This window comes from Halomonas sp. NCCP-2165 (assembly GCF_023708045.1).
Taxonomy (GTDB): domain Bacteria; phylum Pseudomonadota; class Gammaproteobacteria; order Pseudomonadales; family Halomonadaceae; genus Bisbaumannia; species Bisbaumannia pacifica.
Genome location: NZ_BRCY01000009.1, coordinates 56,596 through 113,645 on the forward strand (window position 1 = coordinate 56,596; position 57,050 = coordinate 113,645).

The following is a 57,050-nucleotide window of genomic DNA, read 5'->3' on the forward strand; positions in this document are numbered from 1 at the left end:
CCCGCAGCATGCCAACCTGCTGGGAACCCTGCCCAGGGAAGACGAGGGCCAAGGATTGGGTCATGACTATCACCTTTGCGTATTTTGTTCGTCGATTCAGCGGATTCCGATCCCGCTATCGTCTCGGTCGCCCGCGGCCGAGACGATAGCCGACCGCCCACTCGGATCGGTCAAGCCCGACAACCTCCCAGGGCCTGCTCCAGATGCCCCGGCAACTTCCTGCGCCCCTCTTCCACGGCCCGCGCCACGGCATAGGCGAAGCCTTCGGCACTGGCCCCGCCGTGACTCTTGACCACGATGCCTTTCAGGCCCAGCAGGCTGGCCCCATTGTAGCGTACCGGATCGAGCTCGCTCTTGAGCCGGCGCAGGGCGGGGCGCGCCAGGGTCGCTACCAGGCGCCCGCTCCAGCGCGTCTCGAAGACCCGCTGCACCCGCTCCACCAGCAGCCGGGCCAAGCCCTCGCTGGCCTTGAGCACAGCGTTGCCGACGAAGCCGTCACAGACCACCACATCCACCTCGCCGGCGAAGATATCGCCGCCCTCGACGAAGCCGCGGTAGTCCAGCCCCGCCCAGTCGCGCAGCCGGGCATCCGCCTCGCGCACGCTGGCCGGCCCCTTGGTGCCCTCCACCCCGACGTTGAGCAGCGCCACCCGGGGCGCCGCGAGGCCATCGATACGACGCGCCATGGCCTCGCCGAGGCGGGCGAAATCGACCAGCCGCGCCGCCGGCGCATCCACGTTGGCGCCCAGGTCGAGCAGGTAACAATGTCCGCCACGCCGCGTCGGAATGGCGGTACTGATGGCGGGCCGCGGAATCCCCGCCACCATGCCCAGCTCGCGCCGCGCCAGGGCCATCAGGGCCCCGGTATTGCCGGCACTGACCCCGGCATCCGCACGCCCCCGGGCCACGCACTCCAACATCATGGCCATACTGGTGTCGCGAGGCGCACGCAGGGCCGCCGAAGGCCGCATGGCCTGATCGATTTCATGGGGAGAGTGACAGAGGGTAAGGCGAGCGCCATGTCGGACCAGCCGCCTGGGCAAGGCGTCGAGTTCGACGGCGAGCCGCTGTTCGGGGCCGAACAGGAAAATATCGAGGGCGGGATTGGCCGCCAGGGCCAGGGCCGCCCCCTGCACGATGGCACGGGGACCCAGGTCCCCGCCCATCGCATCGATGGCGAGTCTCACGCCCGGATGTCGAGCGTCGCCAAGGATGACGCCGACTTAAGCGTCGACGACCTTGCGGCCACGGTAGAAGCCGTCCGGGGAGACGTGGTGGCGCAGGTGAGTGGTGCCGGTTTCCTTGTCCTGGGACAGGGCCGGGGCGCTCAGGGCGTCGTGGCTACGACGCATGCCGCGCTTGGAACGGGTCTTGCGATTCTGTTGGACAGCCATGGGTGTATCACTCCAGAGTGCTTCGTCAATGAAATCAGTGTTTGCCTTTCAGGGTGCGCAGCACCTCGAAAGGACTGGCAGCAGGCTTTTCCGAGGCCTCGGAGTCCGCCCCGCTGGTCAGCTGGTCGCGAGAGACGCGGCACTGCGTCTCATCGTGGTAAACCACCTGGGGCAGGCTGAGGAGGAGTTCATCCTCGACCACCGCCAGGAGGTTCAGCTGTTCGTTCTCCACCAGGACCGGCTCGAGATAGCCGGGCAGGTTCGCCGCCTGGGCGTCACTGCCGACCACCCCCAGCTGGAAATGGCTCTCGACCCGGGTCGCCATCGGCGTCAGGCAGCGCCGACACGGCAGGCTGACCTCGGCCTCGAGCCAGCCTTCGATGGTGCGTCGACCCTGAGGATCGATGGCGAAGTCGAGGCGCACCTGGCAGTGCCCCGTCTGGGGCCCCGCCTCATCCACCAAGCGCGACAAGGCATCCAGCGCCAGCCGGCCCTGGAGGCTTTCGCCATTGGCGGCCAGCCGGTGCGGCTCGACCTGTCGGGGGAGTTGAGTCTTGGACATAGGCGCGCAATGATAGGCACTCCCCCCGCCCCTGTCAAAGCGCGCATTGCCGCGAATCGGACCTTTGTGCTCGATTCCCCCTGGGGCGGTCATCCCCCACCGCCATGGAGCCCCTATGACGCGCCTGGTTCTGGCCTCGCAATCCCGCTGGCGTCGCCAGCTGCTCGACCGCCTGCAGCTCCCCTATGCCTGGGGCAACCCCGATATCGATGAGACGCCGCGCCTCGGCGAGTCGCCCCAGGCCCTGGTGCATCGCCTGTCGCTGGCCAAGGCCAGCCGCCTGGCCGACGACTACCCGAGCCACCTGATCATCGGCTCGGACCAGGTCGCCCTGTTCGACGGCGAGATCCTCGGCAAGCCCGCCGACGAGGCCGCCGCCCGGGCCCAGCTGGCGCGCTTCTCCGGCCATCGCGTGCGCTTTCTCACCGGCCTGGCCCTGCTGGACACCGCCGCCGGCCGCCACTGGGTCTGCCACGAACCCTTCGACGTGCACTTCCGGCGCCTCGGCGAGGCGGAGATCGCCACCTATGTCGAGCGCGAGCGCCCCCTCGAGTGCGCCGGCAGCTTCCGTATGGAAGGCCTGGGCATCACCCTCTTCGAACGCCTGGAGGGCGACGACCCCAATAGCCTGATCGGCCTGCCGCTGATTCGCCTCTGCGCCCTGCTGCGCGAAGCCGGCCTGGATCCGCTTGGCTAAAGCCAGAAGCTGGAAGCTGGAAGCTGGAAGCTCCGGACGCCGCCCGGGCGGTTAGTGGAGTTGGTAACGCAGCGGCGACCGGGTGGTGGGCAGGCCGAGCCACTCGGCGGCGACGCCACCGAAGTGGCGGGTCAGGCGCTCGAAGGGGTCCAGCCGCGGGGTGTAGTCCTGCATTCGCTCGACGCCCATCTCACGGGCCAGGCCATCGAGGCTCTGCAAGCCATCCACCAGCCCCAGCTCGAGACCCTGCTCGCCGCTCCATACCAGGCCGGAGAAGAGTTGCGGGTCGTCACTCAGGCGCGCGCCACGCCCCTCACGCACCGCCTCGATAAACTGCTCATGGGTGGTCTCCAGCACCGCCTGCCAGAAGCGCGCCTGCTCCGGGGCGATGGCCGAGAAGGGATCGAGGAAAGCCTTGTTGTCGCCGGCGGCAAAGACCCGCCGCTCCACGCCGAGCCGCTCGATGGCCTCCTCCAGGCCGAAGCTGGCGAAGATCACCCCGATGGAGCCCACCAGGCTGGCCGGCGACGCATAGATCTCGTCGGCACCGGCGGCAATATAGTAGGCCCCGCTGGCGCCGATATCCTCGATCACCGCATAGATCGGCTTGTCGCCCTGCTCGCCCAGGCGGCGAATCTCCTCGTAGATGCGCTGGGACTGCACCGGGCTGCCCCCGGGACTGTCGATATGCAGCACCACCGCCGCCGCGGACTCCGCCCGCCAGGCCCGGTTGAGCCCCTCGATGATGCGCTCGGCGCTGGCCGGCGACTCGCTGTCGATCACCCCCTTGACCTCCACCACCCCCAGGTGGCGCTCGGCGACCGGCGCCGGCTGGCCGGCGACGAAGAGCCCATAGAGGGTAGTGCCCAGGGAGGCGAGGATCAGCGCCGCGAAGAAGAAGCGGAAGAACAGCGTCCAGCGTCGCGACCGGCGCTGCTCCGCCAGCACCCCGCCCACCCAGCGGTCGAGCATCTCCACCTGGGCCAGGCGCTGGCGCTCGCGCAGGGTCTCGGCATCCTCGCTGGAAGCCCCCTCGTTCTCGGCGCCCGCCTGCCGAGGCGTCTCGCCGGGCTGGATTTCCGGCCCTTGGGTCCAGCGATCGCTGGGCTTGTCATCGCTCATGACATCCTGCTCCTCAATCCACGGCTCACTGGTGCAACCAATCGATCAATGCCTCGAAACGCTCGGCCACGAAGGTGGGCCGGCTCGCCGCCAGCCGCTCCGGGGCATGCACCCCGTAGGTGACCGCGACACGGTCCATGTTCAGGGCCCGGGCCATCTCAAGGTCATACTCGGTATCGCCCACCATCAGCGCCTCTTCCACCGGCACCGCCAGCTCCTCCAGCAGCTCCTCGAGCATCAGCGGGTGGGGCTTGGAGCGGGTCTCGTCGGCGGTGCGGCTGGCATGAAACCAGGCGCCGCTGCCGTTGGCGGCGAAGACCCGGTTCAGGCCGCGACGACTCTTGCCGGTGGCCACCGCCAGGCGCTGCTCGGAGCGCCCGCGCAACCGCGCGATGCCCTCCTCCACCCCGGGAAAGAACGCCATGGGGGTGTGGTCGGCGGCGACGAAGTGGTGGGTATACCGCTCACGCAGCCGTTCGGCCTGCTCCGGCGCGATGCCCGGGCACATCCTGGCGATCGCCTCCGGCAGCCCCAGGCCGATGATATCGCGAACGCTCTCGGCGGGAAGCTCGCCCCAATCAGCATCCCGGGCCGCCGCCTGCATGCAGCCGACGATGCGCGACTCCGAGTCCATCAGGGTGCCGTCCCAGTCGAAAATAATCAGTCGATAACGCATGAATTCCTCGATTCAGGAGAGAGTGCGAGCCCGGCGCAACACCGTCTCCAGCTCGTCCCCCAGGGGCGCCTTGATCTGCACCGGGCGCCCGCTGGTGGGCTCGGGAAAGGTCAGGGCGGCGGCATGCAGGAAGAGTCGCCCCAGGCCCAGGCGCCGCGCCAGCACCGCCCCCTCCCGGGAGCCGTACTTGTCGTCGCCCAGCAACGGATGGCCGGCATGGGCGGCATGCACGCGGATCTGGTGGGTGCGCCCGGTGACCGGCTCGGCCTCCACCAGGGTGGCGCCGGCGAAGGCCTCGCGCACCGCGAAGCGGGTCCGCGACACCTTGCCCTCCGGGTCGACCCGCACCCGGCGCTCGCCGTTCCCCGCCTCGTAGCGGTCGAGGCGAGCACTGACGAAATCGCGCCGCGCCGGCCAGCGCCCGGCCACCAGTGCCAGGTACTGCTTGTCCATCTGGCGCTGCTTGAGGGCATTATTGAGGGAGAGCAGCGCCGGACGCGACTTGGCCAGCAGCAGGCAGCCGGAGGTATCGCGATCCAGGCGATGCACCAGTTCCAGGAAGTCGAGATCCTCGCGCACCTGGCGCAACGCCTCGATCAGGCCGATCTTGACCCCGCTGCCGCCGTGCACGGCGAGCCCCGAGGGCTTGTTGATCACCAGCCAGTCACGCCCCTCCAGCAACACATTGCCGGCCAGCAGGTTGCGCAGGCTCTCGCTGACCTCGCGCACCGCCTCCTCGGGGGCCAGGCGCAGCGGCGGAATGCGTACCACGTCGCCCAACGCCAGGCGGTAGTCCGCCTTGACCCGCTTCTTGTTGACCCGAACCTCGCCCTTGCGCACGATGCGATAGACCAGGGTCTTGGGGGCCCCCTTGAGACGGGTGCGCAGGAAATTATCGATGCGCTGACCCACCTGGCCCTCGGCGACTTCCACCCACTGCACCTCGCGCCCTTCGGCCATGCACTCTACTCCTGTCGAACCCGTGGAAAAGCCCTAGTCTACCGCACTCCCGGGCCGCTGAGGTCAATTGCTGCACCCACCCATTGCTGTTATATTCCGAAGTCGCTCAGATGGGCGACAAGCGCCCGGCGATTGCGCCTGCCTCATCGACACGCAGGCCCGAGCGACGGATCGAGTGACCGCGATGTTTGCCTCGGCGAGATCACGGCACCGAAAGCGAAAGAACAGAATTGCAACGCCACGCCCGCCCCGGCCGTTCACTTCCTGGCATGGAATGGCGACCGGGCACGGGAGTTAACAACAGCGTGCCGAAGGCTGGCGTTGGCGAATCGATGAATGCCAGGTGTTGGTGGTGACCGCGGAACCGGATGAGACGACCTCACCGAGACATGTTCCGCCTCCACCCCGTACTCAACATGGTCATGCCGTACCGGCGGCGCTACAAGGCTCCGGATATGGCCGGGCGCACACGCATCCGCGACATGCGCTGAGCACAAGCACGCTGCACCCAGCGGTTCGTCGACGCCGTTGCTCGAGGGCTGCCTGCCGGCACGCCCCAACTAGCGAGACGACATGAAACGGATGCTCATCAATGCGACCCAGCCGGAAGAGCTGCGCGTCGCCCTGGTCGATGGACAACGCCTCTACGACCTGGACATCGAATCCGGTGCCCGGGAACAGAAGAAAGCCAATATCTACCGCGGCAAGATCACCCGCGTCGAACCCTCCCTGGAAGCCGCCTTCGTCGACTTCGGCGCCGAGCGCCACGGCTTCCTGCCCCTCAAGGAAATCTCCCGCGACTACTTTATCAAGGAGCCGTCCGGCCGCCCCAGCATCAAGGAGGTGCTGAAGGAGGGTCAGGAGGTGATCGTCCAGGTCGACAAGGAGGAGCGCGGCAACAAGGGCGCCGCCCTGACCACCTTTATCTCCCTGGCCGGCCGCTTCCTGGTACTGATGCCCAACAACCCCCGGGCCGGCGGTATCTCGCGGCGCATCGAAGGCGAGGAGCGCAGCCAGCTCAAGGAGGCCATGGGCCAGCTGACGATGCCGGAGAAGATGGGCGTGATCGTGCGCACCGCCGGGATCGGCCGCTCCGCCGAGGAGCTGCAGTGGGACCTGGACTACCTGGTGCAGGTGTGGGAATCGATCACCGAGGAGGCCGGCAAGCGCCCCGCCCCCTTCCTGATCTACCGCGAGTCCAACGTCATCATCCGCGCCATGCGCGACTACCTGCGCCAGGACATCGGCGAGGTGCTGATCGACAGCGAGGCGATTCACCAGGAGGCGCTGGGCTTTATCCGCCAGGTGATGCCCTCCTACCAGCAGAAGATCAAGCTCTACGCCGACGAGGTGCCACTCTTCTCGCGCTTCCAGATCGAGTCGCAGATCGAGACCGCCTATGAGCGGGAAGTGAAGCTGCCCTCCGGCGGCTCCATCGTCATCGACCATACCGAGGCGCTGGTCTCCATCGATATCAACTCCGCCCGGGCCACCCGTGGCAGCGATATCGAGGAGACCGCCCTGCAGACCAACAGCGAGGCCGCCGACGAGATCGCCCGCCAGCTGCGCCTGCGGGATATCGGCGGCTTGGTGGTGATCGACTTTATCGACATGAGCCCGGCGCGCAACCAGCGCGAGGTCGAGAACCGCATGCGCGACGCCCTCAAGCTGGATCGCGCCCGGGTGCAGATCGGCCGCATCTCGCGCTTCGGCCTGATGGAGATGTCCCGCCAGCGCCTGCGCCCGTCGCTCGGCGAGACCAGCGGCGTGGTCTGCCCGCGCTGTAACGGCCAGGGCACCATCCGCGACGTGCGCTCCCTGTCGCTCTCGATCATGCGCCTGATCGAGGAAGAGGCGATGAAGGAACGCAGCGCCCAGATCCGCGCCATCCTGCCGGTGCCGGTGGCCACCTACCTGCTCAACGAGAAGCGTCGGGTGCTGGCGGATATCGAGCGCCGCCAGGGGGTCCAGGTGGTGCTGCTGCCCAACCCGGAGATGGACACCCCCCACTACGACGTCCAGCGCCTGCGCGACGACCACCTGAGCGAACAGGACGACAGTGACAAATCGAGCTTCGAACTCTCCACCGACACCGAGGTGGGCAAGGAGCCGGATCCCTCCTTCGAGAAGCCGGCACCCCGGGCCGAGGCCGCGGTCAAGAGCGTGACCCATAACGCCCCGGCACCGGCCTCCCTGCGCGAGGAGCCCAGCACCCCGGAGCCGGCCAAGTCCCAGGCGCAACCGGCTTCCCAGGCGCCCTCGAAGCCCCAGGCGGCGACCCCCGTCGAGGGCGGCGGCCTGATTTCCCGCCTGGTCAAGGGACTGGGCAAGCTGCTGGGCGGCGAGGCCGAGAGCCGCGCTGCCGATCAGGGCGAGCGCCAGGCCAAGCCTGAGGCCCCCCAGGCCCGCCAGGACAACCGCGGCGACCGCCAGGGCCGCGCTGGCAACCGCCGCGGCCGCCAGGGCCAGGAGAGCCGTCAGCCCCGAGAAGGGCGCCAGTCTCAGGAGAGCCGTCAGGCGCAGGACGGTCGTCAGGAGAAGTCCCAGGAGAGACGCCAGGACGGCGACAGCCGCCGCGACGGTGGACGCAGCCAGGGTCAGCGGGATAACCGCCGCGGCGGTCGTGGCGACAGCGAGTCACGCCAGGACAACCGGGGTGGCCGTGGCCGCAACCGCCAGGATGACAACCGTCGCCAGGGCGGGGATACCAAGCCCGGCCGCGACACCGGCAAGCCGGAGGCCAAGGCCGAGGCCCCCAAGTCGGCGCCCCGCGCACAGGAGAAGGCCCAGGACAAGCCTCGGGAGAAGGCCGAGACCAGCGGCGAGCCCAAGCGCATCCGCAACAACCCGCGCCAGCGCACCCGCCAGCATGCCATCAACCCCCAGGCCGAGGCCGAACAGCAGAAGCTGCTCGCCCAGGCCCAGCAGGAGGGTGAGCAGGCCGACGCCACGCCCGAGGCAAAAGCCGAAGCTAGGGCCCAGGATGCCAAGCAGCCGGAGGCCAAGCCCGAGGCCAAGCAAGCGCCCAAGGCTCAGGACGCCAAGTCCGAGGTGAAAGCCGAAGCCAAGCCCGAGGCCAAGCAACCGGAGCCCAAGGCTCAGGATACCAAGCCCGAGCCGAAACAGCCGGAGGCCAAGGCCCAGGACGCCAAGCCCGAGGCCAAGCAGCCGGAAGCCAAGCCCGAGCCGAAGCAACCGGAAGCCAAAGCCGAAGCCAAACAACCGGAAGCAAAAGCCGAAGCCAAGCAACCGGAAGCCGAAGCCAAGCAGCCCGAGGCCAAGCAAGCGCCCAAGGCTCAGGACGCCAAGTCCGAGGTGAAAGCCGAAGCCAAGCAGCCGGAAGCCAAAGCCGAGGCCAAGCCCGAGGAAAAAGCCGAGGCCAAGGCCGAAGCCAAGCCCGAGGTAAAAGCCGAAGCCAAGCAGCCGGAAGCCAAGTCAGAGGTAAAAGCCGAAGCCAAGCAGCCGGAAGCCAAGCCCGAGGAAAAAGCCGAAGCCAAGCCCGAGGTAAAAGCCGAAGCCAAGCAGCCGGAAGCCAAAGCCGAGGCCAAGCAACCGGAGGCCAAGGCTCAGGACGCCAAGTCCGAGGCCAAGTCCGAGGTGAAAGCCGAAGCCAAGCCCGAGGTAAAAGCCGAAGCCAAGCCCGAGGTAAAAGCCGAAGCCAAGCAGCCGGAAGCCAAAGCCGAGGCCAAGCCCGAGGTGAAGCAAGAGGACGAAGCCAAGGCCGAGGCCGCACCGACTCGGCGCCGCCGCCGTCGGGCGCATAACGACCCCCGCGAGCAGCGCCGTCGGGAGCAGACCGAAGACGGCCAGTAAGGGCACAGGCCCCGCCTCGGGCGGGGCCTCTTGGCGTCTTACCCAAGGCCTGACCAAGGCCTAACGACAAAGGCCCGTGGCAAATCGCCACGGGCCTTTGTCGTTAGGGGCCGGGAATACGGGGGCAGACTTTCTAGTCGAAGCGACCCATCAGCCGTGGCTCCCGCTCCAGCGCCACTCCGAAGCGACTCCGCACCCGCTCGGCGACTCGTTCGGCGAAGGCCAGCAGGCCCCGGGCATCGCCACCGCCATGATGCACCAGCACCAGGGCCTGGCGCTCATGGACGCCGAAGGGGCCCTCTCGCCAGCCCTTGAGGCCGCACTGGTCGATCAGCCAGCCGGCGGCCAGCTTGACCCGCCCATCGGGCTGGGGGAAGTGCGGCATCGTCGGATGGTCGTCGAGCAAGGCCTCGGCCTGGGTCGCGGCCACCAGCGGGTTCTTGAAGAAACTCCCGGCATTGGCCAGCTCGCCGGGGTCGGGCAGCTTCTCGCGGCGAATGGCACAGACCGCCTCGGCCACATCCGCGGGGCTGGGCGCCTTGCCGACCCGCCGCCCCAGGTCGCCGTAGTCGAGCCGGGGCCGGGGACGCGTCGAGAGCCGCAGGCGCAGGTGGGTGATCATCACCCGGCCGGCCAGTTCGCCCTTGAAGAGGCTATCGCGATAGCCGAAGGCGCACGCTTCGACGCCCAGGGTCTCGGCGCGGCCATCGTCCAGGTGACGCAGTTCCACCGCCTCCAGTACCTCGGCCAGCTCGACCCCGTAGGCACCGATATTCTGGATGGGAGCGGCGCCACACTGGCCCGGGATCAGCGCCAGGTTCTCCAGGCCCCAGAGACCGCGAGCGGCCATGGCCATCACCAGGGCGTGCCAGTCATGCCCCGCCGCCACCCGCACCCCGACGCTGCCGTCGGCTCCCGGGGTCAGCTCGCAATCACTGAAGCCGGGCTGCAACACCAGGCCGTCCAGGTGCGGGGCGAGGATCAGGTTGCTGCCACCGCCCAGCAGGCTCACCGGCCAGCCCCGCTGCGCCGCCAGGGCCAGGGCCGGCGCCAGCTCGGCCTCATGGGCCAGGCGCATGAAATGCGCCGCCCGGGCGCTCAGCCCCAGGGTATTCAGGCCGTCCAGGGGATGCTCATGGCGCAACTCGGGATATAAGGCCTCGCTCACGGACGCGCCTCCAGGCGACGTTCGAGCTCCGCCACCAGGCCATCGGCGGCGGCTTCCACCAGGTCGAGGACACGATCGAAGCCCTCGGCGCCGCCATAGTAGGGATCGGGTACCGCCTGGCCGGGGCTCCCGGCGAAGTCGAGGAAGAGGCCGAGATGCGCTCGACAGTCGGCGGGGCGGCGCGCCTCCAGCTCCGCCAGGTTGGCGTGATCCATGGCCAGCAGGTAGTCGAAGGCGTGGAAGTCATCGTCATGCAGCTGACGGGCGCGCAGCGCCGCGAGGTCGTAGCCGCGGGTCGCCGCGGCGGCGCGGGTGCGCGGATCCGGCGCCTTGCCGATATGCCAGCCGGCGGTGCCGCAGGAGTCCACGTCGACCCGTTCGGCGAGCCCCGCGGCACTCAGCCGCTGGCGGAAGACCCCCTCGGCGGTGGGCGAGCGGCAGATATTGCCCAGGCAGACGAAGAGCACCCGCATCACGCCTGGCCCCCCTGCCCTGCCACCAGGGCCCGTACCCGCGCCAGGTCCTCGGCGGTATCGACGCCGGCGGGATGGGGCTCCCGACTCAGGGCCACCAGGATACGCCGGCCATGCTGGAGGGCACGCAGCTGTTCCAGCTGTTCCAGTTGCTCCAGGGGGGTGGGCCGCCAGTCGCGGTAGTCCCGCAGGAAGCGGGCACGGTAGGCATAGAGGCCGATATGGCGCAGCCAGGCGTCGCTGCTCAGCCGCTCCGGGCGGGCGGCGAAGGCCTCGCGATTCCAGGCCTCCCTATCCCAGGGCAGGGGCGCCCGGGAAAAATAGAGGGCGGCGCCGCTCAGGTCCCGCACCACCTTGACCACATTGGGGTTGAAGAGGGTCTCCACGTCCTGGATCGGCTCCGCCAGGGTGGCCATGGCCGCCGTATCATCATCCGCCAGGCGCTGGGCCACCTGATCAATCAACGCCGGCGGCAACAGCGGTTCGTCGCCCTGGACGTTGACCAGGATCGCCTCGTCGTCCAGGCCCAACGCATCGGCCACCTCGGCCAGGCGATCGGTGCCGGAGGGATGATCGGCGCGGGTCATCAGCGCCTCGCCGCCGGCCGCCTCGACCGCGTCACGAATGCGCGCGTCGTCGGTGGCCACCACCACCCGGTCGGCGCCGCTGGCCCGGGCCTGGCGCCAGACCCGTACCACCATGGGCTCGCCGGCGATCTCCAACAGCGGCTTGCCGGGCAGCCGCGAAGAGGCGTAGCGCGCCGGAATTACCGCGATCACCCCCCGACTCATGGCGTCGCCCCCGGCCCCTTGCCGAGCTTCTCGTCCACGTCCATGACCCGGGCTTCCTCCTCCAGCATCACCGGAATGCCGTCGCGAATCGGGAAGGCCAGGCCATCGTAGTGGCACCTGAGCTCGGCGGCCTCCCGGTCGTACTTGAGCTTGCCCTGGCAGAGCGGGCAGACCAGCATGGCCAGCAATTCCTTGTCCATCGTTATCTCTCCCGTGTCGGGACTGGGTTCAGGGTATCGAGCCGCCCGTCGAGCCACTCAATGAAAGTCGTCTCGGGCCGCGCTTCCACCTCCAGGGCCCAGTAGGCCGGGGAGGCGAAGTCGCGGCACTTGACCGCATCCTTGGCGGTCATCACCACCGGGCGATCGTCGCCGAAATCGAGGTCGGCGGCCACGAAGCGGTGATGATCGGCGAAGGGATGCGGCGTCACCGCCAGGCCCAGGCGCGCCAGGGTGGCGAAGAAGCGCCCCGGGTTGCCGATTCCCGCCACCCCATGCACCGGCCCGGTGAAGGGCGGCGAACCAAGCGGCCGGGCCTCGCCGTCGGCGACCCGGCGCCAGGCGCTGGGCTCGAGGGCCATCCGATGGGCCCCCTCCGGGGGCGCGAAGGCCGGCTCGCCGTTGATGATCACCGCCTCCACGCTGGCCAACCGCGTCAGGGGCTCGCGCAGGGGCCCGGCGGGCAGGCAGCGACCATTGCCGAAGCCCCGGGCGCCATCCACCACCACCAGCTCCAGGTCGCGCCCCAGGGCTAGATGCTGGAGGCCATCGTCGCTGATCAGGATATCGCAGCCCGCCTCCAGCAGCCGTCGGGCGCCCCGGGGGCGATCCGGATCCACCACCAGGGGCACCCCGGTCTGGGCCGCCAGCATCGCCGGCTCGTCGCCGCAGGCCGTCACCGAGGTCTCGGCGCTGACCCACAGCGGGTAGGCGTCGCTGCGCCCGCCATAGCCCCGGGAGAGGATGCCCGGCGCATAACCCCGGGCCTTGAGGTGCGCCGCCAGCCAGGCCACCAGGGGCGACTTGCCGGTGCCGCCGAGGGTCAGGTTACCCACCACGATCACCGGCACCGGGGCCCGCCAGACCGGCTTCCGGCCCTCGGCGTAGGCCGCCCCCCGGCGCCTTACCGCCCAGCGGTAGAGCGCCTCCAGGGGACGCAGCGGCACCAGCCAGGGCGCGCCGCGATAGGCCGCCGCCAGCCAGCGCTCGCCAAGACCACCACTCATGCCGGGCGACCTCCTGGCATGGCAGGCCAGGTCAGGTGGCCGCGTCGCGGCGCCGCTTGCCAAGGATCACCGAGCTCGAGACTCATGCCGGCGGGACCTCCTGGAATTGCAGGCGGTGCAGGGCCGCGTAGGCGCCGTCCCGGGCCAGCAGCTCGGCGTGGCGTCCCGCCTCGATGATCTCGCCCTGCTCCATCACCAGGATGCGGTCGGCGCGCTCGATGGTCGAGAGCCGGTGGGCGATCACGAAGGTGGTGCGCCCCTGGCAGAGGGTCTCCAGGGCACGCTGGATATAGCGCTCCGACTCGCTGTCCAGGGCCGAGGTGGCCTCGTCGAGGATCAGGATGGGGGCATCCTTGTAGATGGCCCGGGCGATGGCCAGGCGTTGGCGCTGGCCGCCGGAGAGCATCACGCCGTTGTCGCCCACCACGGTGGCATAGCCCTCGGGCAGGCGCTCGATAAATTCATGGGCATAGGCGGCGCGGGCCGCCGCCTCCACCGCCGCCGGGTCCGGGCGCTCGTCGCCATAGGCGATGTTCTCGGTGATGCTGGCGTTGAACAGGGTCACCTGCTGCGAGACCAGGGCGATCTGGCGGCGCAGCGGCTGCAGCCGGTAGTCGTCCAGGGGCGTGCCGTCGAGCCGGATGCGTCCGGCGGTCGGCGCGTAGAAGCGCGGCAACAGGTTGACCAGGGTGGTCTTGCCGCTGCCGGAGCGGCCGACGACGGCGATCATCTCGCCGGGCTCGACCTCGAGGTCGATGCCCTTGAGCACCTCGGGCTGGTCCTCGCCATAGGCGAAGCGTACCCCCTCGAAGCTCAGGCGCCCCTGCAATCGGGGCACCTCATGGCTCCCCTCGTCGGGCTCCGGGGCCTCCTCGAGCAGGCCGAAGAGCTCGGCGGAGGCGGCGATGCCCTTCTGGATCTCGCTGTTGATCTCGGTGAGCTGGCGCACCGGCTTGGCCATCAGCGAGGCGGCGGTGATAAAGGCCACGAACTCGCCGGCGCTCATCTCCTCCATCAGCGCCGGCGCCATGGCCAGCCACACCAGGCCGGCCAGGGCCAGGGCCACCAGCAGCTGGATCACCGGGGTGCTGACCGCCTTGGTCAGCGCCTCCTTCATGCTCTGCTGGCGGTTATCGTCGCTGGCGGCGGCGAAGCGGCGCCGCTCGTACTCCTCGGCACCATGGGTGCGCACCACCCGGTAGCCGGCGAGGGCCTCGGAGGCCACATGGGTGACGTCGCCCATGGAGTGCTGGATGCGCCCGGAGAGGCGCCGGAAGCGCTTGCTGGCATAGCTCACCACCCCGGCGATCAGCGGCGTCACGCCGAGGAACACCAGGGTCAGCAGCCAGTTGGTCCACAGCAGGTACCCGAGCAGGCCGAGGACGAAGAGGCCCTCCCGCAGCAGGATGGTGATGGCATTGCTGGCCGCCCCGGTGACCTGCTCCACATGGTAGGTGACCCGGGAGATCAGGTGGCCGCTGGAGTGGGCATCGAAGAAGCGCCCGGGCAGGCGCAGCATATGATCGAACACATTGCAGCGCAGCGCGTGGACCACGTTGCGGGCCACCTGGCTCATGAAGTAGGTGCCGAGGAAGGTCCCTACCCCGCGGGCGGCGAACATGCCCACCACGAACAGCGGCAGGAAGAGGCGAAAGGCGGCATCGGGAGTCTGAATGCCGTCGATCAACTGCTTCATCATCTCCGCCAGGGCGGTACTGGAGGCGGCGTAGATCACATAGCCCAGCACCGCCAGGAGGAAGGACTTCCAGTGGGGCCTGACATAGCCCAGCAGACGCTTGTAGAGATTCCAGCCCGATTGCTGTGTCACGGTGACTCCGTTACGGCGTGGTGGCGTCACCCTCGCGGGTGGCGATACGAATGCGTTGAATGCCCAGGCTCCCGGCCAGGTCCAGGGCGGTGACCACGGCGGCGTGGGCGGCGCGGCCATCGGCCTCGAGAATCAGCCCGTGCTCCCGGGCCGCCTCGGCCCGCTCCCCCAGGGCGGCCTTCAGGCCCGTGGCCGCCAGGGCCTCCCCGGCCAGGCGATACTCGCCCTCGGCGGTGATCACCAGGGTCACCGGCGATGCCTCCAGGGGCGCGGCCTCGCGGCTCTGGGGCAGGATCAGCTCCAGGGCCTGGCGGGTCTCGAAGGTGGTGGAGACCATAAAGAAGATCAACAGCAGGAAGACCACGTCGATCAGCGGGGTCAGGTTGACCTCCACCGCATCGCGCCGCCGCCGGGGAAACCTCATGCCCGGGCCTCCGCCGCCCCACCGCGACGATCATCGAGGCGGACCTCGCCCTGGTGATGGGCCAGGTACTCCACCAGCAGCCCCGCCTGCTCCTCCATGCGCACCGTGATGTCCTCCACCCGGCGCTGGAAGTAGCGATGGAACATCAGTGCCGGGATCGCCACCGTCAGGCCGGCGGCGGTGGTCACCAGGGCCCGGGAGATGCCCCCGGCCAGGTCGGCGGTGCGCTCCACCCCGTCGGCGGTGACGATCACCGAGAAGACCTCGATCATCCCCACCACGGTGCCCAGCAGGCCGATCAGCGGCGTGATGGCGGCGATGGTGCCCAGGGGACTGAGGAAGCGCTCCATGTCGTGGATCACCGCGGTGGCCGCCTCCTGGAGGCGGGCGCGGACCTGCTCGTGGCCCAGGCGCGCATTGCGCAGCCCCGCCGCCAGGATGCCGCCCAGGGGCGAGTGCCCTTCCAGCCAGTAGAGATTGACCTGGCCCTGATCGATCAGGGTACAGACCTCCTGCCCCAGGCCCAGGGGCGCGATGCGCCCGGCGCGCAGGGTCCAGAGGCGTTCGATGATGATCACCATGGCCACCAGGGAACAGCCGAGCAGCGGAATCATCAACCAGCCCCCCGCGATCAGGGCATCGAGCAGTTCCATCGAGGGCATCTCCCGTCCGTGCCAAGCATCACCGGCCGAGGCCGATCCATGGCGGCGATTCTACCCCATGGCAACGCCCACCGACACCGGCCCAGGGGATCCGACGCCGGGGCACGATCCGCGTCTCCGCCCCCAGGCGCAGGGTCAGGGCACCATCCAGGGCGGTACTCCACTGACAGCTGCCCTGACGGGCGAAGCGTCGCACCACCTCGTCGTCGGGATGCCCGAAGGGGTTGTCGCGCCCGGCGCTGTAGATCACTTGACGCGGTCGCAGCCGCTCCACGAACTGCGGCCCGGAGCTGCCACGGCTGCCGTGGTGGCCCGCCACCAGCACGTCCAGGGGCGTCGGCACTCGGCGCAGGATACGCCGCTCCACCTCGCGGCCCACGTCGCCGGTGATCAACACCCGCCGTTGGCCCGCGCTGACCAGCAGCACGCAGGAGCTATCGTTGCCCTGGTACGCCGGCCGAGGCCCGGGCGGCGGCCAGAGCAGGCGAAAGTCGACGCCGTCCCAGCGCCAGGCCTGGCCCGCCCGACAGGGCGCGAAGGGCACGCCGATCGCCTCTCCTTCTGGGGCCAGCCAATGATCCACCCGATGCTCGGCCAGCGCCGGCACCCCGCCGACATGGTCCAGGTCGGCATGGCTGATGATCACCCGATCGAAGCGCCGCCCCGGCGACCAGAACCCGGCCAGGGGCGTATAGCCGCTGGTGAAGCGGGGGCCGGCATCATAGAGGAGGCGATGATTGGCGGTGGCGATCTCCACCGACTGGCCCTGGCCCACGTCCCACACCCGCAGCGTCGCCTAGCCGGGCGCCGGCGCGGGCGGCGTCAGCCACAGCGGCAGCGTCATCAGCCAGGCGCTGACCAGGGCCCGCCAGCCCCTGGCCAGGCCGGGAAGCGCCCAGGTCAGGGCCAGCAGCCCCAGCCCGAGGGCCAGCGGGAGGCGCTCCCAGGACTCGGGGTACCAGGGCGGCAACCAGCGCAGGCTCGCCTCCAGCAGCGCCTCGAGGGCGACCACCAGCTCGGCGAACAGCCACCAGCAGGCCCCCGACAGCGGCGGCGCCCAGGCCAGCAACCAGCCCAGCAGTCCCAGGGGCACCAGCGCCAGGCTGACCAGGGGCACCGCGAGCAGGTTGACCAGGGGCGCCGCCGTGGCCAGCCGGTCGAAGGCCAGCAATACCGCCGCGGCCATCCACGGCGCCAGCAGCCACTGGGTACGCACCAGGGCCCATAGCCAGCCGCGCACGCCCCGGGGACGCGGCCGCCCCTGCCAGATCAGGATCAACAGCGCCACCGCCAGGAAGGAGAGCCACAGGCCGGGACGCCACAGCGACAGGGGATCGAGCAGCAGCACCACGGCCAGCGCCAGCCACCACCCCTGCCAGGGCCCCGGGGCATGACGCCCGCTGGCCACCCAGAGGCCGATCAGGGCCATCACCAGGGCGCGCAGCGCCGGCGGCGCCAACCCCGCCAGGCTGGCATAGGCGCCGGCGGCCAACGCCGCCAACCACCAGGGCCAGAGCGCCAGCCGCCAGGCCCGGGGCGTCACCAGGCGCGCGACGCCTCGCCCCAGTAGCAGCGCAAAGCCGGCCACCAGCCCCACATGCAGCCCCGAGATGACCACCAGGTGGGTGGTCCCGGTGGCATTGAGGCGCTCCCAGTCCGCCGGGGTCAGTGACTCGCTGGCGCCCAGGGTCAGGGCCGCCAGCCAGCGCCGGGCGCCATCGGGCAGCTCCCGCGACGCGAGATGGGCCAGGGCCAGGTCCCGCGGCGAGGCCGCGGCCGGCGCCAGGCGCTCGGGTACCGGCTCGGCGCGCACATAGCCGGTGGCATCGATCCCCTCCCGCCATAGCCAGGCGCGATAATCGAAGCCGGTGGGGTTGCTGAGCCCTGCGGGCGGCCGTAACCGCACCGCCAGGCGCCAGGACTCCCCCGCCGCCATCTCGTCGGGAGGAGCATAATGGCTCAGGCGTAGCTGGCGCAGGGTATCGCAGGGCAGTCGACCGGCCTCCAGGGGAACGCAGGCCGCCACCCTCAGGCGCAGGCGCGCCAGTGCCCCCTGGTGACGCACCTCGGTCAGGCGCCCCTCGACGATCAGGGTCTGGCGAGACAACCCCTCGGCCAGCTCGGCCTGCTGGCGCCAGAGCAGTTGGCCGGCGGTCACGGCGACCACCAGCAGCAGAAGCAGCGCCCCGCGATGGCGGCGCAGCCCCAGCGCCAGCAACACCCCGCCCTCGATCAGCCCCGGCGGCGCCAGGTACCCCAGCAGGGTGCCGGCGATGGTGGCCAGCGCCAGGGGCCAGGCCCATCCGATACGCATTCCCTTGCTCCCGCCGCCCCCCGGTATGGCGATGGCGGCCCATGATGCTTGTATGGATAATAGCCGGATCGCCGTCAGCCCACTGCGAGACTTCGATGCCGCGCCGCCTGCTACAGCGCTACATGCCCCATCCGGAGACGCTCAAGCGCAACCGCTCGTTGCGCTTCATGAGTCATTGGATCGGCAGCCCCTCCCTGTGGGTGCTGTCGCGGCGTGGCGTGGCCAATGCCTTTATGGTCGGCCTGTTCAGCGCCCTGCTGCCGATCCCCTTCCAGATGGTGGTGGCCGCCTTCGGCGCCTGGCTGCTGCGCTGCAACCTGCCGCTGTCGGTGGGCCTGGTGTGGATCACCAACCCCCTGACCATGCCGCTGATCTTCTATGGCAACTATCGCCTCGGTGCCTGGCTGCTCGACACCCCGGCCCGGGAGGCCCCGGACCAACTCTCCACCCGCTGGGTGGCGGAACAGCTGCTGGAGATCCTGCCGACCCTGGCCCTGGGCTCCCTGGTGGCGGCGGTGGTGGTGGGCCTGGCCGCCAACCTGGGCGTCAGGCTGCTGTGGCGCTGGCACGTGGTGCGCAGCTGGAAGCGGCGCCGCCATCGCCGACGCCGGCGCCGCGGCGACAAGCCCAGCGCCTGAACGACGACGGCGCCCGCAGGCGCCGTCATCCATGCAGATCGCGAACCGGCCGACTACTCCGGCTGCAGCCGCCCCTCGTTGAGGCGCAGCACCCGATCCTGATGGGCGGCCAGGGCCGGGTCATGGGTCACCACCACGAAGGCGCAGGCGGCGCTCGAGGCCAGTTCGTCCATCAATGCCAGGATGCTGGCGGCGGTGTGCTGGTCCAGGTTGCCGGTGGGCTCGTCCATCAGTACCAGGCTGGGGTCGGTGATCAGCGCCCGGGCGATGGCCACCCGCTGACGCTCGCCGCCGGAGAGCTCGCCGGGCTTGTGATCCCCCCGCGCCGCCATGCCCACCCGCTCGAGGATCTCTGCCGCCCTCGCCACCGCCTCATGGCGCTTCTGACCGCGGATGATCAGCGGCAGGGCGGCGTTCTCCAGGGCGGTCAGCTCCGCCAGCAGATGGTGAAACTGGTAGACGAAGCCGATATGGCGATTGCGAAAGCGCCCCAGGGCCGCCTCGCCGAGCTCCGCCAGGCACTGCCCCGCCACCTTGACGCTGCCGCCGCTGGGACGGTCGAGGCCCCCCAGCAGGTTGAGCAGGGTGGTCTTGCCGGAGCCGGAACTGCCCACCACCGCGACCCGCTCGCCGGCGCGCACGCCGAGGTCCAGCTCGTGCAGCACGGTCAGGTCCTGGGGCCCCTCCCGATAGGTCTTGGTCAGGCCCTCGCAGCTCAGCATCACCGGCGCCTCGCCGCGCGCTCCCTGGACGACGTCTTGCATAGTGGTTCCTTGGCTATTCATAGCGCAGCACCTCCGCGGGCTGGACACGGGAGGCCTTCCAGGCGGGATAGAGGGTCGACAGGAAGGTCAGCACCAGGGCCGCGGCGACGATATTGATCACATCGCTCCAGATCAGCCGCGACGGCAGATAGCTGATGAAATAGACCCCGGCGTCGAGGAACTGGATACCGAACAGCGCCTCGAACCAGCCGATGATATCGGCGATGCCCAGGGCCAGCAGCACCCCGGCCACCACCCCGATCAGGATGCCGATCAGGCCGATGGCCAGCCCCTGGACGATAAAGATGCCCATGATGGAGGCCGGCGTGGCGCCGATGGTGCGCAGGATGGCGATATCGGCGTGCTTGTCGGTGACCACCATCACCAGGGTCGAGACGATATTGAAGGCGGCCACGGCGATGATCACCGTCAGCAACAGGCCGATCATGCGCTTCTCCATCTGGATCGCCTGGAAGAGGTTGCCGTGGGAGTAGGTCCAGTCGAGGCCACGATAGCCGCCGCCCAGCTCATCGATGATGGCCCGGGTCTCGTCGCCGGCCACGAAGAGGTCGTCGAGCTCCAGGCGCAGCCCCTCCACGGCCTCGCCCAGGCGCGCCAGGGTCTGCATGTCCTCGATATTGGCGTAGGCCAGGCTGGCGTCCAGGTCGGCCCCGACGCTGAAGATACCGCTCACCGTGAAACGCTTGAGCCGCGGGAAGACCCCCGCCGGGGTGATCGAGGCCTCGGGCACCAGCAGGGTCACCCGGTCGCCCACCCCGACGCCCAGCTGGCGCGCCAAGAGCGAGCCAAGCACGATATTCCACTCGCCGGGCTGGAGCTCATCCAGGCTGCCCTCGCGCATATGCTCGTCGATAATGGAGACGCGGCCCTCCCACTCGGGATGGACACCGTTGACCATGGCGCCCTGGTTGCGTCCGCCCACCGAGAACATGCCCTGCTGTTCCACATAGGGGGCGGCGCCGATCACCCGCTCGCGCTGGGCGAGCCGCTCGGCCAGGGCCTGCCACTCCACCAGGCCGCCGCGGGCCTCGATCTTGGTATGGGGCACCATGCCCAGGATGCGGGTGCGCAGCTCCTGGTCGAAGCCGTTCATCACCGACAGCACCAGGATCAGCACCGCCACCCCCAGGGTGAGGCCCAGCATCGAGGTCAGGGAGATAAAGGAGATAAAGTGGTTGCGCCGTTTGGCGCGGACATAACGCAATCCCAGCAGGAAAGGCAGACGGTCGAGCATCGCAATCGATTCCTTGTCGGCGGGCGCCCATGGTACGGTTTTTCGTTACGGCCTGCACGGCAGAGCCATAGAAAGGCCTGCCGGGGCTAACTTGGGGGCAGGCACTTCGCAAAGGCGCTGTGAACCCATCCCTGGGCGCTCGACTTTTTCCTGCGGCGCTCTCGCATCCTGCTCCGCTTGCAGGGCCGGGGTAGGCCATCCATGACCTACCCGTTCGGAGGAATCCTCCTCACCCCTGAAAAAGACGCTTTGCTCCGACCTGCCCCCAACGCCCTCAGGCAACGGTAATCCCCGCAGGGCGGCCATTCTGGGCTTGCATCGCGGACGACGCCACCCTAAATTGCGCCCTTTCCCGCCCCGGCGACACAGGAAGAGAAGACCCCATGGCCAAGCGCTTGTTCCCCGAGTGGCATCCCCAGGACGCCATCCAGCTCACCTGGCCGAGCCCGACCAGCGACTGGGCCCCCCAGTTGAGCCTGATCGAGGCCACCCTGGAGGCCATGGTGGTGGCCATCGCCCGCTACCAGCGGGTGCTGATCGCCGTGCCCAGCGAGGCCGACCGGGCGCGCCTGGCCGAGCGCTTCGCCCACCGCGGCGTGGCCGCCGAGCGGCTGACCCTGGTCGTCGCCGTCGCCGACGACACCTGGGCCCGGGACCATGGCCCCCTCGGCATCGAACGCGACGGCCGGGTGGAGCTGCTCGACTACGTCTTCACCGGCTGGGGCGGCAAGTTCGAGGCCGGCCTCGACAACACCCTGAGCCGGCGCCTGGCCGAGGCGGGCGTCTTCGCCGCGCCCCTGACCTCCCGGGCGCTGATCCTCGAGGGCGGCGGCATCGAGAGCGACGGCGAGGGCACCCTGCTGACCACCGAGGCCTGCCTGCTCAACCCCAACCGCAACGCCGGCCTGGATCGCGCCGCCATCGAGGCGCACCTGGCCGAGGACTTCGGCGTCACGCGGGTGCTGTGGCTGCGCCATGGCCACCTGGAGGGGGACGACACCGACAGCCATATCGATACCCTGGCGCGCTTCTGCGACCCCGGGACCATCGCCTATGTGCGCTGCGACGACCCGAGCGACCCCCACCATGCGGCGCTCTCGGCCATGGAGGCGGAACTGAAGGCCCTGAGGCGCGCCGACGGCCAGGCCTACCGGCTGATTCCGCTGCCCTGGCCGGCGCCCTGCTTCGACCCGGAGGACGGCCACCGCCTGCCGGCCACCTATGCCAATTTCCTGATCATCAACGGCGCCGTCCTGGTACCCACCTATGGCGACGCGGCGGACAGCCGGGCCCTGGCGGCCCTGGCCGAGGCCTTCCCCGACCGCGACATCCTGCCCATCGACTGTTCGGTGGTGATTCGCCAACATGGCAGCCTGCACTGCCTGACCATGCAGCTGCCCCGGGGCAGCCTGGCCTGAGGGCCCGAACGACGGAGAGAGACGATGACCAAGACCCTGAAGGTGGGCCTGGTACAACAGGCCGCCTGGCCCGACAAGGCGAAGAGCCTGGCCGAGAGCGAGGCCCGGGTGCGCGAGCTGGCCGCCCAGGGCGCCCAGTTGGTGCTGCTCCAGGAACTCCACGCCACCCACTACTTCTGCCAGTACGAGGATCCCGACCTCTTCGACCTGGCCGAACCCCTGGACGGTCCCACCGGCAGCCGCCTGGCGGCGCTCGCCGCGGAGCTGGATATCGTCCTGGTGGGCTCGCTGTTCGAGCGCCGCGCCGCCGGCCTCTACCACAACACCGCGGTGGTCTATGACCGCGCCCAGGGGGCGGTGGGCCACTACCGCAAGATGCATATCCCCGACGATCCGGCCTTCTACGAGAAGTTCTACTTCACCCCCGGCGATGCCGACGGCCCCGGCCAGGGCTTCGCCCCCATCGAGACCTCCCTGGGGCGCCTCGGGGTGCTGGTGTGCTGGGATCAGTGGTATCCGGAGGCGGCGCGACTGATGGCCCTGGCCGGCGCCGAGCTGCTGCTCTACCCCACCGCCATCGGCTGGCATCCGCCGGACGAGGACGCCGAGAAGGGTCGCCAAAAAGACGCCTGGACGCTGATCCAGCGCGCCCATGGGGTGGCCAATGGCCTGCCGGTGGTGGTCGCCAACCGGGTCGGCCACGAGCCGGACCACTCCGGGGTCGGCCCGGGCATCGACTTCTGGGGCGGCAGCTTTATCTGCGGCCCCCAGGGCGAGCTGCTGGCCCATGCCGGCGAGGAGGCCCAGACCCTGCTGGTGGAGGTCGATATGGCCCGCGGCGAGGAGACCCGGCGCATCTGGCCCTACCTTCGCGATCGCCGTATCGATGCCTATGGCGAACTGACCCGGCGCTACCGGGACTAAGGCGCTTCGCGCGGGCTGCACAGCAGCGTAATGTAAACCGCCCCCATGGCCAGGCCATGGGGGCGGTTTTCTTCCAGCTTCGAGCTTCCAGGCGCAACGCGCCGCTCTTCCAGCTTCTTCGGTTATTTCCAGAAATCGCGGATCGAGGCGATCCCCTGGGCGCCCACGGCCCGGGCATGGTCGGCATCGAACCGGGTCATGCCGCCCAGGGCGAAGACCGGCATCCCGGCGGTCTCGACCAGTTGCTGGAAGTCGTGCCAGCCCAGCGGCGCCACCTCCGGGTGGGACGGCGTGGTGCGCAGCGGCGACAGGGTCACGAAGTCGCAGCCGATGCGCGCGGCCTGGTCCAGCTGCGCCTTGTCGTGGGTGGAGGCGGAGAGCCACTTGCCCTCGGCGATGGGGCGCCGCTCCAGCTGCATCAGCCGCTCGCTGGTCAGGTGGATGCCGTCGGCATCCACGGCCTCCAGCAGCTCCGGCTCGCCATTGAGCAGCAGCTGGGCGCCATGCTCGCGACACAGGGCCAGGGCCTTCTCGGCCCGGGCCAGGTAGGCGTCGCGATCCAGCGACTTGGCGCGCAACTGCACCAGGCGTACCCCGTCCTCGGTGAGTGCCCGCGCCAGCTTCTCCAGGAAGACCTCGTCATCGGCCTCCTCGTCGCTGATCAGGTACTCGGTGGGCAGCATCACCGCCCGCAGGATCGGCAGGTTGGCCGCCGGGAAGGGGTAGTTGTAGAGCTCCTCCATGGGCACCCAGCGCACCGCCTGACCCTCGCGGCCGAAGGGCTCGCCGGCGAAGTCATGGACCTGCCACACGTCCAGCAGGATATGCTTGTCCGGGTACTCGTGGTGCACGCGGATCAGCGGCTGGGCGCGGCGAATCTCCACCCCCAGCTCCTCGTGCAGCTCGCGCTTGAGGGCCTCGAAACCGGTCTCGTAGGGTGCCAGCTTGCCGCCGGGAAACTCCCAGAGCCCGCCCTGATCCACGGTGGAGGGGCGCCGGGCGATCAGCACCTGCCGGCTATCGCGGCTGACGATGGCGGCGGCCGCCACATGAACCCTTCTCTTGACCATTGCGTTCATTACCTTTCCATCATGCTGGACGCCGACTCAGGAACGATAGTCGGCGTTGATCGTGACATAGTCGTGGGACAGATCGGAGGTCCACACCGTGGCCGCCTCCTCGCCGCGCCCCAGGCGAATGCGAATCGTGATCTCTTCTTCGGCCATCACCGCGCTGCCGGCCGCCTCGGTGTAGCCGGCGGCACGCCCGCCCTGCTCCACCAGGCGCACCTCGCCCAGGTCGATGATCACCTTGTCGACGTCGAAGTCGGCCACCGGCGCCCGACCCACGGCGGCGAGGATGCGCCCCCAGTTGGCGTCCGAGGCGTAAAGCGCGGTCTTGACCAGCGGCGAATGGGCCACGGTAAAGGCCACGTCCAGGGCCTCCCGGCGGCTGGCGGCCTCCTCGACCCGCAGGGTGACGAACTTGGTGGCGCCCTCGCCGTCGCGGATGATCGCCTGGGCCAGCTCAACCAACACCGCCAGCAGCGCCTCGCGGAAGGCCGCCAACGCCGCCGTATCACCGGCCTCGAGGGTCGCACCGCGACCGGTGGCGACCAGCATGCAGGCGTCATTGGTGGAGGTGTCGCTGTCCACGGTGATGCAGTTGAAGGAGTCGGCCACGGTCTCCCGCAGCAGCTCCTGCAGCAGCGGCGTGGCGATGGCCGCGTCGGTGGCCACGAAGCCCAGCATGGTCGCCATATTGGGCTGGATCATGCCGGAGCCCTTGCTGATCCCGGCAATGGTCACCGTCTCGCCATTGATCTCCACGCACCGGGTCGCCCCCTTGGGGCGGGTATCGGTGGTCAGGATGCCCTCGCCCGCGGCCTCCCAGGCCGCCGGGTCGAGGCTCTCGAGCGCCGCCGGCAGGGCGCCGAGCAGGCGCTCCATGGGCAGCGGCTCGCCGATCACCCCGGTAGAGAAAGGCAGCACCGCCTCGGCATCGACCCCGGCCAGGCGTGCCAGCTCACTGCAGCTCGCCTCGGCATCCGCCAGCCCCTGGGCACCGGTGCCGGCATTGGCGTTGCCGGTGTTGACCAGCAGGTAGCGCGGCGCCCCGCCGGCCCGATGGCAGGCCGCCAGGTGGCGCTTGGCCACCTGCACCGGCGCCGCACAGAAGGCATTGCGGGTAAAGGTGCCGGCCACGGTGGCGCCCTCGGGAATCTCGATCACCACCAGGTCGCGGCGGTTCGGCTTCTTGATGCCGGCCATGGCGCTGCCCAGGCGCAGCCCCTCGATCACCGGCATGGCCGGAAAGACCGCTTCACCCACTGCCATCGTTGCTCTCTCCTCTCGTCGGGTTGGCGGCGCTCAGCTGAGCTTGCCGCAGCACTGCTTGAACTTCTTGCCGGAGCCACAGGGGCAGGGGTCGTTGCGCCCCACCTTGGGCCCCTCGCGACGCACCGGACGCCCGTCGACGCCGGGCGCCGCGGCGGCCGCGTCGTCCTCGCCCACCGCGGCACTCGGCGCGTCATGGCGGCTGGCGGCGGCGGCCTTCTCGCGCTCCAGGGCCTCGCGGCGCTGGCGCTCCAGCTCGTCGACCTCCTCCTGACGGCGCACCTGCACATGGCTGAGGATGCGGGTCACGTCGTTCTTGATATTGGTCAAGAGGTTCTGGAACAGCTCGAAGGACTCGCGCTTGTACTCCTGCTTGGGGTTCTTCTGGGCATAGCCGCGCAGGTGGATGCCCCGGCGCAGGTGATCCATGGATTGCAGGTGCTCCTTCCAGCGGGTATCGAGCACCTGCAGCATGATCTGCTTCTCGAAGCGACGCATCAGCGCCTCGCCGACGGTCTCCACCTTGGCCTCGTAGGCCTGGCGGTGCATCTCCTGCAGGCGCTCGCGCAGCTGCTCCTCGTGGAAGCGCTGATCCTCCTCGGCCCACTGCACCACCGGCGCGTCCAGGTTGAACTCGCTCTTGAGGTGCTCCTGGAGGCCGGCCAGGTCCCACTGCTCGGGCAGGCTCTGGGGCGGCACGAACGAACTGATCGCCTCGTCGAGCATCTCGGCGCGGATGCCGGTGACATTCGCCGAGACGTCCTCGGCGGCGAGGATCTCGTCGCGCTGCTCGTAGATCACCCGACGCTGGTCGTTGGCCACGTCGTCATACTCGAGCAGCTGCTTGCGGATATCGAAGTTGCGCCCCTCGACCTTCTTCTGGGCCCGCTCCACGGCATTGGAGACCATCTTGTGCTCGATCGCCTCGCCCTTCTCCAGGCCCAGGGCCTGCATCAGCCGCTGCACCCGCTCGGAGCCGAACAGGCGCATCAGGTTGTCCTCCAGGGAGAGGAAGAAGCGGGTCGAGCCCGGGTCGCCCTGACGGCCGGCCCGGCCGCGCAGCTGGTTGTCGATGCGCCGCGACTCGTGGCGCTCGGAACCGACCACGTGCAGGCCGCCGGCGGCCAGCACCGCCTCGTGGCGCCGCTGCCACTCGGCCTTGAGGGCCTCGACCTGGGCCTCGCTGGGGTTCTCCAGCTTGGCCGCCTCGGCCTCCCAGTTGCCGCCCAGCATGATGTCGGTGCCGCGACCGGCCATGTTGGTGGCGATGGTGATGGCGCCGGGCCGCCCGGCCTGGGCGATGATCTCCGCCTCGCTCTGGTGCTGCTTGGCGTTGAGCACGTTGAAGTCGAGGCCGGCCTGTTTCATCAGCCGCGCCAGGTACTCGGAGGCCTCGATGGAGGCGGTACCCACCAGCACCGGGCGCCCCGCCTCGGTCTCGGCCTTGACGTCCTCGATGATCGCCGCGAATTTCTCCTCGGCGGTCAGATAGACCAGGTCATTGAGGTCGCGGCGGGCCAGCGGCTTGTTGGTGGGAATCACCACCACGTCCAGGCCGTAGATCTGGCGGAACTCGAAGGCCTCGGTATCGGCGGTACCGGTCATGCCGGCCAGCTTGTCATAGAGGCGGAAGTAGTTCTGGAAGGTCGTGGAGGCCAGCGTCTGGCTCTCGCGCTGGATGGTCACCCCCTCCTTGGCTTCCACCGCCTGGTGCAGCCCCTCGGACCAGCGCCGGCCGGGCATGGTGCGGCCGGTGTGCTCGTCGACGATCACCACCTGGCCATCCTTGACGATATAGTCCACGTCGCGGTGGTAGAGGTGGCGGGCGCGCAGCGCCGAGTGCATATGGTGCAGCAGGTTGAGGTTCTGGGCGGCGTAGAGGGAGTCATCCTCGCCGAGCAGGCCCTCGGCCCGCATCAGCTCCTCCACCTTGTTGTGGCCGGCCTCGGTCAGCTCGACCTGCTTCTGCTTCTCGTCGAGGGTGAAGTCGCCGTCCACCGGCGCCTCCGGGTCCTCCGATACCTCGCCCTTGACCAGTTGGGTCGAGAGGCGGTCCACCACCTTGTAGAGGTCGGTATTCTCGTCCACCGGCCCGGAGATGATCAGCGGCGTGCGCGCCTCGTCGATCAGGATGGAGTCCACCTCGTCGACGATGGCGTAATGCAGGCCACGCTGAACCTTCTCCTCCTGGGAGAAGGCCATGTTGTCGCGCAGGTAGTCGAAACCGAATTCGTTGTTGGTGCCGTAGGTGATGTCGCCGGCGTAGGCGGCGCGCTTCTCTTCCTGGGTCTGGCCGGCGTAGACGGTGCCCACGGAGAGGCCGAGGAATTCGTAGAGGGGGCGCATCCAGTCGGCATCGCGGCGCGCCAGGTAGTCGTTGACGGTGACCACATGCACGCCCTCGCCGGGCAGGGCATTGAGGTAGACCGCCAGCGTCGCCACCAGGGTCTTGCCCTCGCCGGTCTTCATCTCGGCGATGCGCCCCTGGTGCAGTACCATGCCGCCGATCATCTGCACGTCGAAATGGCGCATGCCCATGATGCGCTTGCCGGCCTCGCGCACCGTGGCGAAGGCCTCCGGCAGCAGGGCCTCGAGGCTCTCGCCGCCCTCCAGGCGCTCGCGCAGGGCCGGGGTCTGGGCCTGGAGCTCCTCGTCGGAGAGCGCCTCGAAGCGCGCCTCGAGGGCATTGATCTGCGCCACATCCTTTTGCAGGCGCTTGACGACGCGGTCGTTCTTGGAGCCGACCACCTTACGAAGCAGGGTATTGAGCATTGCGATGATGTCCTGTGTCTGCCGCGGCAGAGAATCATGAGTGGCGCCGAGGCGCCGCGTCCTTCAGGGGAGGACGCCGACCGGCGGGCCGCGGCGGGAAAGGACATCGAGGGCGGCGATCCAGCGCCGCGGGGGAGACGACGGCCGCGGTCGGGCACGCCGCACCAGCAGGCCGGGGCGCCGAGGCGGCTGCCAGCGCGCCCGCCGGGCCTGGCGGCGGCTCTCGGCGCGAATCGCCGCCGGCGCCAGCCAGCAGACCTGCACCACCCGCACCATCAGGCGGCCGCCGTCGGCGGCCACCAGCCCCACCGGCAGCAGGCAGCCCACCAGCAGGCCGGCCAGCCACCAGCGCGAACGCCGGCGCGAGGCGCCGAGAGAGGGAGAGGCACAGGGCTGGGTCATGCTGTCGACAGGCTCCCGGACATGCTAGATTGGCGACACGCAACGGCCGCCGCGAGAAAGCCCATGAGTATAAAGGTTAAGCGTTTCCGCGCCCAGCCCGTCACCCGCCTGCTGGGCGGTCGCGGTGAGCTGGGTGGCCTGATGCGCATGGCCTCGCTGCTGGAGCGGGCCCAGACCACCCTGCGCGAGGCGTTGCCGGAAGAGCTGCGCGAGCACCTCTATGTGGGCGGCTACCGGGACGGCCGACTCACCCTGATCACCGATAGCGCCGCCTGGCTGACCCGGCTGCGCTACGAGCAACCGCGACTGCTGACCCTGTTGCGCGGCCTGCCGGAATTCGCCGCCCTGCAGCGCCTCGACCTCAAGGTGCGCCCGGTGCGCCCCCCCAAGCCACTGCCCCGCCAGGAGCGCCACCTGCCCGCCGGGGCCGCCGCCGAGCTGGCCAGCTGCGCCCGAGAGATCGACGACCCGCGATTGCGCGGCGCCCTGGAGCGTCTCGCCTCCCATGGCGCCCAGCCGGCCGACGACTGAATCGACGCCCTCAAACGCAACGATGCCCAGTCGGCAAGCCGACTGGGCATCGAGAGAATTCGCTGGTGGCTACGCCCTGATTCGAACAGGGGACCCCATCATTATGAGTGATGTGCTCTAACCAGCTGAGCTACGTAGCCACGGGGGTTGCGACGCTTGGCGTCGGCAACGGAGGCGCATTATGCCCAGCTCGACCGTCGCTGGCAAGCCCCCTGCGCGTCGTTTTTATTAATTGAACGTTCAATAAAAATATCCCATACTGAATGTATCGCCATCGAACACCCGGACGGCCCACCGTCCCCGCACGAGGAGATGCCCGATGCCCAAGGTCGGAATGGAACCCATTCGCCGCCGCCAGTTGATCCAGGCCACCATGGAGGCCATCGACGAGGCGGGGCTGGCCGACGCCACGGTGATCCGCATCGCCCGTCGCGCCGGCGTCTCCGCCGGTATCATCAGCCACTACTTCGGCGGCAAGGATGGCCTGCTCGAGGCCACCATGCGCCAGATCCTCCATGACCTGGGCGAGGCCGTGGCCACCCGCCGCGCCGCCCTGGGCCAGGCGGAGCCCCGGGCCCACCTCGAGGCGATCATCGACGGCAACTTCGATCGCAGCCAGGTCAGCGGCCCGGTGGCCAAGACCTGGCTGGCGTTCTGGGCCAGCAGCATGCACCAGCCGGCGCTGCAACGCCTGCAGTCGGTCAACGACCGGCGCCTCTACTCCAACCTCTGCCACCAGTTCCGCCGCTGCCTGCCCCGGGACGAGGCGCGCCGCGCCGCCCAGGGCCTGGCCGCCATGATCGACGGCCTCTGGCTGCGCGGTGCCCTGGCCCCGGAGGGGCTGGACGTGGCCCAGGCCCGCCGCCTGGCCTACGACTACCTTGACCAACAGCTGGCCCGCGAGCCCGCCCTCGCCTGACGCCGCGAGGCATCACGAACCTTCGCACTACCCGTTCTCAGGAGCTCCCCCATGACCGCGCTTCCGACTCAGCAGCTCTATATCGACGGCCGGGCCGTCGACGCCACCTCCGGCGAGACCTTCGCCGCCGTCAATCCCTACGATGGCAGCGAGCTGGCCCGCGTGCAGCAGGCCTCCGCCGACGACGTGGATCGCGCCGTGGCCGCCGCCCAGGCCGGCCAGCGGGTGTGGGCCGCCATGACCGGCATGGAGCGTGGGCGCATCCTGCAGCGCGCCGTGGCGCTCTTGCGAGCGCGCAATGACGAGCTGGCCCTGCTCGAGACCCTCAACACCGGCAAGCCGATCAGCGAGACCGCCGCGGTGGATATCGTCACCGGCGCCGACGTCCTCGAATATTACGCCGGCCTGGCCCCGGCCATCGAAGGCGCGCAGATTCCCCTGCGCGACGCCTCCTTCGTCTACACCCGTCGCGAGCCGCTGGGGGTGATCGGCGCCATCGGCGCCTGGAACTACCCCATCCAGATCGCCTGCTGGAAGGCCGCCCCGGCCCTGGCCGCCGGCAATGCCGTGGTCTTCAAGCCCAGCGAGGTGACCCCGCTGAGCGCCATCAAGCTGGCCGAGATCCTCACCGAGGCGGGCCTGCCGGACGGGGTCTTCAATGTCATCCAGGGCGACGGCCGGGTGGGCGCCTTGCTCACCGAGCACGCCGGCATCGCCAAGGTCTCCTTCACCGGCGAGGTGGGCACCGGCAAGAAGGTGATGGCCGCCGCCGGGGGCTCGACCCTCAAGGACGTGACCATGGAGCTGGGCGGCAAGTCGCCGCTGATCGTCTTCCATGACGCCGACCTGGATCGCGCCGCCGATGCCGCCATGATGGCCAACTTCTACTCCAGCGGTCAGATCTGCACCAACGGCACCCGGGTCTTCGTCGACCGCCGCGTCAAGGACGCCTTCGAGGCCAAGGTCGCCGAGCGCGTGGCGCGCATCAAGGCCGGCGACCCCCGCGACCCCGAGGTCAACTTCGGGCCCCTGGTGAGCTTCGAGCACCAGCAGAAGGTGCTCTCCTATATCGCCCTGGGCAAGGACGAAGGCGCCCGCCTGCTGGCCGGCGGCGAGCCCTGGGACAGCGGTGACTTCGGCCGGGGCGCCTGGGCGGCGCCCACGGTGTTCACCGACTGCCGCGACGAGATGCGCATCGTCCGCGAGGAGATCTTCGGCCCGGTGATGGCGATCCTCGCCTTCGACGACGAGGACGAGGTGATCCGCCGCGCCAACGACACCCATTATGGCCTGGCCGCCGGCGTCTTCACCGAGAGCCTGAATCGCGCCCACGGCGCCATTCATCGCCTGGAGGCCGGCATCTGCTGGATCAACACCTGGGGCGAGTCCCCCGCCGAGATGCCGGTGGGCGGCTACAAGCAATCCGGGGTGGGTCGCGAGAACGGCATCGAGACCCTCGCCCACTACACCCAGACCAAGTCGGTGCAGGTGGAGATGGGCGCCTTCGAATCGGTCTTCTAAGGCCCCGCCCCCGGCCCGCGTCATGCCCGGCGCCGGGGGCCTATCGCTCCCCATCCTGCCCTGTCCCCGTCTTCTTCTTGGGAGAACCCCGTGTCCCAGATCCGCGAATTCGATTACGTCATTATCGGCGCCGGCTCCGCCGGCAACGTCCTGGCCACCCGCCTCACCGAGGACCCCGAGGTCCAGGTGCTGCTGCTGGAGGCCGGCGGCCCCGACCACCGCTTCGACTTCCGTACCCAGATGCCGGCGGCGCTGGCCTACCCGCTGCAGGGCCAGCGCTACAACTGGGCCTTCGAGACCGACCCGGAGCCGCATATGGACGGTCGGCGCATGGAGTGCGGCCGCGGCAAGGGCCTGGGCGGCTCCTCGCTGATCAACGGCATGTGCTATATCCGCGGCAACGCCCTGGACTACGACTACTGGGCCAAGCGCCCGGGCCTCGAGGACTGGGCCTACGCCGACTGCCTGCCCTACTTCCGCAAGGCGGAGACCCGCGATATCGGCCCCAACGACTATCACGGCGGCGATGGCCCGGTCAGCGTGACCACCCCCAAGGACGGCAACAACCCCCTCTACCACGCCTTTATCGAGGCCGGGGTCCAGGCCGGCTACCCGGCCACCGAAGACGTCAACGGCTACCAGCAGGAGGGCTTCGGCCCCATGGACCGCTTCGTCACCCCTAAGGGACGCCGCGCCTCCACCGCCCGGGGCTACCTGGACACCGCCAAGCAGCGTCCCAACCTGACCATCGAGACCCGGGCCACCACCGATATCGTCGAATTCGAGGGCAAGCGCGCCGTGGGCGTGCGCTACGAGCGCAAGGGCCAGACCCGGCGGGTACGGGTGCGCCGCGAGGTGCTGCTGTGCGCCGGCGCCATCGCCTCGCCGCAGATCCTGCAGCGCTCCGGGGTGGGTCCCCAGGCACTCCTCGACGAGTTCGGCATCCCCCCGGTGCGGGTCAACGACAACGTCGGCGCCCACCTCCAGGATCACCTGGAGATGTATATCCAGTACGAGTGCAAACAGCCGATCTCCCTCTATCCGGCGCTGAAGTGGTACAACCAGCCGAAGATCGGCGCCGAATGGCTGTTGCTGGGTCGCGGCATCGGCGCCAGCAACCAGTTCGAGGCGGCGGGCTTTATCCGCACCGATGACGCCGAGGAGTGGCCCAACCTGCAGTACCACTTCCTGCCCATCGCCATCAGCTACAACGGCAAGAGCGCCGTCCAGGCCCACGGCTTCCAGGCCCATGTGGGCTCCATGCGCTCCGAGAGCCGCGGCCGGGTGCGCCTCACCTCCCGGGATCCCAAGGCGGCGCCGAGCATTCTCTTCAACTACATGTCCACCGAGAAGGACTGGCAGGAATTCCGCGACGCCATTCGCCTGACCCGCGAGATCATCGCCCAACCGGCCATGGACCCCTACCGGGGCCGGGAGATCTCCCCGGGCCCGGACGTCCAGAGCGACGCCGAGCTGGACGCCTTCGTCCGCGAGCATGCCGAGACCGCCTACCACCCCTGCGGCAGCTGCCGCATGGGCGAGGGGGACGACGCCGTGGTCAACGGCGCCGGCCAGGTCCATGGCCTGGAAGGGCTGCGGGTGGTGGACGCCTCGCTGTTCCCGGTGATTCCCACCGGCAACCTCAACGCCCCGACGATCATGCTGGCGGAGAAGATCGCCGACAAGATCCGCGGCCGCGACCCGCTGCCCCGGAGCGACGCCCCCTACTACGTAGCCAAGGGCGCCCCGGCCCAGCAGCAACCCCAGCGCCGCTTAGGAAAGCGCTGAACGAATCATCGAGCGGAGTGAAGCGCAAGGCGCCCGCAGCGCAGAAACCGGAGCCTATGCAGTACTAGGTGAGGATTTCGAGCAGCGCGTAACGCAGCGATTTGCCCGCGCAGATATTTGTGCAGTGTTTTCCTCGAAGAAGCCCATCGCTGAGGCCAGTCTCCTCAGCCCTTCCACCCCGCCCCGCCCGGCGGGGTTTTTTATGGCTCGCGCCCCCTGGCGGCCCGGCGGGAAATCGACTAGGCTTGAGAAATTCAAACAACTGTTCGAAACTCTTGCCGTCCGAACCGCATAGGGAGGTCTGTGATGACCCAACTGATCCTGATCCTGCTCGCCCTGGGGGGCCTGGTCGCGGTGATGCGCCGCGAAGCCGGCGCCCTGCCCGCCCTGGCGGTGCTCGCCGTGGTGGGCCTGGTCGCCCTGGCCCTGGGTAGCCCGGTGCTGGGGGGCCTGCTGTTGATCGGCGCCGCCGGGGTGGCGCTGGCGGGCCTGCCGGCGCTGCGCCGCCGCTGGCTCAGCCCGCGGCTCTTCGCCCTGTTCAAGAAGGTCTCCCCCAAGGTCTCCGAGACCGAGCGCACCGCCCTGGAGGCGGGCACCGTGGCCTGGGATGGCGAGCTGTTCTCCGGCAAGCCCGACTGGTCCGCCCTGCTGGCGCGCCGCAACGAGGGCATCAGCGCCGAGGAGCAGGCCTTCCTCGACCAGCAGTGCAGCGTCGCCGCCGGCATGACCAACGCCTGGGAGATCACCCGCGAGCGCGCCGACCTGCCCCAGGCGCTGTGGGACTACCTGAAGCAGGAGCGCTTCTTCGGCATGATCATTCCCAAGGAGTACGGCGGCCTGGGCTTCTCCGCCAAGGCCCAGTCCCTGGTGCTGCAGAAGCTCTCGATCAACGAGACCCTGATGGTCACCGTGGGCGTGCCCAACTCCCTCGGCCCCGGGGAACTGCTGCTCAAGTACGGCACCCAGCAGCAGAAGGACCACTACCTGCCGCGACTCGCCGATGGCCGGGAGATCCCCTGCTTCGGCCTCACCGGCCCGCGGGCAGGCTCGGACGCCACCTCCCTGCCCGACACCGGCATCGTCTGCAAGCAGTTGGTGGACGGCGAGGAAGTGCTGGGCCTGCGCCTCAACTTCGAGAAGCGCTGGATCACCCTGGCGCCCATCGCCACCGTGGTGGGCCTGGCCTTCCGCATGTTCGATCCGGAGCGCCTGCTCGGCGGCGAGGAGGACCTGGGCATCACCTGCGCGCTGATCCCCCGGGACACCGCCGGCATGGAGATCGGCCGCCGTCACCACCCCATCGGCAGCCCCTTTATGAACGGGCCGATCAAGGGCAAGGACGTCTTCGTACCCCTGGACACCATTATCGGCGGGCCGGAGATGGCCGGTCAGGGCTGGCGCATGCTGGTGGAGTGCCTCTCGGTGGGCCGCTGCATCACCCTGCCCTCCGGGGCCACGGGCACCTCCCGCTACGCCCTGGGCTGGAGCGGCGGCTTCGCCCGGGTGCGTCGCCAGTTCAATGTCCCGGTGGCCGAGATGGAGGGCATCCAGGAGCCCCTGGCACGCATGGCGGCCCTCTCCTATATCGCCCAGGCGGCGGTGCTGCAGACCGCCAACACCATCGACGCCGGCGAGAAGCCGGCGGTACCCTCGGCGATCCTCAAGAGCCAGCTCACCGAGTTCCAGCGCCAGATCCTCGGCGACGCCATGGATATCCACGGCGGCAAGGCGGTGACCCTCGGGCCGCGCAACTACCTGGGCATCGGCTACAGCGCCAACCCGGTGGCGATCACCGTGGAAGGCGCCAATATCATGACCCGCAACCTGATGATCTTCGGTCAGGGGGCGATCCGCTGCCACCCCTATGTGCTGGAGGAGCTGGCCGCCAAGGACGCCGACGACCTGAACGCCTTCGACACGGCCTTCTTCGGCCACGCCGGCCTGATCTTCGGCAACGCCGCCCGCGCCTTCACCCAGGCCTTCGGCCTCGGCAAGCCGGCGGTGCCCTTCGACGGCGAGGCCAAGCGCTATGCCCAGGAAGTGGCGCGCCTCTCCGCCGGCTTCAGCCTGTGTGCCGATGCCGCCATGGCCAGCCTCGGCGCCAGCCTCAAGCAGCGCGAGATGCTCTCGGCGCGCCTCGGTGACGTGCTCTCCAACCTCTACCTCGCCTCCATGGTGCTCAAGTCCTGGCAGGAGGGCGACCGGGTCGAGGGCGAGGCCGCCCTGCTCCACTACAGCTGCCAGTATCTGCTGAACCGCGCCGAGCAGGCCTTCGACGAGCTCTTCGACAACCTGCCGAATCGCGCCCTGGGTCGCACCCTGCGGCTGATCGTGATGCCCCGGGGCAAGCGCTTCAAGCGGCCCCACGACGACCTGGCCCGCACCATCGCCCAGGCGATCTCCCGGGACAGCGCCCTGCGCCGCCAGATGCTGGCCCACACCTGGGACGAACAGGGCGACGGCCAGCGGGACAACCCCCTGGCCCGCTACAACGCCCTGCTGGCCGAGTACGACCGCGCCGAGCCGCTCTACCGCAAGCTCAACAAGGCCTACGCCAAGGGCGAGCTGCCAGCCACCGCCCTGCACCCGGAGCAGCGCATCGCCGCCGCCCGGGAGGCCGGCCTAATCGACGCGGAGGAGGCCACCTTCATGGCCCGCTTCGAGGCCGAGGTGCTGGAGATGCTGACGGTGGATGACTTCCCCTTCGAGGCCTTCGCCCAGCAGCAGGACAAGGTGATCTGGCACAACGCCGCCTGACCGCCCCCGAAGTACCCCTTCGCCCCGGCCCTCGGCCGGGGCGTTTTTTGTGCCGGCGCTACAGCGGCCAGACCCACAGGATCATCGGAATCGCCACCACCAGCACCAGCAGCGAGAGCGGCAGGCCCAGGCGCCAGTAGTCGCCGAAGCGGTAGCCCCCGGGCCCCATCACCAGGGTATTGGACTGGTGGCCGATCGGCGTCAGGAAGGCACAGGAGGCGCTCACCGCCACTACCATCAGGAAGGGATCCACCGAGGCGTCGAAGCCCTCGGCGAGGCTCGCGGCGATGGGCGCCATCAGCAGCGCCGCGGCGGCGTTGTTGATCACGTTGGAGAGCAGCATGGAGAGCGCGAAGAGCCCCACCAGGGTCACCACCACCGGCCAGTCGGCCCCCAGGGTCAGCAGGGTCTCGGCGATCAGCGCCGCTCCGCCGCTGGTCTCCAGCGCCTGGCCCACCGGAATCATGGCGCCGAGCAGCACGATCACCGGGCCATCCACGGCCTGGTAGGCATCGCGCAGCGGCAAGACCCCCACCAGCAGCGAGAGCAGCGCCGCGGCAGACAGGGCCACCGCCGCCGGCAACAGGTCCAGCAGCATGGCGGCGATGGCCAGGGCGAAGATGCCCAGCGACACCAGCAGCAGCCGCGGCTGGCCCAGTGTCAGGTTGCGGCTGGCCAGGGGCAGGCAGCCCAGGGTACCCAGGGCCTCGGCCAGGCCCGCCTCGTCGCCCTGCAGCAGCAGCACATCGCCGGAGCGAAAGCGCACCTCCCGCAGGCGCTTCTTGAGGCGCGCCCCGTCCCGGGCCACCGCCACCAGATGCAGGCCATGCTGATGATGCAGGCGCAGTTGGCTGACGGTGCGGTTGACCATCATGGAGTCGTTGCGCACCACCGCCTCCACCAGTTGCAGCCCCTCGGTGGAGGGGGCCCGGGGCGTCTCCTCCTTTTCTTCCTCCTCTTCCTTTCTCTTCTCCGCGCCCTCGCGCTTCTGCCTATCCGCGTCGCCTGCCGCCCTCTCCCGAGGCTCGGCCGTCTCGTCCCCGGCGTCTTCTTCCTCTGCCACGGCTTCCGGCTCGGCGCCCAGGCGCAGCCCGGCCCTGTCTTCCAGCAGCTTGATCTCCTCGGGGCCCCCCTCCACCAGCAGGATATCGCCGGCACGCAGGGCGCCCAGGAAGGCGTGGCCGGGACGACGCTTGTCGTCGCGGATCACCCCGATCACCGGCACCGGCTCATCGAGCTCCTGCTGCAACTCGCTGAGGGTCCAGCCGCAGGCCTTGGCCTCCTCGGTCAGGCGCAGCTCCACCAGGTAGTTGGCGGTATCGAAGAGCTCGTCGGCGCTGGCCTGCCCCTGGCGTTGGGGCGTCAGGCGCCAGCCCAACAAGACGATAAAGACGAGCCCAGCCAGGGCTACCGCCACGCCCACCGGGGTGAAGTCGAACAGGCCGAAGTTTTCCCCGGTCAGCGTGCCCCGGTAGCTGGCGACGATGATATTGGGGGGCGTGCCGATCAGCGTCATCAGCCCCCCCAGCAAGGAGCCGAAGGCCAGCGGCATCAGCAGCAGCGAAGGCGAGGTGTCATGGGCCCGGGCCAGGCGCATGGCCACCGGCAGCATCAGCGCCAGGGCGCCCACGTTGTTCATCACCGCCGAGAGCAACAGCACGGTGCCGGTCAGCACCAGCAGCTGCAGGAGCAGGCGTTCGCCGACCCGCAACGCCTGCTCGGCGATGATATCCACCAGCCCCGAGCGCTCGAAGCCCTTGCTCAGCACCAGCACCGCCGCCACCGTGATCACCGCCGGGTGACCGAAGCCGAGGAAGGCCGCCTCACTGGGCACCAGCCCCAGGAGCACCGACCCCAGCAGCGCCATCAGCGCCACCAGGTCATAGCGGAAGCGCCCCCAGACGAAACCCGCCAGGGTCAGCCCCAGTACCCCATAGATCAGCACGGCATCGGACACGGCCACGCCTCCCTGTCGTCAAAGGTCCAGCATGGCAGGCTTTCATCCAGCGCCGCCAGCCGGTTACGCCAACGCTCCCCCCGACCGTTGCGCCTTTCGCAACGGCTCGTTGTCGCCTCTCCCCCTGCGCGCCGGGAACCTATCGCTATAGAATCACCACCGCATTCGATAATCGATATCATTCAGGGAATACACTATCCTCATGCCTCTCGCGACCCGCTCCCGGCTCCCCCTCGCCATCGCCCTGGCCTCCGCCGGCCTGCCCGCCCTCGCCGACGACTCCGCCCGCCTCGACAATATCGTGGTCACCGCCGCCGGTTTCGAGCAGACCCTGCGCGACGCCCCGGCCAGTATCTCGGTGATCACCCGGGAAGCGCTGCAGGAGCAACGCATCACCAGCCTGGCGGATGCCCTGCGCAACGTGGAGGGGGTCGACGTGGGTGGCCAGGTGGGCAAGACCGGCGGCCGCAATATCAGCATTCGCGGCATGCCCAGTGACTACACCCTGATCCTGATCGACGGCCGCCGCCAGAATGCCGCCGGCAGCGTCACCCCCAACGGCTTCGGCGAGACCAGCACCAGCTTCTTCCCGCCGATCTCCAGCATCGAGCGTATCGAGGTGATCCGCGGGCCCATGTCGACCCTCTACGGCTCCGACGCCATGGGCGGGGTGATCAATATCATCACCCGCCGGGTCGATCGGGAGTGGAACGGCTCCCTGGAGGTGGAGAACACCCTCAACGAGGACGACGACTTCGGCGACAGCCGCGCCCTGAGCCTCTATGCCAGTGGCCCCCTGATCGAGGATCGTCTCGGCCTGCAACTGCGCGGCCGCCTCTACGACCGGGAGGCCTCGCACCTGACCTACCAGGACGCCAATGGCGAGCCCATCGACGTCAGCCAGCGCGGCCCCAGCCCGGTCGAGGGGCGCAACTACCACCTGGGCGCGCGCCTGACCCTGGCCGCCAGTGACGATCACGACCTCTGGCTCGACGGCGAGATCGGTCGCCAGCGCTACAACAACGACGAGGGCCAGTTGGGCACCCTGGACGACCCCCAGGGACGCATCGGCGGTTACTCGGACGAGCTGCGTTTCGAGCGCGAGCAGCTCGCCATCGGCCATACCGGGCGCTTCTCCGCCGGTACCCTGGAATCGAGCCTGATGCGCAATACCACCGAGACCCTCGGGCGCACCATTCCCGGCGACAGGAATGGCGGCGACTTCGGCCAGCCCCTGCCGGCCCTGCCGCAACTGACCATCGGCTCGCCCCGCACGCTCGAGACCACCAATACCGTGCTCGACAGCAAGTTCGTGATGCCGCTGGGTGACCATATGGCCACGCTTGGCGGGCAGTGGATGGATTCGGAACTGACCGATGGCCTGGCCACCGAGACCTTCGCGCAGACCACCTGGGCCCTGTTCGCCGAGGACGAGTGGCTGCTGCGCGACGACCTGGCACTGACCCTGGGCGGGCGCTACGACCACCACGACGCCTTCGGCAGCCAGTTCAGCCCGCGCGGCTACCTGGTATGGAACGCCAGCGACCAGTGGACCCTCAAGGGCGGGATCAGCCGCGGCTATCGCACCCCCTCGCTCAACGACCTGCACGACGGCGTCAATGGCGTCACCGGCCAGGGCACCATCCTGACCATCGGCAACCCCGACCTGCAGCCGGAGACCAGCACCAGCAGCGAAGTGGGTATCCACTTCGATAACCAGGCCGGTTTCATGGCCAGCGTCACCCTCTTCCATAACCGCTTCGACGACAAGATCGCCGACGGCGAGGATATCGTGGTCAGCGGCCATCCCTCGATTCCCGATGGCACCTATGCCCAGCAGGTCAATATCGACGAGGCGGAGACCCAGGGGGTGGAGCTCTCCGCACGCCTGCAACTGGCCCCGGCCTGGCACCTGAGCGCCAACTACACCTTTACCGACAGCGAGCAGAAGAGCGGCGAGAACGCCGGCGACCCGCTCACCGACACCCCGGAGCACGCCGTCAACGCCACCCTGCGCTGGCAGGCCAGCGAGCGCCTGAGCACCTGGCTCGCCGCCGAGTACCGCAGCGAGCGCTATCGCAACCGTTCGCGGGTGCGCGGCGCCCCCTCCTACGACGACCTGGGCGACTTCAAGGCCTATAGCCTCTTCCACCTGGGCGGCAGCTACGCGGTGGCGGATAACGTGACCCTGAGCGCCACCGTCTACAACCTGCTGGACCAGGACTTCGTCGACTACCGTGCCTACGACAACGGCAACAGCTACGGCAACGTCTACGCCAATAGCGAGGAAGGCCGCCGCCTCTGGCTCTCCGCCCGCTTCGAGTTCTGATCGCGCCGCGCTGGCTTACGCTCGCAACACTGCTGCCCCGGCTAACTGCCGGGGCGTTTTCGTGGCTTGTCGTACTTTGGCGTGAATACACAGTGGGAGCGCGGCTAAAGCCAGCTCCCACAATAGCTAGCCGGAGATAGGCCATGTCGCAGTTTCACTCGGGCTACTTGGCCAGCTTCTCCAGCATGGCGTTGACGGCATCCAGGTGCTCCGGCTCGTTATGGCACAGGCCCTGGAAGACCGCGCAGAGGTCGAGGAAGTCCTTGAGCTCGGTGCGCTGGGCCAGCTTCATCAGCCGCTTGGTCAGCCGGGTCGCCTTGGGGGGCTGGGCGGCGATACGCGCGGCCAGTTCATTGACGCGGTCCATCAGCGCCTCGGGCTCGACTACCTCCAGCACGATGCCGTACTCCTTGGCTTCCTCGGCGTCGATCACCCGCCCGGAGAGGGTCAGCTCGAAGGCGCGCTGGTAGCCGATCAGCCGCTGCATCAGCCAGGCGCCCCCGTCGCCGGGGATGATCCCCAGGTTGAGGAAGGTCTCGCCGAACTTGGCCCTGCGGGAGGCGATGCGGATATCGGCCATATTGGCCAGGTCGAAGCCGGCGCCGATGGCGGGCCCGTTGACCGCGGCGAGGATCGGCACCTCCACGGCGGCCAGCGCCAGGGGGATGCGCTGGATGCCGCGCCGGTAGCGCTCCGCCACCTCGGCCACGTTGCCGGCGAAATCGCCGCCCCGCTCGGCCATGTCCTTGACGTTGCCACCGGCGGAGAAGGCGCTGCCCTCGCCGGTGATTACCAGCACCGATACCTCGTCGCAGGCGTTGACCCAGTCGGCGGTAGCGACGATGTCATCGATCAGGGCGGTGCCGGTGAGGGCGTTGCGCACGTCGTGACGATCCAGGGTCAGGGTGGCCACCCGGTTCTCCAGAGTCAGGCGGGCATCCGTCAGCGGCGGCAGGCTCATGCGAGGTTCTCCTCGGTGCGGGTTGTCGAATCGGTCGAGGCGTCGGCCCCATCCCTCGCCACGATAACCCGGGCATCCACCACGGCGTAACCCGAGGCATAGGCGATCACCGGGTTGAGGTCGAGCTCCTGGATCTCCGGGTAGGCCTCGACCAGCTGCGAGATGCGCAGCAGCAGCTCGACCAGGGCCGCTTGATCGATGGCCGCACCGCCGCGCACCCCCTCGAAGAGCTTCTTGGCCTTGATCTGGGCCACCATGGAGCGGGCGTCATGCCGCGACAGCGGGATGGCGCGGAAGGCCACGTCCTCGAGGATCTCCACGAAGATGCCGCCCAGGCCGAACATCAGCACCGGCCCGAAGATGGGGTCGCGGCTGACGCCGATGATCACCTCCACCCCCTTGGCCGCCATGGGCGTGACCAGCACCCCCTCGATCTCGGCCTCCGGGGCATAGGCGCGACAGGACGCGAGGATGGCGTCATGGGCCTCGCGGAGTGCCGCCTCACCCACCAGGTCGAGGCGCACCCCGCCGGCATCGGACTTGTGGAGGATGTCCTTGGAGACCACCTTCATCGCTAGGGGCCTGGTGCCGAAGTGGGCGGCCACCTCGGCCAGCTCCAAGGCGTCGCGCACCAGGCGCTCCTCCGGCACCCGGATGCCATGCTCGGCCAGCAGCGCCTTGGCCTCCGGCTCCAGCAGGTCGCGCCCCTCGGCCCGGGCGCGCGCAAAGGCGGCCTCGGGGTCAGGCAGGCGCGCCAGCGCCTCGGGGCGGGCGTGATCGGCGGCCAGGTAGGCGCCCCGCTCGCCCAGCGCCGCCAGGGCGCGCACCGCATGCTCGATGGAGTAGTAGACCGGCAACCCCGCCTCGTGGAGGCGGCGCAGCGCCGGCGGCTTGATCGGCGCGTAGAGGCTGTAGACCACCAGCGGCTTGTCGACGCGCCGGGCCAGCTCGATCATCGACTCGGCGCCGCGCATCTCGTCGCCCAACAGCGAGTCGGCGAAGCGGATGCTGTAGCCACCGAACATGCCCACCAGGAAGACGCTATCGACGCCCGCGTCCTCGGCGAGGATCTCCATGCAGCGGGCCAGCACCAGGGGGTCGGCGTCGCTGCTGCCGGCCACGTCCACCGGGTTGGCCAGGGACGCCTGGGGGAAGAGGATCTCGGCCAGCCGCGCCCGGGTAGTCTCGGCGAGCGTGGCCAGGGTCAGCCCCGCCTCGGCCAGGCGGTCGGCGGCGATGGTCGCCTGGCCGCCGCCGTCGGCGAGCACCGCCACTCGCTTGCCGCGGGCCTTCTGCAACAGCTCCAGCCCCTCGGCCACCGGCAGGATCTCGTCGGAGTACTGCACCACGCTGACCCCGGCCTGGCGCAGCAGGTCGACGGTCATGGCGTAGCTGCCGGCTAGCGCCCCGGTGTGGGAGCTGGCCGACCGCTGGCCGGCCTCGGTGGCCCCGGACTTGTAGACCACCACCGGCTTGGCGGCGGTGACCTCCCGGGCCACCTCGAGGAAGTGGCGACCGTCCTGGAAACCCTCCACATAGAGGGTGGCCACCTGGGTATGGGCGTCCTCGCCCAGGTAGCGCAGGTAGTCGGCGAAGCCGATATCGGTCTGGTTGCCCGGCCCCACATAGGTGCTGAAGCCGACCCGACCGTTGTGCTGGGCCTCCAGGGCCAGGGAGAGCAGCATGTTGCCGGACTGGGAGACGATGCCCACGCCCCCCGGCTTGACGTTGTCCAGGGCCAGCAGGTTGAGGTTGTGGTGCAGGTTGAAGACCCCGGAGGTATTGGGGCCGATCAGCCGCACTCCGGCCTCCCGGGCCACGGCGAGCAGCTCCGCCTCCAGGGCGGCGCCGGCCTCGCCGGTCTCGCCGAAGCCGCTGGCGAGGATCACCGCGCCCTTGATGCCCGCGGCGCCACACTCGCGGATCAGCCCCGGCACCGTGGTCGCCGGGGTGCAGATCAGCGCCAGGTCCGCCGGTCCCGGCAGCTCGCCGAGGGAGGCGTAGGCCTTGGCCCCCATGACCTGCTCCACCTTGGGATTGATGGGGTAGATGGCGCCCCGGAAGCCCTGCTTGACCAGCCCCACCATGGCCTTGTAGCCGCGCTTGGTGGGGTCCTGGGAGGCCCCCACCACGGCCACCGAGCGGGGGGCGAGGAAGTCGTGCAGCGGGCTGCGGCTGGCAAGATGGTTGGCACGGTTCATCTCAGCACCCCTGGAAGTTCGGTGAGCGTTTCTCGGCGAAGGCGTCCACGCCCTCCTGCCAGTCGGCGGTGGTGGAGCAGCGGAAGACCGCGTCCAGCTCCTGCTGCAACTGGCTCTCCAGGCTCTCGTGGCTGCCCTGGTTGACCAGGCGCTTGAGCATGGCCAGGGAGATCGGCGCCTGGCGGCTGAGGGTCTCGGCCAGGCCCAGGGCCGCATCCATCAATACCTCGGCGGGCACCGCCTGGCTGGCCAGGCCGAGGCGCGCCGCCTCGACGCCATCGATCCGCACCCCGGTATAGAGCAGGCGCCGGGCCTGGCCCAGGCCCACCAGCTGGGGCAGTAGTTGAGAGACGCCGCCGCCCACGCAGGTACCGATGCCGACTTCGGGGAAGCCGATCTGGGCCGCCTCGCTCATCACGATAAAGTCGCAGGCCACCGCCATCTCGGCGCCGGCCCCCAGGGCATAGCCGTTGACCGCGGCGACCACCGGCAGCGGGCTGCGCAGGATCGCCTCGCAGACATCGTTGCCCAGCTGCAGGTATTCGCGGCGCTGGTGCAGGGTGCGGCCGGCCGCGCCATGCTCCTTCATATCGGCGCCCACGCAGAAGGCGCGCCCCTCGCCGCTCAGCACCACCGCACGAACCTCCGGGTCCCGCTCGGCCTCGGCCAGGGCCGCCAGCAGCTCCCGGTAAAGCGGCTCGACCACCGCATTGAGGCGGTGGGGGCGATTGAAGCGGATCACCATCACCGCCGCCTGGCGCTCGATGATCAGGGTCTCGGGGCGTTGCATCGTCTCTCCTCGGCAGGGCCTGCCTGGGCATGGCGAGATAACATCGAGGCGGTCGGTCGCCACTGCCGGCCGGCCTCGCGGAAGAATGAAACATCAGTGCCGCCCGCGGGAAAATAGCGACACATATGTATCTTCGGCGCATGCTACGGGGAGTCGCGGGCGGCAGTCAACACGTTTGTGTCGTATAAAAATACGACATGAACCATACGTATCATTGATAACGAAACGCCCTCCCATCGCCGAGACGTCGGACCGCTGCGAAGCAGGCTCCTACCACCCCGGCGGCCTTACCAAGCCCGTAGGAGCTGGCTTTAGCCGGCGATTCCAACCGGCCATCGCCTGCTGAAGCAGGCTCCTACCACCCCGGAAGCCTTACCAAGCCCGTAGGAGCTGGCTTTAGCCGGCGATTCCAACCGGCCATCGCCTGCTGAAGCAGGCTCCTACCACCCCGGCGGCCTTACCAGCCCGTAGGTGCTGGCTTCAGCCACGCTCCCACCATGTATTCATGCCTGAGGGCGATACGCCTAATAGGGGTGAGATGGGCCAGGTAAGCGCGCCGGCTTGCCAGGCGCCCTTGGCTAGGCCAGCATGGCGTCGGCGCGGTACGTCACCGCTCAGACGAGGTAATTGGATGCAAGAACACTCCCCGACATCCCTGGACGAGGTCAATCAGGCCCTGGCCGCCTGCTACGCCGAGCTCAGCCCCCAGCTCAAGCTGGCGGCCAACTATGTGCTGGAACAACCCATGGAGATCGCCTTCCAGTCGATCCGCAAGTCGGCCACGGCGGCGGAGGTGACGCCCTCCACGCTGATGCGGCTGGCCAAGCGACTGGGCTTCGACAGCTACGAGCAGTTCCGCGAGATCTTCCAGTCGGCGGTGCAGTCCGGCCCCATCGAGCTCTCGGGCCGGGCCTCCAGCCTCAAGGCCCTGGCCAATACCGACGACCAGGTGTTTCTCGATGTGGGGGATACCGCCTTCGACAATATCGGCCGGCTCTTCACCGCCGATACCCAGGCCAAGGTGCGCGAGGCGGCCGAGCGCATGCTGGCCGCCGGCAAGGTGGCGGTGGTGGGCTTCCGGGACACCTTCGCCTGCGCCTACCACTTCGCCTACGTGGGGCGCATCGCCATGCCCAATATCCAGTTGATTCGCGGCCAGGAGGGGGGCCTGCTGACGGAGCTGGCGCCCTTCGGCGAGGGCGACCTGGTGGTGGCGATCGGCTTCGACCCCTACTGCGCCGAGACGGTACGCGCCCTGGAGATCGCCCGGGCCAACGGCGTCGAGGCCATCGTGATCACCGATACCCTGCGCTCGCCGCTGGTGCCCGGCGCCGCGGTGACCTTCAATATCGCCACCGCCACGCCCCACTTCTTCCCCTCGATCCTCTCCGCCATCACCCTGATCGAGGCGATCCTCGCCGAATGCGTGGCCTACGGCCCCGAGGCCCTGGTGGATAACGTCACCACCTTCGAATCGCGGATGCGCGCCCTCGGCGCCTATGTGGAGCTGGAGTAGGCCGGAGTAGGTCGGAGTAGGCCGGAGTAGGCCGGAGTAGGCAGGAGTAGGTCGGATAAGCGAGCCTACGGCGAGTACATCCGACAATCGGCTTGCCGGGCACTTGCCGGGCACTTGCCGGGCACGGCGTCGGGTGCGTTCGCCTTCGGCTCATTTACCCGACCTACAAGCGCATTGACCCGAGCTACAAGCGCATTGACCCGACCTACGGGCGCCGCCGGGGCGGGTCAGGGCAATAGAATGGTCGAGCCGGTGGTCTGGCGGCTGGCCAGGGCCTCCTGGGCCTTGCCCGCCTCGCCGAGGGGGAAGCGCTGGGCGATATCGATGGTGATCTTGCCGCTCTCCAGCATGGCGAAGAGCTCATCGGCCATGGCCTGCAGCCGCGCCGGGGTATCCGCGTAGCCGTTGAGGCTGGGGCGGGTCACGAACAGCGAGCCCTTCTGGTTGAGGATCCCCAGGTTGACCCCCGTGACCGCGCCGGAGGCGTTGCCGAAGCTGACCATCAGCGAACGCGGCTTGAGGCAGTCGAGCGAGGTCTCCCAGGTGTCCTTGCCCACCGAGTCGTAGACCACGTCACACATGGCACCCCCGGTCAGCTCGCGGACCCGCTCGACCACATCTTCCTTCGTATAGTCGATGGTCGCCCAGGCGCCGTTCTTCTCGGCCAGCGCCGCCTTCTCCGGCGAGCTGACGGTACCGATCAGCTTCACGCCCAGGGCCTTGGCCCACTGGCAGGCGATGGAGCCGACGCCGCCGGCGGCGGCGTGCCAGAGGATCGTCTCGCCGCCTTTCAGCTCATGGGTCTGGCGCATCAGGTACTGCACCGTCAGCCCCTTGAGCATGCAGCCGGCGGCGGTCTCGAAGTCGATGCCATCGGGCAGCTTGACCACCTTGCCGGCGGGCAGGGTGTGCAGCTCGGCGTAGGCGCCCAGGGGACCCTGGGCATAGGCGACGCGATCGCCGACGGCCAGCTGGGTCACGCCCTCGCCCACGGCGTCCACCACCCCGGCCCCCTCGGTGCCCAGGCCCGAGGGCAGCGACGGCGCCGGGTAGAGGCCGGTGCGGAAGTAGATATCGATAAAGTTGAGGCCCACCGCGGCGTTCTTGACGCGCACCTCGCCGGGGCCGGGGTCGCCGGGGGACACCTCGACGAGTTCGAGTACCTCGGGGCCGCCGGTGCGGGAGAACTGGATACGCTTGGCCATGGGAATATCCTTAATGGGCTAACGAATGGGTGCGTCTATGCAAGCGCCGAACGGCCCGGCGGTCAAGTCGCCACAGGCGGCTCGACGCTCAGCCCAGATGCTCGGGAAAACTCGCCAGGCCCTGCACGAAGCGCTCCTTCTCTTCCTCGAAGCCCTTGGTGTCGTGCTTGAAGCGACGCAGCACCTCGGCGTCATCGACCGCGATGGGCGCCCCGGCCTCGGCCAGGGTGGAGGCCGGATGGCGCGCCCCCAGGCCGATGCGCCGGCCGTCGCGACCGGCGAACCAGCGGCTGATGCCGCAGTCGCGATAGCAGGCCTCGGCGTCGGCATCCTCGGCCTCCACCCGCAGCGGCGCCTTGCTGGCCAGCTCGGCGATCAGGGCACGGCGCGGCGCCTCCCGGTCGTCTGGCGCCTCGTCCCCGTCCAGGGCACAGCTCAGGGTCAGGGTCATGCCCTGACCGGCGGCGTCCAGCACCAGCAGCGCCAGCGCCTGGGGACGGCCGGCGCCGTCCACCGCCGCCAGCAAGCGCGCGGCTTCCTGGGCGAACAGCACCCGGCGGGTGGCGGCGAAGCGCACCAGGGGGGTCAGCCCCGCCGCCTGGCCGTAGACCTCAGCACACAGCCGCGCCAGGCAGGCATCTCGGGGGGCACTCTCGTTGACTTGTACGACTTTCATCACTGCCTCGCTTGCGGGGCGAATTCACGGGAAAAGCGCGCAGCCTAGCATATCCACCCCCACGACGGTCATCGGAGCGTCATCGGGGCTCGCTAACCTGAGCTGCGAAGGCCTCGCCGAACCCGCTACACTGAGCGGCGCCCACTTCGGTCCTCCTGCCCAGAGGTTAGCAGCCCATGACCGCGACCACGTCCCCCGCCCTATCCCGGCTGATCGCCCACCGCGGGCTCTCCGCCCATGCCCCGGAGAACACCCTGAGCGCGGTGCGCGCCGCCCACGCCAGTGGCATCGACTGGGTCGAGCTGGACGCGCAGCTCCTGGGCGACGGCACCCCGGTGATCTGGCACGACCGCGGCGTGCGGCGCTGCTCCAATGGCCGCGGCGGCCTGCACAAGCTGGACCTGGCCGCCGCCAAGGCCCTGGACGTGGGCGCCTGGTTCGGCGAGGCCTTCCAGGGCGAGCGCATGGCGACCCTCACCGAGATGCTCGAGCTGCTGGCGGCCCGGGGCATGGGGCTCAACCTGGAACTCAAGGTGTGCCGCGGCCGCGACCCGGTGGCGCTGGCCGAGGCGGTGATTCCCCGCCTGCTGGAGGCCCTGCCCGCCGAGCGGCTGATCGTCTCCTCCTTCGACGCCCGCGCCCTGGCCACCGCCCGCGCTCTGGTGCCGGACCCCGAGCGGCTGCGCCTGGGCGTGCTCTTCGAGAAGATCCCCAAGGCCTGGCAGGCCGAGGCCGAGCGCTTCGCCGCCTTCAGCCTGCATGCCGACTGGACCCGCCTCAAGCCCGAACGGGCCCGGGCGATCAAGGCCTCCGGCTACCGGCTGCTCTGCTACACCGCCAACGATCCCCAGGCCTTCGCTCCCTGCTGGGAATGGGGGGTGGATAGCGTGATCAGCGACGATCCCCGGCGCTTCCTCGCCTGAACTTGACCCAGATCAGCTTCGACGGCTCAACTTTCCCCCTCCCTTGCCGATAGAGGTCCTATCGATCCCTGCGCAATGGAGTGTGTTCATGAACCCCTCGACGATCATCGGCATCCTGGTCAGCAGCCTGCTGCTGGCCAGCGTCTTGCTGTTCACCGCCGAATCTCCGCTGAGCTTTGTCAACCTGCCGGGGCTGGCCATCGTCGTCACCGGCACCCTGGCCGCCACCTTTATCAGCTACCCCCTCAAGGAGGTGCTGCGGGTGGTGCGCCTGGTGGGCATCGTCTTCCGTCGCGAGAACACCTATATGCGCGACGATATCCAGGAGCTGGTGGCCATCGCCCGACTGTGGTTCAAGGGCGACGTGCGCGCCGTGGAGACGGCCCTGGACAAGACCCGCAACCCCTTCCTGCGCACCGGCATCCAGCTGGTGATCGCCAATACCAAGGAGGAGGAGATCCTCGACCTGCTGCGCTGGCGCATCGCCCGGCTGCGCGCCCGGGAACAGGCCGAGGCGCAGATCTTCCGCACCATGGCCACCTATGCCCCGGCCTTCGGCATGATCGGTACCCTGGTGGGCCTGGTGAATATGCTGGAGGTGATGGAGGCGGGCCAGCTCGAAGTGATCGGCCCGCGCATGGCGGTGGCCCTGCTCACCACCTTCTACGGCATCCTGCTGGCCAACCTGGTCTTCAAGCCCATCGCGGTGAAGCTGGAGCGACGCACCGAGGAGCGCCTGATCGCCATGAACATGGTGCTGGAAGGGGTGACCCTGATCTGCAAGCGGCGCCTGCCCTCCTTTATCGAGGAAACGCTGAACTCCTTTATCGCCCACCACCACGACGAGATCCGCGACCAGGGTCGCGTCGATCCCGACGAGGCCCCGCAGAATGGCTAAGTTGAGCTCCCTGAAGGGGCGTCCCGAGGCCCCGCCGCCGCCCCCTCCCGCGCCGTCGACCCAGGCCGCCGAGCTGCTGCCCCAGCGCAGCGGGGGCGATGGGGACGGCGAGAGCTGGCTGATGAGCTACCTGGATGTGCTGACGCTGCTGATCACCCTCTTCGTGCTGCTGCTCTCGATGACCAACCTGCAGTCGGGGGAGGCCAGCGAGTCCGGCGCCACGCGCCTGACGATTCCCGCCCTGCAGGCCGCCGAGCGAGTCGCCGGCCCCCTGGGCAGTGGCCTGCTGCCCAGAGAAGAAGCGGGACGCGAGCCGGTGGCGCGGCTCGATCTCGAAGGGGTCAGCGTGGCCGAGACCGAACAGGGCATCACCCTGCGCATCGACGACCAGCTGCTCTTCTCCAGCGGCGACGCCACCCTGACCGGCCCCGGCCACGAGCTGCTCTCGGAGCTGATCCCGACCCTGGAGCGCTTCCCCGGGCGCCTCTCGGTGGAGGGCCACTCGGACAACGTGCCCATCGCCACGGCGCGCTTCCCCTCCAACTGGGAGCTCTCCACCGCCCGGGCCAGCGCCGTGCTGCGCGACCTGGAGCGCCAGGGCATCGACGCCACCCGCATGCGCGCCATCGGCTATGCCGACACCCGGCCCCTGGCCGACAACGCCAGCGCCGAAGGCCGCGCCGCCAACCGCCGGGTGGAGATCCTGCTGCATACCCAAGCCGCCGACTAGGCCGGCCGCGCCGGGTGGAGAGGCATATCGCCGGCTAAAGCCAGCTCCTACTAGGTTGGAGTCGCCACCGGGGTGGTAGGAGCTTGCTTCAGCAAGCGATAAGGCTTGGGAATTCGCCTGCTAAAGCCAGCTCCTACTAGGTTGGGGTTGCCAAGGGGGTCGTAGGAGCCTGCTTTAGCAGGCGATTGATGGGTTGCCGAGGTATCCAATGCCGCCCCCCCCTCCCCGCTAATCCAGCGTTGAGGCGCGGGTGACGATAGGCGCATAGGCTAGCTATAGCTGCAACGTCCGACGATTTTGCGCTAAGGTACGCGCCCTTCATCCGCTCTCCCCGATCAACTGGAGCCTCCCATGCAAACCCTGATGGGCCTGGTCGGTGTGCTGACCGTCCTCTTACTAGCCTTCCTGCTCTCCGAGAATCGCCGCGCCATCCGCCCACGCACCGTCCTCGGCGCCCTGGCCATTCAGGCGGGGCTCGGGCTCTTCGTGCTCTATATTCCCTTCGGCCAGAGCCTGCTGCTGGGCCTGACCCGGGGCGTCCAGGCGGTCATCGACAGCGCCCAGGCGGGCATGAACTTCATGTTCGCCGGCCTGGTCAGCGACGAGATGTTCGAGCTGTTCGGCGGCGGCGGCTTCGTCTTCGCCCTGCGGGTGCTGCCGATCATCGTCTTCTTCTCCGCGCTGATCGCCGTGCTCTACCACCTGGGCATCATGCGCTGGCTGATCAACCTGATCGGCGGCGCCCTGCAGAAGCTCCTGGGCACCTCACGCACCGAGTCGCTCTCGGCGTCGGCCAATATCTTCGTCGGCCAGACCGAGGCGCCGATGACGGTGCGTCCCTTTATCGGCGGCATGACCCGCTCGGAGCTGTTCGCGGTGATGGTGGGGGGCCTGGCCTCGGTGGCCGGCAGCGTGCTGGGTGGCTATGCCGCCATGGGCATTCCCCTGGAGTACCTGCTGGCGGCCTCCTTTATGGCCGCCCCCGGGGGCCTGCTGATGGCCAAGATGCTGGTGCCGGAGACCCGCACCCAGACCCAGGGCATCGACGAGGTGCTGGAGACACCCAAGGAGGAAAAGCCCGCCAACGTGATCGAGGCCGCCGCCAATGGCGCCGCCTCCGGGGTGCAGCTGGCCATCAACGTGGGCGGCATGCTGCTGGCCTTTATCGCCCTGATCGCCCTGGCCAACAACCTGCTGGGCTGGGTGGGCGGCCTGGTCGGCTACGGCGACCTGACCCTGGAGTTGATCCTCGGCTGGCTGTTCGCGCCCATCGCCTTCTTGATCGGCATCCCCTGGGAGGAGTCAGTGCTGGCCGGCAGCTTTATCGGCGAGAAGATCATCCTCAACGAGTTCGTCGCCTTCGCCGACCTGGCCACCCATGAGGGCGAGCTGAGCCCGCATAGCGAGGCGATCGTGGTCTTCGCCCTGTGCGGCTTCGCCAACCTGGGCTCCATCGCCATCCTGATGGGGGGCCTGGGCCTGATGGCCCCCAACCGGCGCAGCGATATCGCCCGCCTGGGCCTCAAGGCGGTGGCCGCCGGCACCCTGGCCAATTTGATGAGTGCCGCCCTGGCCGGGCTCTTTCTCTCGCTCTAGTTCAGTCCTGGCCCCGCCCTTGATACGGCTGGGCCAGGCACCCTGGCCAACCTGGCTTATCTGGTAAACGCCGCCCTGGCCGGGCTCTTCCTCTCGCTCCAGGCGAGTGCTCCAGTAAGCCCTTACTACGCACAAGGCCCGCCAATTGGCGGGCCTTGTGCGTTCGGCAGTGCAAATAATGGTTCGGTCAGCCCGACTAACGGGATACCAGCGCCTCGATGGCCACCATATCCAAGTGCTCCTCCAGGCTATCCGCCAGCCGGTCCAGGTCGCGCTGACGATGGGCGGCATAGTCCGGGGTATCGCTCCGCGTATCGCCCTCCAGCCCGCAGAGCGTCAGCAGGGCCGCGCAGGCCTCGGCCTGATCGAAGAGGCCATGCAGGTAGGTGCCCAGCACCTGGCCATCCTCGCCGATCGCCCCATCGGGGTGCCCCTCGAGCTCACAGAGCGGCCGGGCCAGCGCCGGCCCCTCGCTGATCCCATGGTGGATCTCATAGCCGGCCAGCGCCGCCCCCGAGGCAAGCAAGCGCCCACCGACGTTGCGCAGTTGCTTGGCCGCGCCCATGCGGGTCGTGAAATCGAGCAGCCCCAGCCCCTCGCTGCTGCCGGGGGGGCCGTCGCGGCCCTCGGGATCCTCGATGACCCGCCCCAGCATCTGGAAGCCGCCGCAGATCCCCAGCAGCTTGCCGCCATAGCGCAGATGACGGCGGATGGCGTCCTCCCAGCCCTGGGCGCGCAGCCAGGCGAGGTCCGAGCGAGTGCTCTTGCTGCCGGGCAGGATGATCAGGTCGGCGGGCGGAATCGCCTGATCCGGCCCCACGAAGGTGAGCTCCACCCGCGGATGCAACCGCAGGGGATCGAAGTCGTTATGGTTGCTGATCCGCGGCAGCGCCGGCACCACCACGCGCAGCGCCGGCTCGCCGGCCTGGCGGCCCGACAGGCCCAGGCTGTCCTCGGCGTCCAGCAGCAGGCCCTGCAGGTAAGGCAGGGTCCCCAGCACCGGCTTGCCGGTATGGTGTTCCAGCCAGTCGAGCCCCGGCTCGAGCAGCGCGATATCGCCGCGGAAGCGATTGATGATAAAGCCCCGGGTGCGTGAGCGCTCGCTCTCGCTGAGTAGCGCCAGGGTCCCCACCAGTTGAGCGAAGACCCCGCCCCGGTCGATATCCCCCACCAGCAGCACCGGGCAGTCCACCGCCTCGGCGAAGCCCATATTGGCGATATCGTTGGCGCGCAGGTTGATCTCCGCCGGGCTGCCCGCTCCCTCGGCGATGATCACATCATAACGACTCGACAACGCCTCCCAGGCCGCCAGCATCGAGCCCTTCGCCTCGCGCTTGTAGGCGTGATAGTCCAGGGCATCCATATGGCCATGCACCCGGCCGCGCAGGATCACCTGGGCGCCCCGGTCGCTCTCCGGCTTGAGCAGCACCGGGTTCATATCGCTATGGGGCGCGACGCCCGCCGCCAGCGCCTGCAGCGCCGTGGAGCGGCCGATCTCGCCGCCATCCACGGTCACCGCGCTATTGAGCGCCATGTTCTGCGGCTTGAAGGGCGCCACCGACACCCCGCGCCGGGCCAGCGCCCGGCACAGCCCCGCCACCACCGTGCTCTTGCCCGCATCCGAGGTGGTGCCCTGGATCATCAGTGTCGCCATCGAAAAGCCTCGTCTCGCCCGGTTTACCTCTTGGAATGGCGAGACTCTACCTACCCGCCCTGGTGCCCGCAACGCAGGAAACATGCCCTCGCATCCACTCCCCCGATGCATTCACATGACCCCGGGCCCATGAGGAATAGATTTAAGGCGATCGAGGCTAGCAGAAATTCAGATCCGAATTATACTCACCCCTTATTGTTACCTTATGTACCGACTCTATATCCTTGGATGTGGCGCTGCCCCACTGAGTGAGTTCTGGGTGGGAACACCTCACGGAGGGAGGCATGACAAGGTCGTTACCTGGTCCTTCCCCGCTGATCGGGCCTTGAGGCTGGCTGTCGCCGGCCGCTATGTAATGTCAATCTCCATGCGCAAAGTGACGCGGATCATGGAGTAATTCTGGAGGAGAACCAAGATGCTCAGAAAAGGATTTGCGAGTCTAGCAACGGTTATTGCCCTGGTTTCCGCTGCTCCCGCGCAGGCCTGCCCCGATTGGCAGGGCCAACCCCATTTCGGCACCATTCAACTCAACGCCGGGTTCCAGCCCGACCCCTATGTCCGCAACATTACCGCGGGCGGCACCAACAGCCTGATCAGCTGCGGTGCGGCAGGCTGGGCCGGGTATGTGACCACGCGGCCCGATTTCGACCTCTACTGGAACGGCCAGTCAACGCAGTTGACCATCGCGGTCGACGCCTCCGCCGACGCCATCTTGCTGGTAAACGCACCCGACGGCACCTGGTACTACAACGATGACTATCGCGGCACGGACCCCGCGATCACCTTCAAGAACCCTCAGTCGGGTCTCTACGACATCTGGATCGGGTCCTACGATGGCTCGCAACGAAACCCCGGACGACTGATCTTTACCGAGTACAACTACTAACATACGCCGATTAACCGGCGACCTTTATGCCGAGTTAATCGCGGTACAGGGACGTGTCACCTGACACCCGTGCCGGGCCAGCGCCCGGCACAGCCCCGCCATCACCTTGCTCTGCCCGCACCCGAGGTGGTGCCCTGGATCATCAGTGTCGCCATGCGAATTGCCGCCCCCACTTCGGGTAAATGCCCTTGCCCCTGAAAGGGCACTACGGTACCACTTGCCACTCCCCCGGCGGAGACCCCGATAAGAATCAAATCAGCAATCATGCGCCACGCCGCAGGGTTCGGGCATAGGGAGAAGGCCTGTCCCAAGGTGAGCGGGCCGCCCAAGAGGAGCCAACCTATCGCCAATCCAAGGCGAGAAAGGAATGGCGTAAATGGCTGAGGTGATCGGGCATACGCGCAATCTAACGCTGAACGAAGCGGCGCGCCTCACGCGTCCGCCTTCCGTGACTTGTTATATTCTTTCGCAAACCGCCTCATCTTGGCACCTATCTCCGAGGTTGAGATTTTCCCCATAGAAGATCGTTCAACAGTCTGCATATATTTCAATCGCTTATTTGCGATGTTCATAAGATCTATTGCGTCGTTTTGAGTAACGACCTCGCTAGGTTCTCTGAAGACACTATCAACCAGACCAGCGTAAAGACTGTTATTTTTCATATCGTTGAGGTGAGGAGTAGTCTTTAGTGCAGCCTCATGCTCCCTCACATCAGAGTCATCAGCTCTGATTTCGCTTTGGAAATAATCATGATCGTGCATTGCATTGATTTTATCCTGGTGCCTCGTCAGGCGTCGATGCAGCTTTTTCCAGTCAATTTCTTCTCCATTAACAAGATCCAAGCCCACGCCAACCAGCATTGGTATTTTTGCTAGTTCCTCACAACACAAATGCGCCAAACAGTAGGCTCGGGGGAAGAAACCATGTTTATATAGCATCTGAGATTCCGCGAATAGGCTCTCGGCGTTGCGTAAAAGTTTTTCACGAGCTGACTCTATTTCTTCGATAGACAGAGCTTTCATATTTCTCTCGAATATAACGCAGTGGTAAGGGCAGTTGGAGCAACGCGTAGTGTCCCGCGCAGCCGCGCTTTTATTCGGCCGGAGTTAACTTGACCACTTTGTCAGGCATTTAGTTTGTCCAGTGCTTCTTTAATTGGCAGTTCGGCTTCAAAGAACATCTTGAAAGCCTTATGCAACTCTCTGACCCAATGCTCACTTTCTGGAAGCTCAAGGAACTTCATTGCTTTTTCAGGGATAGGGAATTTTTGATAATGAAAGGTCGCATTTCTAAATAGTCGAAGAGCGTCAACAAAATTCTCTTGAGAAAGAAGCTCATCCACTTTTTGATTAACACACTTAAGCTCTCTGCAACCCTCTACTACCACGAATATTAACTCGTATAAAACAGACAACCTTGCAAATGAAGAATGGATCTCAGCAAATGCTGCTAGATCTTCGGGAAGGCCATGCTCCCCTCTGATCTTAGTGGTAACAACTTCCTTTACTGCATCGGCATTTAGCCAGTGCTTATGCAGTGATATTAGTTCTTTTATATATGCTCACATTGCCTAACGCATCAAACAACGGCCTGGTAAATTTGGCGGTTTTTTTGGAACAAAAAAGGGGACAGCTTTTCCAGGTCCGCGTGCTTTGATGTGCTATATTATTTTAACACTTTATTTTCTAGGAACTGAACAACCTTTTCTTCTATTCCAATTTCCCGCATTTTCTCTATTGCCGAAGCAATTCTTTTTCTCATTTCCTCTTCACTGAATGTGAAATCAGACTCATCTTTAAGATTAAAGTTAGTCTGTCCTGCAATGGCACCCATTTCCTTGACTTTATCGTCAGAGTGAAATTCAAGCTCTGACCTGATAATCTCGCGCGAGCTTTCCAGCCAAGTTATTGACCTTTTAACGATATCTGAAAGAAACTCGAAAAATTGCTCTGCATTTGGCGGATAGAGAAAGTCTATCTCTGTTTTAAATACTTTTTGCTCTCCATCCTCATTTAAGTAAGAGTTGATCGTAGACTCAAGCACAGCCTTATAGGATAGAAAATTTAGGTAGTCATTTTTTCCATGTGAATTTACGTGAAAGATCTCTGGAGTCCACTGTGCAGCTCTTTCCAGGAGCGCCCTATCAAGATGACCAACCCCCTTATTTCGGATGTGCACAATAAAATCCAGATCTCGTCTTAGTGATCTAGTATCCGAGACAAACTGAGCTTCACCATCAACCCTTATTCTATTCATTGAGTCTTTAAGATTGTGCAAGGATACAAACACATTCCTTGTACTTCTCATCTTGTGGGTAAGAGTATCAATATCTTCAACCCCCTCTGACAACTCCTCATCAAAACACTTCAAATCGTGCAAAAGAATAGTCAGGCAAATAAAGTCTGACTTTCTCGGAATCTGATATTTTTCTTTACTCAAACCGAATGCTCCGTGCTCCGGAAATATAACAGTGAGCCGTCCCGGCTTTCTCGGAGACCCGTTGGTTTGAGTCAGGCCGCCTTCTTGGCCTGACCCTGTTGCTCATAATACAGCGCTTCTCGCTCGGCCGGTGGCATGTTGCCGATCGGCTCCAA

Annotated in this window: 50 protein-coding genes and 1 tRNA gene (1 of these 51 running past the window's edge); 17 read left to right on the top strand and 34 right to left on the bottom strand. The window is 68.0% G+C overall.

Annotation, left to right across the window (positions count from 1 at the left end; genetic code table 11):
• The 4 genes from fabD to NFU04_RS06695 form a co-directional block, all read right to left on the bottom strand.
• Positions 1-64, bottom strand: the beginning of a protein-coding gene (gene fabD, locus NFU04_RS06680) for an ACP S-malonyltransferase (RefSeq protein WP_251308739.1). 887 nt of this gene lie to the left of the window's left edge; only the first 64 of its 951 coding nucleotides appear in the window; its start codon is at positions 62-64; its stop codon lies beyond the left edge, outside the window.
• A gap of 106 nt (positions 65-170) precedes the next feature.
• Positions 171-1,187, bottom strand: a complete 1,017-nt coding sequence (gene plsX, locus NFU04_RS06685) for a phosphate acyltransferase PlsX (protein WP_251308740.1) — start codon at positions 1,185-1,187, stop codon at positions 171-173.
• A 36-nt stretch (positions 1,188-1,223) separates the two neighbouring features.
• On the bottom strand, positions 1,224-1,394 hold the full coding sequence (gene rpmF, locus NFU04_RS06690; protein ID WP_023005526.1) for a 50S ribosomal protein L32: 171 nt from the start codon (positions 1,392-1,394) through the stop codon (positions 1,224-1,226).
• Positions 1,395-1,428: 34 nt separating this feature from the next.
• Complete coding sequence (locus NFU04_RS06695) at positions 1,429-1,956, bottom strand: YceD family protein (protein ID WP_251308741.1); 528 nt, start codon at positions 1,954-1,956, stop codon at positions 1,429-1,431.
• 115 nt (positions 1,957-2,071) lie between these two features.
• Between NFU04_RS06695 and NFU04_RS06700 the strand changes: the two genes are divergently transcribed.
• Entirely contained in the window at positions 2,072-2,653 is a 582-nt protein-coding gene (locus NFU04_RS06700) for a Maf family protein (protein WP_251308742.1), read from the top strand.
• Positions 2,654-2,704: 51 nt separating this feature from the next.
• On the opposite strand, the gene sppA is transcribed toward NFU04_RS06700, so the two are convergent.
• Genes sppA through rluC form a run of 3 tightly spaced genes read right to left on the bottom strand, consistent with a single transcriptional unit; the run spans position 2,705 to position 5,411 of the window.
• Positions 2,705-3,775, bottom strand: coding sequence for a signal peptide peptidase SppA (gene sppA, locus NFU04_RS06705; RefSeq protein ID WP_251308743.1), 1,071 nt, complete (start codon positions 3,773-3,775; stop codon positions 2,705-2,707).
• Between the two features lie 25 nt (positions 3,776-3,800).
• Entirely contained in the window at positions 3,801-4,451 is a 651-nt protein-coding gene (locus tag NFU04_RS06710; RefSeq protein WP_251308744.1) for an HAD family hydrolase, read from the bottom strand.
• A 12-nt stretch (positions 4,452-4,463) separates the two neighbouring features.
• Positions 4,464-5,411 (bottom strand): 23S rRNA pseudouridine(955/2504/2580) synthase RluC, encoded by a 948-nt coding sequence (gene rluC, locus NFU04_RS06715; protein WP_146804170.1) that lies wholly within the window; start codon positions 5,409-5,411, stop codon positions 4,464-4,466.
• 573 nt (positions 5,412-5,984) lie between these two features.
• On the opposite strand from rluC, the gene rne reads away from it, so the two are divergent.
• Positions 5,985-9,224 (top strand): ribonuclease E, encoded by a 3,240-nt coding sequence (rne, locus tag NFU04_RS06720; RefSeq protein ID WP_251308745.1) that lies wholly within the window; start codon positions 5,985-5,987, stop codon positions 9,222-9,224.
• 133 nt (positions 9,225-9,357) lie between these two features.
• Here rne and murB read toward each other — a convergent pair whose 3' ends face one another.
• The 10 genes from murB to NFU04_RS06770 all read right to left on the bottom strand — a co-directional run bounded on the left by murB (position 9,358) and on the right by NFU04_RS06770 (position 18,109).
• Entirely contained in the window at positions 9,358-10,392 is a 1,035-nt protein-coding gene (gene murB, locus NFU04_RS06725) for a UDP-N-acetylmuramate dehydrogenase (protein WP_251308746.1), read from the bottom strand.
• Positions 10,389-10,865, bottom strand: a complete 477-nt coding sequence (locus tag NFU04_RS06730) for a low molecular weight protein-tyrosine-phosphatase (RefSeq protein ID WP_251308783.1) — start codon at positions 10,863-10,865, stop codon at positions 10,389-10,391. The genes murB and NFU04_RS06730 overlap by 4 nt, the downstream gene beginning before the upstream one ends.
• A complete protein-coding gene (gene kdsB / locus NFU04_RS06735) occupies positions 10,865-11,656 on the bottom strand; it encodes a 3-deoxy-manno-octulosonate cytidylyltransferase (RefSeq protein ID WP_251308747.1) in 792 nt (263 codons plus the stop codon). Before kdsB ends, NFU04_RS06730 begins: the two co-directional genes overlap by 1 nt.
• Positions 11,653-11,856 carry a Trm112 family protein gene (locus NFU04_RS06740; RefSeq protein ID WP_146802688.1) on the bottom strand — a complete coding sequence of 68 codons (204 nt, stop codon included), beginning with the start codon at positions 11,854-11,856 and terminating at the stop codon, positions 11,653-11,655. Before NFU04_RS06740 ends, kdsB begins: the two co-directional genes overlap by 4 nt.
• Positions 11,857-11,858: 2 nt before the next feature.
• Positions 11,859-12,881, bottom strand: a complete 1,023-nt coding sequence (lpxK, locus tag NFU04_RS06745; protein WP_251308748.1) for a tetraacyldisaccharide 4'-kinase — start codon at positions 12,879-12,881, stop codon at positions 11,859-11,861.
• Between the two features lie 82 nt (positions 12,882-12,963).
• A complete protein-coding gene (gene msbA / locus NFU04_RS06750) occupies positions 12,964-14,709 on the bottom strand; it encodes a lipid A export permease/ATP-binding protein MsbA (RefSeq protein WP_251308749.1) in 1,746 nt (581 codons plus the stop codon).
• 10 nt (positions 14,710-14,719) lie between these two features.
• Positions 14,720-15,133, bottom strand: a complete 414-nt coding sequence (locus NFU04_RS06755; protein ID WP_251308750.1) for an ExbD/TolR family protein — start codon at positions 15,131-15,133, stop codon at positions 14,720-14,722.
• Complete coding sequence (locus tag NFU04_RS06760) at positions 15,130-15,786, bottom strand: MotA/TolQ/ExbB proton channel family protein (RefSeq protein WP_186809955.1); 657 nt, start codon at positions 15,784-15,786, stop codon at positions 15,130-15,132. Before NFU04_RS06760 ends, NFU04_RS06755 begins: the two co-directional genes overlap by 4 nt.
• Positions 15,787-15,814: 28 nt before the next feature.
• Complete coding sequence (locus NFU04_RS06765) at positions 15,815-16,579, bottom strand: ComEC/Rec2 family competence protein (protein ID WP_251308751.1); 765 nt, start codon at positions 16,577-16,579, stop codon at positions 15,815-15,817.
• Between the two features lie 12 nt (positions 16,580-16,591).
• Positions 16,592-18,109 carry a ComEC/Rec2 family competence protein gene (locus tag NFU04_RS06770; RefSeq protein ID WP_251308752.1) on the bottom strand — a complete coding sequence of 506 codons (1,518 nt, stop codon included), beginning with the start codon at positions 18,107-18,109 and terminating at the stop codon, positions 16,592-16,594.
• A 95-nt stretch (positions 18,110-18,204) separates the two neighbouring features.
• On the opposite strand from NFU04_RS06770, the gene NFU04_RS06775 reads away from it, so the two are divergent.
• Complete coding sequence (locus NFU04_RS06775; RefSeq protein WP_251308753.1) at positions 18,205-18,747, top strand: DUF2062 domain-containing protein; 543 nt, start codon at positions 18,205-18,207, stop codon at positions 18,745-18,747.
• A gap of 53 nt (positions 18,748-18,800) precedes the next feature.
• Here the strand turns inward: NFU04_RS06775 and NFU04_RS06780 are convergent, their stop codons facing one another.
• A complete protein-coding gene (locus NFU04_RS06780; protein WP_251308754.1) occupies positions 18,801-19,511 on the bottom strand; it encodes an ABC transporter ATP-binding protein in 711 nt (236 codons plus the stop codon).
• A 13-nt stretch (positions 19,512-19,524) separates the two neighbouring features.
• Positions 19,525-20,766 (bottom strand): lipoprotein-releasing ABC transporter permease subunit, encoded by a 1,242-nt coding sequence (locus NFU04_RS06785; RefSeq protein ID WP_251308755.1) that lies wholly within the window; start codon positions 20,764-20,766, stop codon positions 19,525-19,527.
• Between the two features lie 383 nt (positions 20,767-21,149).
• Here NFU04_RS06785 and NFU04_RS06790 point away from each other — a divergent pair, with 383 nt between their 5' ends.
• Together NFU04_RS06790 and NFU04_RS06795 are read left to right on the top strand one after the other, a co-directional pair.
• On the top strand, positions 21,150-22,184 hold the full coding sequence (locus NFU04_RS06790) for an agmatine deiminase family protein (protein WP_251308756.1): 1,035 nt from the start codon (positions 21,150-21,152) through the stop codon (positions 22,182-22,184).
• Positions 22,185-22,208: 24 nt separating this feature from the next.
• Positions 22,209-23,108 carry a carbon-nitrogen hydrolase gene (locus NFU04_RS06795; protein WP_251308757.1) on the top strand — a complete coding sequence of 300 codons (900 nt, stop codon included), beginning with the start codon at positions 22,209-22,211 and terminating at the stop codon, positions 23,106-23,108.
• Positions 23,109-23,230: 122 nt separating this feature from the next.
• Here the strand turns inward: NFU04_RS06795 and NFU04_RS06800 are convergent, their stop codons facing one another.
• The 4 genes from NFU04_RS06800 to NFU04_RS06815 all read right to left on the bottom strand — a co-directional run bounded on the left by NFU04_RS06800 (position 23,231) and on the right by NFU04_RS06815 (position 28,618).
• Positions 23,231-24,178, bottom strand: a complete 948-nt coding sequence (locus tag NFU04_RS06800; RefSeq protein WP_251308784.1) for a Nudix family hydrolase — start codon at positions 24,176-24,178, stop codon at positions 23,231-23,233.
• A 36-nt stretch (positions 24,179-24,214) separates the two neighbouring features.
• Entirely contained in the window at positions 24,215-25,444 is a 1,230-nt protein-coding gene (gene argJ, locus NFU04_RS06805) for a bifunctional glutamate N-acetyltransferase/amino-acid acetyltransferase ArgJ (RefSeq protein ID WP_251308758.1), read from the bottom strand.
• A gap of 33 nt (positions 25,445-25,477) precedes the next feature.
• Entirely contained in the window at positions 25,478-28,216 is a 2,739-nt protein-coding gene (gene secA, locus NFU04_RS06810; protein WP_251308759.1) for a preprotein translocase subunit SecA, read from the bottom strand.
• Between the two features lie 63 nt (positions 28,217-28,279).
• The gene (locus tag NFU04_RS06815) at positions 28,280-28,618 is read right to left on the bottom strand and encodes a hypothetical protein (protein WP_251308760.1); all 339 of its coding nucleotides are present in this window, start codon (positions 28,616-28,618) and stop codon (positions 28,280-28,282) included.
• Between the two features lie 63 nt (positions 28,619-28,681).
• On the opposite strand from NFU04_RS06815, the gene NFU04_RS06820 reads away from it, so the two are divergent.
• Positions 28,682-29,149, top strand: coding sequence for a DUF721 domain-containing protein (locus NFU04_RS06820; RefSeq protein ID WP_251308761.1), 468 nt, complete (start codon positions 28,682-28,684; stop codon positions 29,147-29,149).
• 63 nt (positions 29,150-29,212) lie between these two features.
• On the opposite strand, the gene NFU04_RS06825 is transcribed toward NFU04_RS06820, so the two are convergent.
• Positions 29,213-29,289: transfer RNA gene (locus NFU04_RS06825), tRNA-Met, on the bottom strand.
• Positions 29,290-29,468: 179 nt separating this feature from the next.
• Here NFU04_RS06825 and betI point away from each other — a divergent pair.
• From betI to NFU04_RS06845, 4 genes are all read left to right on the top strand, one after another.
• Positions 29,469-30,068: a transcriptional regulator BetI gene (gene betI, locus NFU04_RS06830; protein ID WP_186809956.1), complete on the top strand. Its 600-nt coding sequence runs from the start codon at positions 29,469-29,471 to the stop codon at positions 30,066-30,068.
• Positions 30,069-30,119: 51 nt separating this feature from the next.
• Positions 30,120-31,589 carry a betaine-aldehyde dehydrogenase gene (gene betB / locus NFU04_RS06835; protein ID WP_251308762.1) on the top strand — a complete coding sequence of 490 codons (1,470 nt, stop codon included), beginning with the start codon at positions 30,120-30,122 and terminating at the stop codon, positions 31,587-31,589.
• Positions 31,590-31,679: 90 nt separating this feature from the next.
• Positions 31,680-33,377, top strand: a complete 1,698-nt coding sequence (betA, locus tag NFU04_RS06840; RefSeq protein ID WP_251308763.1) for a choline dehydrogenase — start codon at positions 31,680-31,682, stop codon at positions 33,375-33,377.
• Positions 33,378-33,683: 306 nt separating this feature from the next.
• Positions 33,684-36,134 carry an acyl-CoA dehydrogenase gene (locus NFU04_RS06845; RefSeq protein ID WP_251308764.1) on the top strand — a complete coding sequence of 817 codons (2,451 nt, stop codon included), beginning with the start codon at positions 33,684-33,686 and terminating at the stop codon, positions 36,132-36,134.
• A gap of 58 nt (positions 36,135-36,192) precedes the next feature.
• Here the strand turns inward: NFU04_RS06845 and NFU04_RS06850 are convergent, their stop codons facing one another.
• Entirely contained in the window at positions 36,193-38,091 is a 1,899-nt protein-coding gene (locus tag NFU04_RS06850; RefSeq protein WP_251308765.1) for an SLC13 family permease, read from the bottom strand.
• A 202-nt stretch (positions 38,092-38,293) separates the two neighbouring features.
• On the opposite strand from NFU04_RS06850, the gene NFU04_RS06855 reads away from it, so the two are divergent.
• Positions 38,294-40,420: a TonB-dependent receptor domain-containing protein gene (locus NFU04_RS06855; protein WP_251308766.1), complete on the top strand. Its 2,127-nt coding sequence runs from the start codon at positions 38,294-38,296 to the stop codon at positions 40,418-40,420.
• 163 nt (positions 40,421-40,583) lie between these two features.
• Here the strand turns inward: NFU04_RS06855 and NFU04_RS06860 are convergent, their stop codons facing one another.
• The 3 genes from NFU04_RS06860 to NFU04_RS06870 are packed head-to-tail and all read right to left on the bottom strand — an operon-like array spanning position 40,584 to position 44,372.
• On the bottom strand, positions 40,584-41,381 hold the full coding sequence (locus NFU04_RS06860; RefSeq protein ID WP_251308767.1) for an enoyl-CoA hydratase-related protein: 798 nt from the start codon (positions 41,379-41,381) through the stop codon (positions 40,584-40,586).
• Positions 41,378-43,582 carry an acetate--CoA ligase family protein gene (locus tag NFU04_RS06865; RefSeq protein WP_251308768.1) on the bottom strand — a complete coding sequence of 735 codons (2,205 nt, stop codon included), beginning with the start codon at positions 43,580-43,582 and terminating at the stop codon, positions 41,378-41,380. The genes NFU04_RS06860 and NFU04_RS06865 overlap by 4 nt, the downstream gene beginning before the upstream one ends.
• A 1-nt stretch (position 43,583) precedes the next feature.
• The gene (locus tag NFU04_RS06870; protein WP_251308769.1) at positions 43,584-44,372 is read right to left on the bottom strand and encodes an enoyl-CoA hydratase/isomerase family protein; all 789 of its coding nucleotides are present in this window, start codon (positions 44,370-44,372) and stop codon (positions 43,584-43,586) included.
• A gap of 631 nt (positions 44,373-45,003) precedes the next feature.
• Between NFU04_RS06870 and NFU04_RS06875 the strand changes: the two genes are divergently transcribed.
• A complete protein-coding gene (locus NFU04_RS06875; protein ID WP_251308770.1) occupies positions 45,004-45,888 on the top strand; it encodes a MurR/RpiR family transcriptional regulator in 885 nt (294 codons plus the stop codon).
• 227 nt (positions 45,889-46,115) lie between these two features.
• On the opposite strand, the gene NFU04_RS06880 is transcribed toward NFU04_RS06875, so the two are convergent.
• Complete coding sequence (locus tag NFU04_RS06880; RefSeq protein ID WP_251308771.1) at positions 46,116-47,093, bottom strand: NADPH:quinone reductase; 978 nt, start codon at positions 47,091-47,093, stop codon at positions 46,116-46,118.
• Between the two features lie 88 nt (positions 47,094-47,181).
• On the bottom strand, positions 47,182-47,769 hold the full coding sequence (locus NFU04_RS06885) for a hypothetical protein (protein ID WP_251308772.1): 588 nt from the start codon (positions 47,767-47,769) through the stop codon (positions 47,182-47,184).
• 176 nt (positions 47,770-47,945) lie between these two features.
• Between NFU04_RS06885 and NFU04_RS06890 the strand changes: the two genes are divergently transcribed.
• From NFU04_RS06890 to NFU04_RS06905, 4 genes are all read left to right on the top strand, one after another.
• Positions 47,946-48,692: a glycerophosphodiester phosphodiesterase family protein gene (locus NFU04_RS06890; protein ID WP_251308773.1), complete on the top strand. Its 747-nt coding sequence runs from the start codon at positions 47,946-47,948 to the stop codon at positions 48,690-48,692.
• Between the two features lie 88 nt (positions 48,693-48,780).
• The gene (locus NFU04_RS06895; RefSeq protein WP_251308774.1) at positions 48,781-49,590 is read left to right on the top strand and encodes a motility protein A; all 810 of its coding nucleotides are present in this window, start codon (positions 48,781-48,783) and stop codon (positions 49,588-49,590) included.
• A complete protein-coding gene (locus NFU04_RS06900) occupies positions 49,583-50,320 on the top strand; it encodes an OmpA/MotB family protein (RefSeq protein WP_251308775.1) in 738 nt (245 codons plus the stop codon). The genes NFU04_RS06895 and NFU04_RS06900 overlap by 8 nt, the downstream gene beginning before the upstream one ends.
• 351 nt (positions 50,321-50,671) lie before the next feature.
• Complete coding sequence (locus NFU04_RS06905) at positions 50,672-51,916, top strand: NupC/NupG family nucleoside CNT transporter (protein WP_251308776.1); 1,245 nt, start codon at positions 50,672-50,674, stop codon at positions 51,914-51,916.
• A 196-nt stretch (positions 51,917-52,112) separates the two neighbouring features.
• Here the strand turns inward: NFU04_RS06905 and NFU04_RS06910 are convergent, their stop codons facing one another.
• Positions 52,113-53,570, bottom strand: coding sequence for a cobyric acid synthase (locus NFU04_RS06910; RefSeq protein WP_251308777.1), 1,458 nt, complete (start codon positions 53,568-53,570; stop codon positions 52,113-52,115).
• Positions 53,571-53,985: 415 nt separating this feature from the next.
• Between NFU04_RS06910 and NFU04_RS06915 the strand changes: the two genes are divergently transcribed.
• Positions 53,986-54,456, top strand: coding sequence for a hypothetical protein (locus NFU04_RS06915; protein ID WP_251308778.1), 471 nt, complete (start codon positions 53,986-53,988; stop codon positions 54,454-54,456).
• A 431-nt stretch (positions 54,457-54,887) separates the two neighbouring features.
• Here NFU04_RS06915 and NFU04_RS06920 read toward each other — a convergent pair whose 3' ends face one another.
• The 3 genes from NFU04_RS06920 to NFU04_RS06930 form a co-directional block, all read right to left on the bottom strand.
• The gene (locus NFU04_RS06920; protein WP_251308779.1) at positions 54,888-55,478 is read right to left on the bottom strand and encodes an AbiV family abortive infection protein; all 591 of its coding nucleotides are present in this window, start codon (positions 55,476-55,478) and stop codon (positions 54,888-54,890) included.
• 101 nt (positions 55,479-55,579) lie between these two features.
• Entirely contained in the window at positions 55,580-55,843 is a 264-nt protein-coding gene (locus NFU04_RS06925) for a hypothetical protein (RefSeq protein ID WP_251308780.1), read from the bottom strand.
• A gap of 278 nt (positions 55,844-56,121) precedes the next feature.
• Complete coding sequence (locus NFU04_RS06930; protein WP_251308781.1) at positions 56,122-56,895, bottom strand: hypothetical protein; 774 nt, start codon at positions 56,893-56,895, stop codon at positions 56,122-56,124.
• Positions 56,896-57,050 lie beyond the last annotated feature (155 nt).

Coding starts and splice junctions, on each gene's coding strand:
- NFU04_RS06910 (WP_251308777.1), bottom strand. CDS start 53,570: ATGGCGACACTGATGATCCAGGGCACCACCTCGGATGCGGGCAAGAGC.
- NFU04_RS06695 (WP_251308741.1), bottom strand. CDS start 1,956: ATGTCCAAGACTCAACTCCCCCGACAGGTCGAGCCGCACCGGCTGGCC.
- argJ (WP_251308758.1), bottom strand. CDS start 25,444: ATGGCAGTGGGTGAAGCGGTCTTTCCGGCCATGCCGGTGATCGAGGGG.
- NFU04_RS06795 (WP_251308757.1), top strand. CDS start 22,209: ATGACCAAGACCCTGAAGGTGGGCCTGGTACAACAGGCCGCCTGGCCC.
- NFU04_RS06760 (WP_186809955.1), bottom strand. CDS start 15,786: ATGGAACTGCTCGATGCCCTGATCGCGGGGGGCTGGTTGATGATTCCG.
- betB (WP_251308762.1), top strand. CDS start 30,120: ATGACCGCGCTTCCGACTCAGCAGCTCTATATCGACGGCCGGGCCGTC.
- rluC (WP_146804170.1), bottom strand. CDS start 5,411: ATGGCCGAAGGGCGCGAGGTGCAGTGGGTGGAAGTCGCCGAGGGCCAG.
- NFU04_RS06875 (WP_251308770.1), top strand. CDS start 45,004: ATGCAAGAACACTCCCCGACATCCCTGGACGAGGTCAATCAGGCCCTG.
- NFU04_RS06815 (WP_251308760.1), bottom strand. CDS start 28,618: ATGACCCAGCCCTGTGCCTCTCCCTCTCTCGGCGCCTCGCGCCGGCGT.
- NFU04_RS06780 (WP_251308754.1), bottom strand. CDS start 19,511: ATGCAAGACGTCGTCCAGGGAGCGCGCGGCGAGGCGCCGGTGATGCTG.
- NFU04_RS06775 (WP_251308753.1), top strand. CDS start 18,205: ATGCCGCGCCGCCTGCTACAGCGCTACATGCCCCATCCGGAGACGCTC.
- NFU04_RS06870 (WP_251308769.1), bottom strand. CDS start 44,372: ATGCAACGCCCCGAGACCCTGATCATCGAGCGCCAGGCGGCGGTGATG.
- kdsB (WP_251308747.1), bottom strand. CDS start 11,656: ATGAGTCGGGGGGTGATCGCGGTAATTCCGGCGCGCTACGCCTCTTCG.
- NFU04_RS06800 (WP_251308784.1), bottom strand. CDS start 24,178: ATGGTCAAGAGAAGGGTTCATGTGGCGGCCGCCGCCATCGTCAGCCGC.
- NFU04_RS06845 (WP_251308764.1), top strand. CDS start 33,684: ATGACCCAACTGATCCTGATCCTGCTCGCCCTGGGGGGCCTGGTCGCG.
- NFU04_RS06820 (WP_251308761.1), top strand. CDS start 28,682: ATGAGTATAAAGGTTAAGCGTTTCCGCGCCCAGCCCGTCACCCGCCTG.
- rne (WP_251308745.1), top strand. CDS start 5,985: ATGAAACGGATGCTCATCAATGCGACCCAGCCGGAAGAGCTGCGCGTC.
- rpmF (WP_023005526.1), bottom strand. CDS start 1,394: ATGGCTGTCCAACAGAATCGCAAGACCCGTTCCAAGCGCGGCATGCGT.
- NFU04_RS06785 (WP_251308755.1), bottom strand. CDS start 20,766: ATGCTCGACCGTCTGCCTTTCCTGCTGGGATTGCGTTATGTCCGCGCC.
- NFU04_RS06700 (WP_251308742.1), top strand. CDS start 2,072: ATGACGCGCCTGGTTCTGGCCTCGCAATCCCGCTGGCGTCGCCAGCTG.
- betI (WP_186809956.1), top strand. CDS start 29,469: ATGCCCAAGGTCGGAATGGAACCCATTCGCCGCCGCCAGTTGATCCAG.
- NFU04_RS06880 (WP_251308771.1), bottom strand. CDS start 47,093: ATGGCCAAGCGTATCCAGTTCTCCCGCACCGGCGGCCCCGAGGTACTC.
- NFU04_RS06895 (WP_251308774.1), top strand. CDS start 48,781: ATGAACCCCTCGACGATCATCGGCATCCTGGTCAGCAGCCTGCTGCTG.
- NFU04_RS06710 (WP_251308744.1), bottom strand. CDS start 4,451: ATGCGTTATCGACTGATTATTTTCGACTGGGACGGCACCCTGATGGAC.
- NFU04_RS06790 (WP_251308756.1), top strand. CDS start 21,150: ATGGCCAAGCGCTTGTTCCCCGAGTGGCATCCCCAGGACGCCATCCAG.
- NFU04_RS06740 (WP_146802688.1), bottom strand. CDS start 11,856: ATGGACAAGGAATTGCTGGCCATGCTGGTCTGCCCGCTCTGCCAGGGC.
- NFU04_RS06890 (WP_251308773.1), top strand. CDS start 47,946: ATGACCGCGACCACGTCCCCCGCCCTATCCCGGCTGATCGCCCACCGC.
- NFU04_RS06900 (WP_251308775.1), top strand. CDS start 49,583: ATGGCTAAGTTGAGCTCCCTGAAGGGGCGTCCCGAGGCCCCGCCGCCG.
- secA (WP_251308759.1), bottom strand. CDS start 28,216: ATGCTCAATACCCTGCTTCGTAAGGTGGTCGGCTCCAAGAACGACCGC.
- NFU04_RS06755 (WP_251308750.1), bottom strand. CDS start 15,133: ATGAGGTTTCCCCGGCGGCGGCGCGATGCGGTGGAGGTCAACCTGACC.
- NFU04_RS06885 (WP_251308772.1), bottom strand. CDS start 47,769: ATGAAAGTCGTACAAGTCAACGAGAGTGCCCCCCGAGATGCCTGCCTG.
- NFU04_RS06770 (WP_251308752.1), bottom strand. CDS start 18,109: ATGCGTATCGGATGGGCCTGGCCCCTGGCGCTGGCCACCATCGCCGGC.
- NFU04_RS06865 (WP_251308768.1), bottom strand. CDS start 43,582: ATGAACCGTGCCAACCATCTTGCCAGCCGCAGCCCGCTGCACGACTTC.
- NFU04_RS06915 (WP_251308778.1), top strand. CDS start 53,986: ATGCTCAGAAAAGGATTTGCGAGTCTAGCAACGGTTATTGCCCTGGTT.
- sppA (WP_251308743.1), bottom strand. CDS start 3,775: ATGAGCGATGACAAGCCCAGCGATCGCTGGACCCAAGGGCCGGAAATC.
- NFU04_RS06920 (WP_251308779.1), bottom strand. CDS start 55,478: ATGAAAGCTCTGTCTATCGAAGAAATAGAGTCAGCTCGTGAAAAACTT.
- NFU04_RS06730 (WP_251308783.1), bottom strand. CDS start 10,865: ATGCGGGTGCTCTTCGTCTGCCTGGGCAATATCTGCCGCTCGCCCACC.
- NFU04_RS06855 (WP_251308766.1), top strand. CDS start 38,294: ATGCCTCTCGCGACCCGCTCCCGGCTCCCCCTCGCCATCGCCCTGGCC.
- NFU04_RS06860 (WP_251308767.1), bottom strand. CDS start 41,381: ATGAGCCTGCCGCCGCTGACGGATGCCCGCCTGACTCTGGAGAACCGG.
- lpxK (WP_251308748.1), bottom strand. CDS start 12,881: ATGAGTGGTGGTCTTGGCGAGCGCTGGCTGGCGGCGGCCTATCGCGGC.
- NFU04_RS06905 (WP_251308776.1), top strand. CDS start 50,672: ATGCAAACCCTGATGGGCCTGGTCGGTGTGCTGACCGTCCTCTTACTA.